We start from the raw sequence: 54,527 nt of genomic DNA on the forward strand, positions 1-54,527 counted from the left end.
CATCGACGGCATCAGCGCCGAGATCGTTCGTGCCATGTTCAAGCGGGCCAAGATCGACTACAGCCTGACCCTGCGCTTTCCCTGGGATCGCCTGTACCGCCTGACCCTGGACAAGCCCAACTACGGACTGTTCTCCACCACCTTCACCCCCGAACGCCAGCCGCTGTTCAAGTGGGTCGGGCCGATCGCCAAGAGCGGCTGGGTGCTGCTCGCCGCGCCGGGCAACAACCTCAGTCTGAAGAGCCTGAAGGACGCCGCGCAGTACAAGGTCGGCGCCTACAAGAACGACGCGGTCAGTCAGCACCTGGAAAGCCAGGGGCTGCAGCCGATCAACGCGCTGCGCGATCAGCAGAACGTGCAGAAGCTGCTCAAGGGGCAGATCGACCTGTGGGCCACCACCGATCCGGTCGGCCGCTACCTGGCCAAGCAGGAAGGCGTCAGCGGCCTGACCACGGTGCTGCGTTTCAACGAGGCCGAGCTGTACCTGGCGCTGAACAAGGACACCCCGGACGAGGTGGTGCAGCGTCTGCAGAAGGCTTTGGATGAGTTGCGCAGCGAAGGCTTCGTCGACGACATGACCAACAGCTACCTGTAGGCGCGCCGCCCACAAAAAAGCCCGGCACTCAGGTCCGGGCTTTTTTGTTGGCTGGGCGATTATTCGCCGCGGGTGACGTTCAGCCCCTTGAGCAGGTTGAGGGCCTGGGCCAGCTGGTAGTCGTCGTCCTGCGGCCGCGTCGGCCGTGCGCTCTGGCCCTTGCTCGGCTTGTCGGCGCCGCCGTTGCCGTTGCCCAGGTGACCCTGCAGGTCGGCTTCCTTGAAGTTGCCGTCGTCCTGCTCGCGGGTCAGCTTGGCCCGCGCCACCTCGATGTCCGGCACTATGCCCTGGGCCTGGATCGAGCGGCCGTTGGGGGTGTAGTACAGCGCGGTGGTGAGCTTCAGGGCGCGGTCGTTGTTCAGCGGCAGGACGGTCTGCACCGAGCCCTTGCCGAAGCTATCGGTGCCCATCAGCACGCCGCGCTTGTGGTCCTGCAGGGCGCCGGCGACGATCTCCGAGGCCGAGGCGCTGCCGCCGTTGATCAGCACCACCAGCGGCACGCCTTCGCTGGGGTCGGCCGGGTCGGCGGAGAAGCGCAGCTCGGAGTTGGCGATGCGCCCCTCTGTGTAGACGATCAGGCCCTTCTTGAGGAAGTGGTCGGAGACCTCGACCGCCGCCTGCAGCACGCCGCCGGGGTTGTTGCGCAGGTCCAGGACCAGGCCGTTGAGCTTGTTGCCGTTGTCCTTGCGCAACTTGTTCAGGGCCTTGAGCACCTCGTCGCCGCTGTTGACCTGGAACTGGGTGATGCGCAGGTAGCCGTAGCCGTCCTCGAGCAGCTGGCTCTTGACGCTGCGCACCTTGATCACCGCGCGGGTCAGCTCGACGTCGAACGGCTTGCCGCCCTCGCGGACCAGGGTCAGCTGGATCTTGCTGCCGGCTTCGCCGCGCATCTTGTCCACCGCCTCGAGCATCGACAGGCCCTTGGTCGGCTGGCCGTCGATCTTGATGATCAGGTCGCCGGGCTGGATGCCGGCCCTGGACGCCGGAGTGTCGTCGATCGGCGAGACCACCTTGACGAAACCGTCCTCCATGCCGACTTCGATGCCCAGGCCGCCAAACTCGCCGCTGGTGCTCTCCTGCAGCTCGCGGAAGGCATCGATGTCGAGGTAGGCCGAGTGCGGGTCGAGGTTGCTGAGCATGCCCTTGATCGCGTTTTCCAGCAGGGTCTTGTCGCTGATCGGCTCGACATAGGCCGCCTTGATGCGGTCGAGCACCTCGGCGAAGGTGCGCAGGTCCTCCAGCGGCAGCGGTGCCTTGCCGCTTGCCGTGGCAGCAGCCTCCTCCGCCGGTTCCGCCGCGTGCAGCAGGGGCGCGCCACCGAGCAGGGCGATGCTCAGGGCCAGAGTGGTGAGGCGGGGCAGATGCGGCATGTCGAACTAACTCCTACGGAATGAGGTGGCGCCTATCCTTGCGCCCGGCACCATTGTGCCGGATCGCTGGGGCGGCCCTGCTGGCGAATCGCGAAATACAGGGCCGGCGTGTCCTGGCCGCCACTGGTGCCGACGGTGGCGATGGGCTCGCCGGCCTTGACCAGATCGCCTGGGTCTTTCAGCAGGCTCTGATTGTGCCCGTACAGGCTCAGGTAGCCATTGCCATGGTCGAGAATGACCAGAAGCCCGGCGCCGCGCAACCAGTCGGCGAATACCACGCGCCCGCCATGCACGGCGCGCACCTGGCTGCCGGCGGCGGCGCCGATCAGCACGCCGTCCCATTTGGTCCGGGCATCGCCGCCGCGCGGTGCGCCGTAACGCGCCACCAGGCGGCCGTCGACCGGCCAGGGCAGCTTGCCGCGGGCTTGGGCGAAGGGCCCGCCGTAGGTCGCGCCGGCGCTGACCAGGGGGCCGGCGGCGCTGGCCGGGTCGTCCTGGCGTGGTCGCTGGCGGGCTTCGGCCAGGGCGCGCTGGCGCGCCTCTTCGGCTTCGCGGGCCTGGCGGGCGAGGGTCGCCTCGATGGTCTTCAGTACCCGCGCCAGTTGCTCCTGCTCCTGCTGGCGCGCCTTGAGCTTGCGGTCGCGGGCGGAGAACTCCTGGTTCAGCTTGGCCAGCGCCTGCTGGCGCTGCTGGCGTGCCTGGGCGAGCTCTTCGCGGCGGCTGTCGAGGGCGCTCTTGTGTTCCTGCAGCTGGCGTTGCTGGCTGGCGATGTCCTGCTCGACGTTGTGCAGCTGGCGCAAGGTCTCGTTGAAGGTGGCCAGCTGCTCCATGCGCGCGTCGCTGAGGTAGTCGTAGTAGGTCAGGGTGCGCGAGAACTTTTCCGGATTCTGCTGGTTGAGCAGCAGCTTGAGGTATTCCTGGCGCCCGCTCTGGTAGGCGGCGCGGGCCTGGATGCCGATCAGGCGCTGCTGCTCAAGGCGCGCGCCCTGGAGTTTTTTTTCCTCCTGGTCGAGGCGCTGGATCTCCTCTTCGCCCTGCTGCAGCTCCTGCTGCAGGCCCTTGACCTGCTTCTCCAGCTGGCCCATCTCGGTCTCGGTCTTCTGCAGGTCCTGCTGCACCCCGGATTTTTCCTGCTGCAACTGCTGCAGCAGCTTCTTCAGCTCGGCCACGTCGGCGCGGGCGGCTTCCAGCTGTTTCTGGGCATCGGCCTTGTCATCGGCGAAGGCCGGGATGAGCAGGCAGGACAGGACAATCAGGGCGAGGGCGCGAAACATGGAGTCGACGGCACCGGGGGCGGGGAGTGGCCTTAGTATGCCCGGGGTGACGGGCAAAAAAAACGCCCCAGTCCGCAGGGAGTGGGGCGTTTAACCATTTATCGCGGTTACTGCAGGCTGATGATGCTGGTGCCGGTCATTTCCGCCGGCTTGGCCAGGCCCATCAGTTCCAGCAGGGTCGGCGCGACGTCGGCCAGGACGCCGCCGTGGCGCAGGCTGACGGGGCGCTTGCCGACATAGATGAAGGGCACCGGCTCGCAGGTGTGGGCGGTATGGGCCTGGCCGGTGCAGGTGTCTTCCATCTGCTCGACGTTGCCGTGGTCGGCGGTGATCAGCGCCTCGCCGCCGACCTTGTCCAGGGCCTCGACGATGCGCCCGACGCAGCTGTCCAGGCACTCCACCGCCTTGACCGCGGCGCTGAACACGCCGGTGTGGCCGACCATGTCGCCATTGGCGTAGTTGACCACGATCAGGTCGTAGCGTTGCTGCTCGATGGCCTCGACGATGCGGTCGGTGACCTCCGGCGCGCTCATCTCCGGCTTGAGGTCGTAGGTGGCGACGTTCGGCGAGGGGATGAGGATGCGCTCTTCGCCGGCGAACGGCTCTTCACGGCCGCCGGAGAAGAAGAAGGTGACGTGGGCGTACTTCTCGGTTTCGGCGATGCGCAGCTGGGTCTTGCCCTGCTTGGCCAGGTATTCGCCGAGCACGTTGGTCAGCGCCTCCGGCTTGAAGGCGCTGGGCGCCGGGATGCTCGCGGCGTACTGGGTGAGCATGACGAAGTCGGCCAGCTGCGGCTGGCGGGTTCGGGCGAATTCCTTGAAGTCCGCCTCGACGAAGGCGCGGCTCAGTTCGCGGGCGCGGTCGGCGCGGAAGTTCATGAACACCACGGCGTCGCCGTCCTCTACCTGCACCGGTGCGCCAATGACCGTGGCCTTGACGAATTCGTCGCTCTCGCCGCGCGCGTAGGCGGCCGCCAGGCCGGCGCTGGCGTCGTCGGCCTGGAACTGGCCCTGGCCGTCGACGATCAGTTGGTAGGCCTGCTCGACCCGGTCCCAGCGGTTGTCGCGGTCCATGGCGAAGTAGCGGCCGATCAGGCTGGCGATGCGTCCCTTGCCGAGCTTGGCGAAGGTGGCGTCGAGCAGTTCGATGGACGACTGGGCGCTTTTCGGCGGGGTGTCGCGGCCATCGAGGAAGGCGTGCAGGTAGATCCTGTCGGCGCCGCGCTGGGCCGCCAGTTCGGCCATGGCGGCGATGTGCTCCTGGTGGCTGTGCACGCCGCCATCGGAGAGCAGGCCGAGGATGTGCACCGCCTTGCCGGCGCCCACCGCCCGGTCGACCGCGCTGCAGATGGCCGCGTTGTCGAAGAACTCGCCATCGCGAATGGCCTTGGTCACCCGGGTGAAGTCCTGATACACCACGCGGCCGGCGCCGAGGTTCATGTGGCCGACCTCGGAGTTGCCCATCTGGCCATCCGGCAGGCCGACGTCCATGCCGCTGCCGGAGATCAGGCTGTGGGGTTGGGTGGCGCGCAGGCGATCGTAGACCGGGGTGTTGGCCGCGTGGATGGCGTTGTGCTCGGGACTGTCGCTGTGGCCGAAGCCGTCGAGGATGATCAGTACCAGGGGTTTGGGCGTGGCGCACATAAAGCTGGCTCGCTCTGCTTGAGGGGGCAAAAAAGGCTTGGCATTTTACGGCCAAGTGGCGGAGGCGTCACCGCCGGGCGGGCTTTGGCCGACCTGTGGGGCTGTGTATACTGGCCGGCATTTTACCGTCCCGGAACCGCGCAATGCTTGCCAACCTGATTGAATTTGCCACTACCCACTATGTACTGAGCGGATCGTTCGTCGTCCTCCTGGCCCTGCTGCTGTTCACCGAGATGCACAAGGGCGGCAAGAGCCTGAGCAGCCGCGAGTTGACCGCGCTGATCAACAACGAACAGGGCCTGGTACTGGACGTGCGGGCGCAGAAGGACTTTTCTGCCGGGCATATCGCCGGTGCCCTGCACATCCCCTATGAGAAGCTGGCCGCGCGCGTCGCCGAGCTGGAGAAACACAAGGCCAAGGTGCTCATCGTGGTCGATGCGATGGGCCAGCACGCCGGCAGCGCCAGCCGCGAGCTGAAGAAGGCCGGTTTCAATGCCGCCAAGCTGTCCGGCGGGATCGCCAGCTGGCGTGGCGACAACCTGCCGCTGGTGAAGTGACATGGCCGACGTCGTCATCTATTCCAGCGATTGGTGCCCCTACTGCATCCGCGCCAAGCAGCTGCTGGCCAGCAAGGGCGTCGACTTCGAGGAAATCAAGGTCGACGGCCAGCCCGAGCTGCGCGCCGAGATGGCGCGCAAGGCGCAGCGCACCTCGGTGCCGCAGATCTGGATCGGCGCCACCCACGTCGGCGGTTGCGACGAACTGCATGCCCTGGAGCGCGCCGGCAAGCTGGACGCGCTGCTCGAGGCATGAGATCAATACGCTCTACCTAGTACCCCCAAACAACAAGGATTTTCCATGACTGAACAAGCCAGCAGTGAAGCCGCACAGGACGAGCAGAGCCCGCAGTTCTCCCTGCAGCGTATCTACATCCGCGACCTGTCCTTCGAGGCGCCGAAGAGCCCGGAAATCTTCCGCCAGGAGTGGAAGCCGAGTGTTGCCCTGGACCTGAATACCCGTCAGAAGAACCTGGACGGCGACTTCCACGAAGTGGTGCTGACCCTCTCGGTCACCGTGAAGAACGGCGAAGAAACCGCCTTCATCGCCGAAGTGCAGCAGGCCGGCATCTTCCTGATCAAGGGCCTGGACGCCCCGTCCATGAGCCACACCCTGGGCGCCTTCTGCCCGAACATCCTGTTCCCCTACGCCCGCGAGACCCTGGACAGCCTGGTGGTACGCGGCTCCTTCCCGGCCCTGATGCTGGCGCCGGTGAACTTCGATGCGCTCTACGCCCAAGAGCTCAAGCGCATGCAGCAGAGCACCGAGCAGGCCCCGGCCAACTGAGCCGCGTTTGCTACGGTCCAATAAAAAACGCCCCGCGGGGCGTTTTTTATTGCCGGGCGGCGGCCTCAGTCCATGGCGAAGCCCTGCTGGCGCCAGGCCTCGTAGACCGCCACCGCGACCGTGTTGGACAGGTTGAGGCTGCGACAGCCCTCGCGCATCGGCAGGCGCACGCGCCGCTCGACCGGCAGGGCGTCGCGAATCTCCTGGGGCAGGCCGCAGCTTTCCGGGCCGAACAGGAAGGCGTCGCCGGGGCGGTACTGCACTTCATGGAAGGGCTGCGAGCCCTTGGTGGTGAAGGCGAACACCCGTGGCTGGCCGAGGCTCGCCAGGCAGCTGTCGAGGTCGGGATGGCGCTTGAGCGTGGCGTACTCGTGGTAGTCGAGGCCGGCCCGGCGCAGGCGCTTGTCGTCCAGCTCGAAGCCCAGGGGCTCGATCAGGTGCAGCTGGCAGCCGCTGTTGGCGCACAGCCTGATAATGTTGCCGGTGTTCGGTGGAATTTCCGGTTGAAAGAGGATCACGTGAAACATGCGCGGCTCCCGGCCTGAAGACGGCCAGCATTCTACCTCCGATAGCGGCGAGCGGCCGCGTCCCTGGCTGAAGGTGATCGCCTCGCTGGCGCTGTTCGGCTTTCTCATCGGCCTGATGATCGGCCGCCTGCTGCAGCCGGCCGAGTTGCGCCTGGGCGAGGTGGTGGCGACGGAGCAGGGCTTGCAACTGTGGTTCAACGAGCGGCCCGAGGTGCGTGCCGGGCATTTCCAGGGTGCCTTCGTGCTGCGCGTGGCAACCCTCGGACGCGAGCAGCAGGGGCAGCTGCGGCTGAACGGTCGGCTGGTGAACTGGCGTCTGCAGCGCGAGCGCCGCGAGTTGCTGTTGCGGGTGGTGGCGGCCCGGCCCCTGCGCGGCGAGTGGCATGCCGAGCCGGTGGACGGGCGCTGGCGGTTGACGGTCCGCCTGGAGGAGCAATAAAAGCGGGGAATCCCCGGCCTGCCTGTACCAAGGTCCCCGAAACCGGGATTGCCTTAGTCTATGCACTCGCTGTGCCAGTTTTATTTCAGCGCTGCAGAAGCCGGTAATTCGCGGCCTGTAGGGCCATAGCCCGGTCGCGGCGGGCGCGGCGCCGGGGGCGGTTGAACCGCGGCGGTGCAGCAGCGCTGCCCGTGGCGCCGAGACGGGGCGTGACGGCGGCGCATGAAAAAGCGGGCACTCGGCCCGCTTGTCGTGCATTGCTGCGATCGTCAGTTGTCGTCGCTGTCGTCATCGTCGCTGCCGTCGACCTTCATGCCGAGTTCCTTGATCTTGCGCGTCAGGGTGTTGCGCCCCCAGCCCAGCAGCACGGCGGCATCGCGGCGGCGGCCGGCGGTGTGCTTGAGCGCGGTCTCGATCATGATCCGCTCGAAGGCCGGCACCGCGCTGTCGAGCAGGCTCGACTGGCCGCGGCTCAGGGCCTGGTCGGCCCACTGGCGCAGGCCCTGCTCCCAGCTGCTGACCGGGGCGCTGTCCTGGGGCTGGGCCAGCAGCTCCGGCGGCAGGTCGCCGACATGCACCTCGCGTCCGGAGGCCATCACGGTGATCCAGCGGCAGGTGTTCTCCAGCTGGCGCACGTTGCCCGGCCAGGACAGGTGCTGCAGGTAGTCCTCGGTCTCGCTCTTCAGCAGCTTGGGCTCCACCGCCAGTTCCAGCGCCGCGCGGCTGAGGAAGTGGCGGGCCAGGGTGGGGATGTCCTCGCGGCGATCGGCCAGGCGCGGGATGTGGATGCGGATGACGTTGAGGCGGTGGAACAGGTCCTCGCGGAACTTGCCGGCCTGCACCAGGCTTTCCAGGTCCTGGTGGGTCGCGGCGATGATGCGCACGTCGACCTTCACCGGCGTATGGCCGCCGACCCGGTAGAACTCGCCGTCGGCCAGCACGCGCAGCAGGCGGGTCTGGGTGTCGGCCGGCATGTCGCCGATCTCGTCGAGGAACAGGGTGCCGCCGTCGGCCTGCTCGAAGCGCCCGCGGCGCAGGTTGGCGGCGCCGGTGAAGGCGCCCTTCTCGTGGCCGAACAGCTCCGACTCCATCAGGTCCTTGGGAATCGCCGCCATGTTCAGGGCGATGAACGGCGAGGCGGCACGCGGGCTGTGGCGGTGCAGGGCGTGGGCGACCAGCTCCTTGCCGGTGCCGGACTCGCCGTTGATCAGCACGGTGATGTTGGAGTGCGAGAGGCGGCCGATGGCGCGGAATACCTCCTGCATGGCCGGGGCTTCGCCGATGATTTCCGGGGTGCGTGGCTGTTCCACCGGCGCCGCCAGGCTCTGCTGCTCCTGGGCGTGCTGATTGGCGCGCTTGACCAGGGCGACGGCTTCGTCGACGTCGAAGGGCTTGGGCAGGTACTCGAAGGCGCCGCCCTGATAGGAGGCCACCGCGCTGTCCAGGTCGGAGTGGGCGGTCATGATGATCACCGGCAGGCGCGGGTACAGCTCGCGAATCCGCGCCAGCAGGTCGAGGCCGCTGGAGCCGGGCATGCGGATGTCCGAGATGATCACGTCCGGTTGCTCGCGGCCGAGGCGGCCGAGCACGCCGTCGGCGCTGTCGAAACTCTGGGTGGTCATGCCTTCCTGCTGCAGGGCCTTTTCCAGGACCCAGCGGATGGAGCGGTCGTCATCGACGATCCAGACGGTTTCACTTCGGCTCATGCAGCGGGTGCTCCTTGTTCCAGCGGCAGGAAGATCGAGAACAGCGTATGGCCGGGATGGCTCTCGCACTCGATCAGGCCTTGATGCTGACTGATGATGTTCTGGGTAATGGCCAGGCCGAGGCCGGTGCCGTCGGCGCGGCCGCTGACCATGGGATAGAAGATGGTTTCCTGCAGCTCCTGGGGGATGCCGGGGCCGTTGTCGATGATCTCGATGCGCGCCACCAGGCGGTGGCGGGTGTGGCCGATGGTGAACTGGCGCAGGGTGCGGGTGCGCAGGGTGATGCGCCCCAGGCCCAGGTCGTGCTTCTGCGTGGCGATGGCCTGCATGGCGTTGCGCACGATGTTGAGCACAGCCTGGATCATCTGCTCGCGATCGATCAGCAGGTCGGGAATGCTCGGGTCGTAGTCGCGCACCAGAATGATGCCGCCCTGGCTTTCCGCTTCGACCAGGCTGGCGACCCGCTCCAGCACCTCATGCACGTTGGTCAGGGCCAGCGACGGCAGCTTGTTCGAGCCGAGCATGCGGTCCACCAGATTGCGCAGGCGGTCGGCCTCTTCGATGATCACGTCGGTGTAGTCCTTGAGCTCGGCGTCCGGCAGCTCGCGGGCCAGCAGCTGGGCGGCGCCGCGGATGCCGCCAAGGGGGTTCTTGATCTCGTGGGCCAGGCCGCGCACCAGCAACTTGGTGGTCTCCTGCTTGGACAGCTGGGCCTCTTCCTTGGTGATCTTCAGCATCCGGTCGCGCGGGTGCACCTCGAGCAGCAGCAGGGTGGCGCCGCGGCTGAGAATGGGGGTTACCGCATAGTCGACGGTCAGGGTCTGGCCGGTCACGGCGGTCAGCACCGCTTCGCGCTTGTTGAACGGATGCGCCTGTTCGACCGCCTGGCGCAGCGCGCTCAGGGCTTCCGCCGACTCGGTGAACAACTCGCTGATGAACTGGCCGTGGCTGCGCTGGCCGCTGACGGCCAGGAGCATCTCCGCCGCCGGGTTCATGTACTCGAGCCGCAGTTGGGCGTTGAGCAGCAGGGTGGCGGTGGTCAGGTTGTCGAGCAGCAGGCGGTGCAGTGCGTCGTTGATAGTCATAGGCTAGGGCTTGGCGGCGATGAACAGGAAAATGCAAGAAGCAAACCAAAGCCCCGAAAAGACGCGCGCGGCGCGGACAGCGGACGGCGGCCGCCGTGTTTCGGCGCATGGCCGGCAACTGTGGGCGAACCAAAACAGGGAGAGTATAGGAAGGGAGTGGCGGCGGCGCACCAATATGGTGCTCCGGCCTTGAGGGTCAGATGAAGGGGATCAACGGGATGTCTTTCTTCTCCGGTGGTTTGTCTTTCAACGGACACTCCGGGCGCACGCCGTAATCGTCTTTCTGGCACGGCCGCACCATGCGCTTCTGCGCCAGGGAGATACGCAGCATATGGAAGGGCTGGCTCGGGGTGCGCTCGAGGGTGCGACCCTGCTCGTCGATGATCTCCACCGCCAGCTGGTGGGTGCCGCGATCGATATTCTCCAGGGGAAAGACCGGGCTGCGGCTCGGCTCGCCCAGCGCCACGCCGTCCAGCAGCAGGCGGTAGCTGTGCCCCGGGAGCAGGGCCGGGTCGCTGCTGGCGGTGACGATCAGGTTGCCGGCGCTGTCGCGAATGCTCGCATCGGGTTGCGGCACCAGGATGCGCAGCAGCTGATAGGCCGGCGCCTGGGGCGCGCTCGGCGCAGTCACGGGCGGCGGCGCGGGGGCGGTCGCGGGCATGCTGTTGGAGGGCGCCAGCTGGATGCGCTGGGCATTGCCGGTTCCGGGCCGGTCGGTGAAGACCCGGTTACCCTCGGCATCTATATAGGTGTAGACGTCCGCCTGCAGCGGCAGGCAGCAGAGCAGGCTCAGGCAGAGCAGGGCGATTCTCATGGTCAGGGCGCAGGCTTGGGCGGAGGAGGTGGGCGCAGGGCCGGGCTACTGGTATGCACCCGCTGTACGGTAAAGGTGACCGCGTCGCTCTGCTGGATCGGCTTGCCGCCGCTGAGTACCTCGACCGCCAGGCTGTGCTCGCCACGGTCGACGTTGGTCAGCTGCAGGCGCGGCACGCTGCTCGGCTGGCCGTACGGCTGGCCGTCCAGCAGCAGGCGCAGGCGATGGGAGGCGGCCAGGCGCGGCGACAGCGCCACCCCGACGCTGAAGGTGCCGTTGTTGGCGCGCAGCGCCTCGTCGTCGGGCAGGCCGGTCAACTTGAGGGTGTTGTAGGGCGGCGCGGCATTGACCTCGGCGCCGGCGCTGCCGGTGGGCGTCGCCTGCGGCTGTTGCATGATCACGGTGTTGGTCGGCGGCAGTTCGACGCTCTGTGCGGCGCTGCCGTCCGGCGGCTGGTTGGTGAAGACCGTATTGCCCTTGGCATCGGTGTACTTGTAGATCTGTGCACTGGCCAGCAGGGGCAGGGACAGCAGTAGGCAGGTGAGCATCCGGCGCATGGCCATTCTCCCGGGTATCGTGCAGCTAAGCCTTGCACCGCCGGGACGCGCTGGCAAGCGCGGCCGCGCGGCCCTGTGACTGTCGGCCACAAAAAAAGGTTCTTCGCGGACTCTGGGGAAAGAGCGAGTTGACAGTCAGGGAAATGGGTAGATTGGCAGTCGCCAAACACACCAACTCCCAGTCCCTGCTGTCGCCGTGCATCTTATTGATCTTGCCGCTTTCTGGCCAGGCTACGAGGTCGTCGCCTGCCGCCCCGCCGCTGAAAACACCCTGCTGATTGAGCTGGAGCCCCAGGCCAACCAGCTACCCCAGTGTGGGCGCTGTGGCCAGCCCTGTCCGTTGATCCACGAACGGCGCATGCGCCAGGTGCGTGACCGTGACCTGCTGGATCGGCGTGTTGTTCTGCAGTTACCCGTGCGCCGCGTCGACTGCCTGACCTGTGGACGCGTGACCGAGCGGATCGACTGGTTGGCGCCGGCCGCACGCTTGACCCGGCGCTTGCAGATCTGGCTCGAAGGCCTGTTGCAGCTCTTGCCGATAAGCCATGTCAGTCGCCTGACCGGCTTGCACTGGCACACCCTTAAAGCCATCGACAAGCGTCGATTGGAAGCCGCAGTGGGCGCCTTCGAGCCCGCTGACGTGCGGCGCTTGGTGATGGACGAGTTCGCCCTGCACAAGGGCCATCGCTACGCCACGGTGATCATGGATGCCGAGCGAACCCGCGTGCTGTGGGTCGGGCACGGCAACAGCCGCGAGGCGATTCGGCCGTTCTTCGAACTGCTCGGCGAGCGCTGCCAGCAGATCGAGGCGGTGGCGATGGACATGAACACGGCCTTCGACCTGGAGGTGAAGCGCCATTGCCCGCGGGCCGAGGTGGTGTACGACCTGTTCCATGTGGTGGCGCGCTACGGCCGCGAGGTGATCGACCGTATCCGCGTGGACCAGGCCAACCTGCTGCGGCATGACAAACCGGCGCGCCAAGTGGTCAAGCGCAGTCGCTGGTTGCTGCTGCGCAACCGGGCCAACCTCAAGAGCGAGCAGGCGGTGCAGTTGCAGGAACTGCTGCAAGCCAATCAGTCACTGGCCACCGTCTACCTGCTCAAGGATGCGCTCAAGGACATCTGGTACGCGCCCAGCGTCTGGGAGGGCTGGCAGCGTTGGCGGGACTGGCAACGGCATGTCCGGGACAGTGCCCTGGCGCCGCTGCAGCGCTTCGCCAAGAACCTCAGGCGTTACCTCCGCGGCATCCTCGCCAGTGCCCGCTTCCCGATGCACACCAGCGTGCTGGAGGGGGTGAACAACCGCATCAAGGTCATCAAGCGCATGGCCTATGGCTTCCGCGACTCGGACTACTTCTTCCTGAAAATCAAGGCCGCCTTCCCCGGGAAAGTGCGATGAACCCAAAAAAAGGCCCCGCCGGCTGAGCCGGGCGGGGCCTTGTGCGTCACGCCGCCGGGGCGGCGCGCAGCGGTTTTAGACGCTGTAGTACAGGTCGTATTCCAGCGGGTGCACGAAGGTGCGCACCTTGATCTCTTCTTCGCTCTTCAGCTCGATGTAGGCATCGATGAAGTCGTCGGAGAATACGCCGCCCTTGGTCAGGAACGCGCGGCCCTTGTCCAGCTCTTCCAGGGCTTCCTTCAGGCTGCCGCACACCTGCGGGATCAGCTTGCCTTCTTCCGGCGGCAGGTCGTACAGGTTCTTGTCGGCCGCATCGCCAGGGTGGATCTTGTTCTGGATACCGTCCAGGCCGGCCATCAGCAGGGCGGCGAAGCACAGGTACGGGTTGGCAGCCGGGTCCGGGAAGCGCGCCTCGATGCGGCGGGCCTTTGGGCTCGACACATAGGGGATGCGGATCGAGGCGGAGCGGTTGCGTGCCGAGTAGGCCAGCATCACCGGCGCTTCGAAGCCCGGGACCAGACGCTTGTAGGAGTTGGTCGACGGGTTGGTGAAGCCGTTCAGCGCCTTGCCGTGCTTGATGATGCCGCCGATGAAGTACAGGGCGGTGTCGGACAGGCCGGCATAGCCTTCGCCGGAGAAGGTGTTCTTGCCATCTTTGGAGATGGACATGTGCACGTGCATGCCCGAGCCGTTGTCGCCGTACAGCGGCTTCGGCATGAAGGTGGCGGTCTTGCCGTAGGCGTCGGCGACGTTGTGCACGCAGTACTTCAGGGTCTGAACTTCGTCAGCCTTGGCGACCAGGGTGTTGAACTTCACGCCGATTTCGTTCTGGCCGGCAGTGGCCACTTCGTGGTGGTGCACTTCGACGACCAGGCCCATTTCTTCCATGGCGTTGCACATGGCGGTACGGATTTCGTGGTCGTGGTCGCACGGCGGAACCGGGAAGTAACCGCCCTTGACGGCCGGGCGGTGGCCCTTGTTGCCGCCTTCGACGTCCTGGTCGGTCATCCACGAGCCCTGCTCGGAGTAGATCTTGAACATGGAGCCGGAGATGTCGGACTTGAACTTCACTTCGTCGAAGATGAAGAACTCAGGCTCCGGGCCGACGAACACGGTGTCGCCGATGCCGGTGGTCTTGAGGAATTCCTCGGCGCGCTTGGCGATGGAGCGCGGGTCGCGGTCGTAGCCCTGCATGGTGCTCGGCTCGACGATGTCGCAGACCAGGATCAGGGTCGGCTCTTCGGTGAAGGGGTCCAGGACGGCGGTCTCGTCGACCGGCATCAGGATCATGTCGGAGGCTTCGATGCCCTTCCAGCCATGGATGGAGGAGCCGTCGAACATCTTGCCGTGCTCGAAGAAGTCTTCGTCCAGGGCGTCGCGAGCCGGCATGGTGACGTGGTGCTGCTTGCCCTTGGTGTCGGTGAAGCGCAGGTCAACCCACTTCACGTCGTGTTCTTTAATCAGTTGAATCGACTTCGACATGCTGTCCTCCAGATGGATAAGGCTCGGATGCGAGCCCTCAATAGTTCGATGAAGCCCGGCGCGATAGTCGGCCAGGACAACCTGCCTCACAAGGGAGCAAATTGCATGCCAGTGCCCCGGAATGGGCTGGAGGGCTGAAACTCAGGGGTGGCGCGGGCTGTGCGGCGAGATCGCGGTATTTTTCGCACCAAAATAGAGCGGCTAATTTTCCGTTCGCACACAAATGGTGCGCGTCGGCGGGTGAGTGGGATTTTTGATCAAAGCTTGAACAATTTCCGCTATAATCCGCGCCCCTGTTTTTCGGCTGCCCCGGCACGCACTGTTTTCATGAAACTGATCGTTAAAGTTTTCCCCGAAATCACCATCAAGAGCCGGCCGGTGCGCAAGCATTTCATCCGCCAGCTGGCCAAGAACATCCGTACCGTGCTGCGCGATCTCGATCCGCAGCTGCAGGTCAGCGGTGTGTGGGACAACCTCGAGGTGGAAACCGCGGTCGCCGAGCCGAAGGTGCTGCAGGAAATGATCGAGCGCCTGCGCTGCACCCCGGGGCTGATCCATTTCCTCGAGGTCCACGAGTACCCGCTGGGCGACTTCGACGACGTGCTGGACAAGTGCAAGACCCATTTCGCCGACCAGCTGCCGGGCAAGGTCTTCGCCGTGCGCTGCAAGCGCGGCGGCAAGCACGCGTTCACTTCGATGGACATCGAGCGCTATGTCGGCAGCCAGCTGCGCCAGCAGTGCGGCGCCGCCGGCATCGACCTGAAGAAGCCCGAGGTCGAGGTGCGCATGGAGATCCGTGACCAGCGCCTGTTCATCGTCCATCGCCAGCACAACGGCCTGGGTGGCTACCCGCTGGGCTCGCTGGAGCAGACCCTGGTGCTGATGTCCGGCGGCTTCGACTCCACCGTCGCCGCCTACCAGATGATGCGTCGCGGCCTTATCACCCATTTCTGCTTCTTCAACCTCGGCGGCCGCGCCCACGAGCTGGGGGTGATGGAAGTGGCGCATTACCTGTGGCAGAAGTTCGGCCGCTCGCAGCGCGTACTGTTCATCAGCGTGCCGTTCGAGGAGGTGCTGGCCGAGATCCTCGGCAAGGTCGACAACAGCCAGATGGGCGTGATCCTCAAGCGCATGATGCTGCGCGCCTCCACGCGCATGGCCGAGCGCCTGCAGATCGACGCCCTGGTCACCGGCGAGGCGATTTCCCAGGTGTCCAGCCAGACCTTGCCGAACCTCACAGTGATCGACTCGGCCACCGACAAGCTGGTGCTGCGCCCGCTGATCGCCAGCCACAAGCAGGACATCATCGACACCGCCTATGCCATCGGCACCGCCGAGTTCGCCAAGCACATGCCCGAATACTGTGGGGTGATCTCGGTCAACCCGACCACCAAGGCCAAGCCCGAGCGCATCGCCTACGAGGAGTCGCACTTCGACATGGCGATTCTCGAGCGCGCCCTGGAGCGCGCCACCCTGCTGCCGATCGACAAGGTGATCGACGAGCTCGGCAAGGACGTGCAGGTCGAGGAAGTCGACGAGGCCCTGGCCGGCCATGTGGTGATCGACATCCGCCACCCCGACGCCGTCGACGACGAGCCGCTGGAACTGCCCGGCATCGAGGTGCAGGCGCTGCCCTTCTATGCCCTGAACAGCAAGTTCAAGGAGCTGGATGAGACCCGCCAGTACCTGCTGTATTGCGACAAGGGGGTGATGAGCCGCCTGCATGCCCACCACCTGCTGAGCGAGGGGCATGCCAATGTGCGCGTTTATCGTCCGGCATAGGACCCCAGGGCTGAATGGCGGCAGCATCCGCCATCGCCCCCCCGACCGCGAGGCAGCCTGAAGCTGCCGCCAGGTCTTTGCACCGCCTGGCTGAATTCGCAATCAGTTCATCTCCGCCGCCTAGACTTCGCGGCACACCGAATCCTCTGATCGAGATACAAAAGTGATCGAAAATCTACGTAACATCGCCATCATTGCCCACGTCGACCATGGTAAGACCACCCTGGTAGACAAACTCCTGCGTCAGTCCGGCACCCTGGAGCGCGGCGAGCTCAACGACGAGCGCGTGATGGACTCCAACGACCAGGAAAAGGAACGCGGCATTACCATCCTGGCGAAGAACACCGCCATCCGTTGGAACGACTACCGCATCAACATCGTCGACACCCCCGGCCACGCCGACTTCGGCGGTGAAGTAGAGCGCGTGATGTCGATGGTCGACTCGGTACTGCTGCTGGTCGACGCCCAGGACGGTCCGATGCCGCAAACCCGCTTCGTGACCAAGAAAGCCTTCGAAGCCGGCCTGAAGCCGATCGTGGTGATCAACAAGGTCGACCGTCCGGGCGCGCGTCCTGACTGGGTGCTGGATCAGATCTTCGACCTGTTCGACAACCTCGGCGCTACCGAAGAGCAGCTCGACTTCCAGGTCGTCTACGCCTCGGCCCTGAACGGCATCGCCGGTCTGGATCACACCGCCATGGCCGAAGACATGACCCCGCTGTACCAGGCCATCGTCGACCACGTACCGGCTCCCAAGGTCGACGTTGACGGCCCGTTCCAGATGCAAATCTCGGCACTGGACTACAACAGCTTCCTGGGCATCATCGGCGTTGGCCGTATCGCCCGCGGTCGCGTCAAGCCGAACACCCCAGTCGTCGCCATCGACACCGAAGGCAAGAAGCGCAACGGCCGTATCCTCAAGCTGATGGGCCACCACGGTCTGCACCGTGTGGACGTCGAAGAAGCCACCGCTGGCGACATCGTCTGCATCAGCGGCATGGACGAGCTGTTCATCTCCGACACCCTGTGTGACATCAACAACGTCGAAGCGATGAAGCCGCTGACCGTCGACGAGCCGACCGTTTCCATGACTTTCCAGGTCAACGATTCGCCGTTCTGTGGCAAGGAAGGCAAGTTCGTCACCAGCCGTAACATCAAGGAGCGTCTGGACAAGGAGCTGCTGTACAACGTGGCCCTGCGCGTCGAAGAGGGCGACAGCGCCGACAAGTTCAAGGTCTCCGGCCGTGGTGAGCTGCACCTGTCGGTACTGATCGAGAACATGCGCCGCGAAGGCTTCGAGATGGGCGTAGGCCGTCCGGAAGTGATCATCCGTGAAGTCGACGGGGTCAAGCAGGAGCCGTTCGAGAACGTCACCATCGACATCCCGGAAGAGGCTCAGGGCAAGGTCATGGAAGAAATGGGCCTGCGCAAGGGCGACCTGAGCAACATGGTGCCGGACGGCAAGGGCCGTGTTCGCCTGGAGTACAACATCCCGGCTCGCGGTCTGATCGGTTTCCGTAACCAGTTCCTGACCCTGACCAACGGTGCCGGCATCCTGACCTCGATCTTCGACCGTTACGACACCATGAAGTCCGGCCACATGTCCGGCCGTCAGAACGGCGTACTGGTTTCGATCGATACCGGCAAGGCCCTGACCTATTCCCTGGAAACCCTGCAGGCACGTGGCAAGCTGTTCGTCGAGCACGGCCAGGAAATCTACAACGGTCAGATCGTCGGTCTGAACAGCCGCGACAACGACCTGGGCGTGAACCCCACCAAGGGCAAGAAGCTCGACAACATGCGTGCTTCCGGTAAAGACGAAACCATCGCGCTGGTGCCGCCGGTTCGTTTCACCCTGGAGCAGGCCCTGGAATTCATCCAGGACGACGAGCTGTGCGAAGTCACGCCGAAGTCGATCCGCCTGCGCAAGAAGATCCTGGACGAAGGCGAGCGCACTCGCGCTGCCAAGAAAGCCAAGAACTGATTCGTCAGGCTGAATGAAAAAGCCCCCGTCGGCGTGAGCCGGCGGGGGCTTTTTCTATTCTGCTCTGCGCCGTTACTGCAGCGGCTTGGGCTTGTAGGCGCAGTAGCCCGGGCGCGGGCCGACCTTGGGGTGGTTGCGGCAGGTGTCCGGGCGCTTGTCGTAGATGGTGCACAGGCGCGACTTGCGATCCAGGTACAGGCAGTCGTTGTTGCTCATGCGCGCCAGGGTGAAGACCCCGCTTTTCTGGTTGAAGCGCTCGACGATGCCTTCCTTCTGCAGGCGCTTGGCGATGTTCTTCGCCGGCTCGCCGCGCTCGAACTCGTCGACCACGCCGATGCGGATCAGGTCGCCGATGCGCGCCTCCACCGGCAGGGTGCAGCAGCTGGACATGCAGCTGTGGCACATGTCGCTGGTGTATTTGGCCCAGGTGTCCAGGCGGTCGAGTTCGGCGGCGGCGATCAGGTTGTTCTTCATCGGGCTATCGGCAGGTATCGGCTGTGCGGCGGGCGATGATAACGGCGCTGGTGAAAAAGTGAACAAACTTCTGCCGGTTGGTCGGCTTTTCGCACCGTCGGTGCGGTTCGTGTGCCTGCCATGCAATCCTTGGACGTCTCCCTGGGTGACGAGGATGTCGGCCCCTATACTGGGGCATCGCCCCGGACACCGGGCTTTTGAGCAGGGAAGCGGGCGAACCTGTCTAGCAAATCGGGAACTGCTGCATGCAATGGATCTTCATGCTGGTCGGCGTGGTGCTGGGGGCTCTGGTCGGCGAGTCGCCGAGCGGGGCGTTGTTGGGTGGCGTGCTGGGCCTGAGCCTGGGCCAGGCGTTCAGGCTGCAGGCGCTGGCCCGGCAGAATGCCGAGCTGGCGGCGCAGCTGGAGACTTTCGCCGCGCGCTTCGAGCGCGGCACCGCGGCGGTTCACGAGCGCCTGCTCAAGGTCGAGCAGGACCAGGCGCAGGGCGCGCCGCCGCCTGCGACGCAATCACCCGCGTCAGCGCCTGCCGCGGCGGCCGAGACGGAGCTGGACTGGAGCCTGGATATCCAGCCGCAGGCCGCCGCCGGACCTGAATCGGACGCGGTGCCGTCAGCGGCCGAGGCCGAGGCGACACCTGAGCAGGCGGCGCAAACCGCCGCGCCGGACGGCTGGTCCCAGGCGCCAGGCCAGCCGGCGCTGCTGGCCCGCGCGCTGAGCAAGGCCAAGGCCTGGCTGTTGGGCGGCAACACCCTGCTGCGGGTCGGCGTGCTGCTGCTGTTCCTCGGCCTGGCCTTCCTCCTGCGCTACGCCACCGAGGGCCTGGTGCTGCCGGTGGAGCTGCGTTATGCCGGGGTCGCCGCCAGTGCCATCGCCCTGCTCGGCCTGGGCTGGTGGCTGCGCCGGCGCAATCCCGGCTACGCCCTGATACTGCAGGGCGCCGGGGTCGGCGTGCTCTACCTCACGGTGTTCGCCGCGATGCGCCTGCACCCGCTGTTGCCCGCTGGCCTGGCCCTGGCCCTGCTGGTGCTGGTGACCTGTTCCTCGGCGATCCTCGCGGTGGCGCAGAATGCCCTGGGCCTGGCTGCCGCGGCGGCGCTCGGCGGGTTCGCCGCGCCGATCCTCACCTCCACCGGCAGCGGCGACCATGTGGCGCTGTTCAGCTACTTCGCCCTGCTCAACGCCGGGATCTTCGCCATCGCCTGGTTCAAGGCCTGGCGCCTTCTCAACCTGATCGGCTTCGTCGGTACCTTCAGCATCGGCCTGGCCTGGGGCCTGCGCGCCTATACCCCGGAGCTGCTGTGGAGCACCGCGCCCTTCCTGTGGCTGTTCTTCCTGATGTACCTGGCGATCGGCCTGCTGTTCGCCCGGCGCAAGTTGCGCGAGGCGGCGCAGGCGCCAACCGGGCGTGGCGAGCTGTTGCGCTGGTCGGCGGGGCAGGGCGACTACATCGACGCCACCGTATTGCTCGGCCCGCCGCTGGTCGGCTTCGGCCTGCAATTCGCCCTGGTGCAGCACCTCGAGTTCGCCGCGGCCTTCAGCGCCCTGGGCCTGGGCGTGCTGTACCTGGCGCTGGCCCGCCTGCTGGCCGGACGCACCGCCGGCCGCGCGCTGCTGCTGGTGGAAACCTGCCTGGCCCTGGGCGTGGTGTTCGCCAGCCTGGCCATACCCCTGGGCCTGGATGCCCGCTGGACCTCGGCGGCCTGGGCGGTGGAGGGCGCCGGCGTCTACTGGCTGGGGCTGCACCAGCGTCGTGGCCTGGCGCGGGCCTTCGCCCTGTTGCTGCAGGGCGGCGCGGCGCTGGCCTACCTGGGCGAGCTGCGCGACGGTCACGACAGCATGCTGAGCGGCGCGGTGCTGGGCGCGCTCTTGCTCGGCGTGGCGCTGTCGTTCAGTGCCTGGCAGCTGCGCCAGGCGCCGGCGGACGCGAGCAGTCGCTGGGAGCGCCGCGCCCTGCCACTGCTGGCCTGCAGCGGGCTGGCCTTCTTCTATCTGATGGCACCGTTGAGCTTCGCCGCTGCCGGCACGGTCATCGTCTGGGCGCTCGCCGGGTTGCTGACCCTGCTGCTCGGCCTGCGCCTGCATGAGCGCGCGCTGCTGCTCGCGGCCTGCTCCGTGCAACTGCTCGGCGGCCTGCTGGCGCTGCTGCACCTGGCTGGTGCCAACGCTGCTGGCGGCGTAACGCTGGGCTCGGCGCTGCTGGGCCTGGTGCTGATCGCCGGGCTGTTCGGCCTGGCCCGGCTTGCCCCGCTGGGGGCAGGCCGGCGGCGCCTGCTGGGCTGGGCTGCGCTGTTGCTGGCCGGCCTCGGCTGGCTCTGGCTGATGCAGCGCTTCGTCCTTCCCGGCGACGCGTTGTGGGGAGCCGGCGCGTTGCTGGTCGTCTGGTTTAGCCTGCAGTTGCAGCGGCGCGCCGGGTACCTCTCGGCCCTGGCGCTGCAGATCGCGGCCGGCCTGGCCCTGCTTGTCGCCTCCACGCTGCTGCTGGTGCAGGGCGGCGCGGACGGGGTGCGACCGCTGGCCCATGCCGAGTTCTGGGCCCCGGCCGCCCTCGCGGCGGCCGCGCTGTTCGCCGCCTGGCGCCTGCAGGCGCTGGCCGCGGAGGCGTCGCCGCTCCTGGAGCGGCTTGGCGTGCCGCTGGCCCAGCTGTCGCTGGTGTGGGGCGTGGCCTGGCTCGGACTGGCCCTGGCCGGCGAAGTGCTGCGCTTCGTCGCCGGTGCCGCGCTGCAGGATACGGCCCTGCTGCTGGCGGCGGCGCTCGGCGCGCTGCTGGCCGGGGCGCTGGCCCGGCGCAAACACTGGCCGGAGCTGGCGCTGCTCTGCTGCCTGCTGATGCCGGTGGCGGCGGCCGTACTGTTGCAGGCCTGGAGTTTTCGCTACCAGCCTTCGGCGCAATTCGGCTGGCTGGCCTGGGCGGCGCTGTTCGCCGTGCATTTCTGGCTGCTGCGGCGCCTGGCTCCGCTGCTGCCGGCCGGCGCCCGCAGCGCCGCCCACGTGCTCGGCTGCTGGCTGCTGCTGACCGTCATCGCCCTGGAGCTGCGTTACCAGTTCCTCGCCCTGGCCACGCACTACAACGCCTGGCGCTGGCTCGGCTGGGCGCTGCTGCCGAGTGTCTACCTGTGGCTGATGGCGACCCCGCGCAGCCGGCCCTGGCCGCTGGCGGAGCATCCCCGCGAATACCGGGTGCTGGCGGCGCTGCCGCTGGCCCTGCTGATGCTCGCCTGGTTCTGGCTGGCCAACGTCCTCAGCGCCGGTGACGCCGCGCCGTTGCCCTACCTGCCGCTGCTCAACCCGCTGGAGCTGGGCCTGCTGTTCGCCCTCGGCGCCTTGTACCGCTGGTCGTCGGCGAACCTGCCGCAGCTGGGTGGGCCGCTCCTGCCCGGGCGCAGGCTGATCCTGGTGCTGCTCGGCGCCTCGCTGTTCGCCCTGTGCACCGCCATGGTGATGCGCACGGCCCACCACTGGGGCGGCGTGCCCTATCGCCTGCAGCCCCTGCTCGATTCGATGCTGGTGCAGGCCGGGCTGTCCATCGTCTGGACCCTGATCGCCCTGCCGCTGATGGTCTTCGGTCATCTGCGCCGGCACCGCGAGCTGTGGCTGGTCGGCGCGGCGCTGATCGCCGTGGTGGTGGCCAAGCTGTTCTTCGTCGAGCTGGGCAATCGTGGCGGGCTGGAGCGCATCGTGTCGTTTATCGGGGTCGGGGTGCTGCTGCTGGTGGTCGGCTACTTCGCCCCCTTGCCACCGGCCAGGCGCGATGAAGAGGCGCCGATGGAACAGGAGCAGGCATGAACACGAAGACCCGACAAGGCGCCTGGCTGCTGCTCAGCGGGCTGCTGTGCAGCCTCGCCGCTGCAGCGGCGGAGGAGCGCCCCGCCGACTACGCCTGGCATCTGCCCTTGCAGCTGAATGGCGAGGGCCCCTGGTATCGCCTGGAGCTGCCCATGGCCGCCCACCTCGCCGCCCGCCACGCCGACCTGCGCGACCTGCGGGTGTTCAACGGCGAAGGCGAGGCGCTGGCCTATGCCCTGGTGCGCAGCCCGCACGAGGAACGCCTGGATGAGCGGGAGGTGCGCTGGTTCCCGCTGCACGCCGAGGGCGACGGCGACGCCGGGTTGCCCGGCCTGCGGGTGGAGCGCAGCGCCACTGGCACGCTGATCGAATTGCTGGAGGCGGATGCTGCGCCGTCTCCGGCCGGCTTGCGCGGCTGGCTGCTCGACGCCAGCGCCGTGGAGCAGCCGCTGGTGCGCCTGACACTGGACTGGAGCAGCGACCAGGAGGGCTTCCAGCGCTTTCGCATCGAGGCCAGTGACGACCTGCGCAGCTGGCGATCCTGGGGGCACGGCCAGCTGGCGCGCCTGTCGTTCGCCAACGAGTACATCGAGCAGCGCCAGGTCGAGTTGCCGGGGCGCCGCGCCCGCTACCTGCGCCTGCTGTGGGAGAGCCCGCAGCAGGCCCCCCAGCTGATCGCCGCGCGGCTGTTCAGCCGGCCCGCCGACAGCCTGGCGCCGCCCCTGGCGTGGTCCGAGCCGATGCCGGCGGATCGCGCCGCGGACGGTGCCTACCAGTGGCGCCTACCGCTGGCGCTGCCGGTGCTGCGGATCAGGCTGGAACTGGGGCCGGACAACCGTCTGGTGCCGGTGCAGGTCAGTGGCCGGGGCGGCGCCCAGGGGCGCTGGCGCCCCTTGGGCGGCGGCCTGCTCTACCACGTGCCGGAACAAGGCGGGGAGTTGCGCCAGGATGAGCTGGCCCTGGCCGGGCTCGCCGTGCAGCAGCTGCGTCTGCAGGTCGACCAGCGCGGCGGCGGGCTGGGGGCCGAGCCGCGCCTGCAAGTCGGCGTGCGCGCCACCCGACTGGTGTTCCTCCAGCGCGGCAGCCCGCCCTATCGACTGGCCCTCGGCAATCCGGATGCGCTGTCCGCCGCCTTGCCCGTGCAGGCCCTGATTCCAGGCTATCGCCCGGAGCGCCTGGCGCAGCTCGGCGTGGCCGAGGTGCCGCCGGGCGCTACACCGCAGGCCGCCGCGCCGGCCGACGGCACGGTCGACTGGCAGCGCTGGGGGCTCTGGGCCGTGCTGTTGCTGGGGGGGGGCGTGCTGGCGCTGATGGCCGTGAGCCTGCTGCGCAAAGCGCCTGAGGCTTGAGTCCGGCGTCCGGCTCGTGGCCCGCGCTTGGGCCGAGCCCGGGGCCCTTCTATCCAGCTGCTGAGGCGCCGAGGGTGATAAAGGGGTAAACTGCGCGCGATTTTTCTTCCTTCCCGGAGCCGTCCATGTCCCGCGTTACCCTGAGCCGCTATCTGATCGAGCAGACCCGCAGCCACAACACCCCTGCCGATCTGCGTTTCCTTATCGAAGTGGTGGCGCGGGCCTGCAAGGCGATCAGCCATCAGGTGTCCAAGGGCGCCCTGGGCGGCGTGCTCGGCAGCATGGAAACCGAGAACGTGCAGGGCGAGGTGCAGAAGAAGCTCGACGTGCTGTCCAACGAGATCCTCCTGGAAGCCAACGAGTGGGGCGGCCACCTGGCCGGCATGGCCTCTGAGGAGATGGACAACGCCTACCAGATTCCCGGCCGCTACCCCAAGGGTGCCTACCTGCTGGTGTTCGACCCGCTGGATGGCTCCTCGAACATCGACGTCAACGTCTCGGTCGGCACCATCTTCTCGGTGCTGCGCTGCCCGGAGCGCAACGGCGATGTGGGCGATCTCGGCGAGGACGCGTTCCTCCAGCCCGGCACCCAGCAGGTCGCCGCCGGTTATGCGATCTACGGCCCGCAGACCATGCTGCTGCTGACCCTGGGTAATGGCGTCAAGGGCTTCACCCTGGACCGCGAGCTGGGCAGCTTCGTGCTGACCCACGACAACATCAAGGTGCCGGAGACCACCAAGGAATTCGCCATCAACATGTCCAACCAGCGCCACTGGGAAGCGCCGGTGCAGCGTTACGTCTCCGAGCTGCTGGCCGGCGAGACCGGGCCGCTGGAGAAGAACTACAACATGCGCTGGATCGCCTCGATGGTCGCCGACGTGCACCGTATCCTCACCCGCGGCGGCATCTTCATGTACCCGCGCGACGCCCGTGAGCCGGAGAAGCCGGGCAAGCTGCGCCTGATGTACGAGGCCAACCCGATGTCCTTCATCATCGAACAGGCCGGCGGCGCCGCCACCAACGGTACCCAGCGCATCCTCGACATCCAGCCCAGCTCGCTGCACCAGCGGGTGGCGGTGTTCCTCGGTTCCAAGCAGGAAGTCGAGCGCGTCACCGCCTACCACCAGGAATAAACCCACGGGAGGAGCGGCGATGAGCGCGCCCTGGCAGCCCTTGCTCGATTGGTGGTTCGGCCCCCTGACGACGGCGGGGGAGGTGGCCGCGGCGCGTAACGGCCTGTGGTTCGGCAAGCGCGACAGCCAGGACAGCGAAGCTCGCGAGCGCTTCGGTGCCCAGGTCGAACAGGCCCTGGCCGGCGAGCTCGCCGACTGGACCGGGCAGGCCGAGGGCTGGCTGGCCCTGGTCCTGCTGCTCGACCAGCTGCCGCGGATGATCCATCGCGACAGCCCCCGCGCTTTCGCCGGCGACGCCCGCGCCCGCCAGCTGGTGCTGGACCGCCTGGATGGCGCGCATGAGGCGGCGCTGGCACCGATCCAGCGGGTGTTCGTCTATCTGGTGCTGGAACACGCCGAAGACCTGCTGCTGCAGGACGAAGCGCTGCGGCGCTTCAGCCGACTGCTCGATGCGGCGCCCGCCGCCGAGCGCACGCTGTTCGCCGGCTTCCTCGATTATGCCGAGCAGCATCAGCAGATCATCGCCCGCTTCGGCCGCTTCCCCCACCGCAACGCCATTCTCGGGCGCCCCTCGAGCGAGGAAGAGTTGCGCTTTCTCGAGGAACCCGGCTCGCGTTTCTGACGTCCAACCGAGCGAATCGCGGGTGCTGCCGCCGGCAGGCCCGAACATCCATCCAGCGGAGTCCCTGCATGTCGTTTCGCGCCCTCACCCTGATCGCCGCCTGTGTGCTGCTGGTCGCCTGCAACAAGGTCAATCAGGCCAATTATTCGAAACTGCAGGCCGGCATGAGCAAGCCCGAGGTCGAGCAACTGCTCGGCGCACCGAGCGAATGCGCCGGCGCTCTGGGCATCACCAGCTGCACCTGGGGCGACGAGAAGAGCATGATCAGCGTGCAGTTCGCCGGCGACCAGGTGCTGATGTTCTCCGGCAAGGGGCTCAAGTAGGGAGGTCGGCATGCGTGGCGGGTTGGGCCCGCTGCGGTGGCTGACGCATGCCGCGGGAAAACTGGGCAAACGCCGCGCCCCGGTCTAAACCCTAGGTAGTCGTCTGCCGCCGGCGCTCAACAGCTGTCGGCGCGACGCATCCTTTGCGGTTGACCTGGAGATCGCCATGCCGCTGTTTCGTCCGCTGTGTGCAATCCTGACCCTGGCCGCAGCACTGCTCGGCGCCCCGGCCCACGCCGCGCCGGCCACCTGCCCCTATCCCGGCACCGTGGTGTTTGCCGGGCTCAACTGGGAAAGCGGCATGTTCGCCACCCAGGTGCTGCGCCACCTGCTGGAGAAGGGCTACGGCTGCCAGACCGACGCCTTGCCCGGCAATACCCTGACCATGGAGAACGCGCTCAAGCAGAACGACGTGCAGGTGATCGCCGAACAATGGGCCGGGCGCAGCGAGCTGTGGCGCAAGGCCGAAGCGGCCGGCGAGGTGTTCGCCGTCGGCGAGCCGGTGCAGGGCGCCACCGAGGGCTGGTGGGTGCCGGAGTACCTGGTCGGCGGCACCGATGCGCCGGCCGCCGGCCTCAAGTCGGTAAGCGACCTGCCGCGCTTCAAGGCCTTGTTCCGCGACCCCGAGGAGCCCGGCAAGGGCCGCTTCTACAACTGCCCGAGCGGCTGGACCTGCGCCGTGGTCAACTCGCAGAAGCTCAAGGCCTATGGCCTGGAGGATAGCTACGTGAACTTCCGCACCGGCGCCGGGCCGGCCCTGGATGCGGCGATCAGCTCGGCGATCCGCCGCCAGGAGCCGATCCTGTTCTACTACTGGTCGCCGACGCCGCTGATGGGCCGCTACAAGCTGGTGCAACTGGAGGAGCCGCCCTTCGATCAGCAGGCCTGGGAGACCCTGATCGACGGCAACCACCCCAACCCCGTGGGGACCCGTTCGTTGCCGGCGAAGATTTCCATCGGCCTGTCGCGCGACTTCCATGAGCGCGCGCCAGAACTGGTTCAGGTGTTCGACAAGGTGCAGATTCCCCTGCCGCTGTTCAACGCCATCCTAGCGCGGATGTCCGAGCAGCGCAGCGAGGCCGAGGCGGTCAGTCAACAGTTCTTCCGCGAGCACCGGGATATCTGGTCGACCTGGGTGCCGGCCGAGGTGGCCGAGCGTATCGACGCGGCCCTCGACTAATTGGTCGGCAGCCCCCGGGGCTTGGCAAAGAGTCTTGCCTGAGCTGCTGCGGCGGCTCAGCGGCGTGACACACGCAGCCTGCGCCGACAGCCGTGCACCGCGTCAGTCCTGGTTTTAGCCGGCATGGCCGTTTGTTCATCCCCCGCTGGCGGTGCTTGCCTATCCTGTTGCTGTGCGCGGCGGCCGGTCACGGCGCCGCGTACCCGGCAATCGACAGGCGAGGTCGAAGCATGTTTCCCGAGCGTCTTACCTTCTCCATCGCCGACTGGGTCAACGCCTGGGTCGATGACCTGGTGATCCAGTACGGCGATCTGTTTCGTCAGGTATCGGAGACCCTGTTGTGGGCCATCGTCAGCCTCGAGGGGCTGCTGCGGGCTACCCCCTGGTGGCTGATGCTGGCCCTGGTCGGCGCTATCGCCTGGCACGCCACGCGGCGCTGGGGCTCGACCCTGCTGATGGTCGGCCTGCTGTTTCTGGTCGGTGCGGTCGGGCTGTGGGACAAGCTCATGCAGACGCTGGCGCTGATGCTGGTGGCCACCGCCATCGCGGTGCTGATCGGTATTCCCCTGGGCATCCTTGCCGCCCGCAGCGCGCGCTTGCGCGTGCTGCTGATGCCGCTGCTGGACATCATGCAGACCATGCCCAGCTTCGTGTACCTGATCCCGGTGCTGATGCTGTTCGGTCTGGGCAAGGTGCCGGCGATCTTCGCCACGGTGATCTACGCCGCACCGCCGCTGATCCGCCTCACCGACCTGGGCATCCGCCAGGTCGACCGCGAGGTGATGGAGGCGGTCAGCGCCTTCGGTGCCAACCGCTGGCAGCAGCTGTTCGGTGTGCAGTTGCCCCTGGCCATGCCGAGCATCATGGCGGGGATCAATCAGACCACCATGATGGCCCTGTCGATGGTGGTGATCGCCTCGATGATCGGCGCCCGCGGCCTCGGCGAGGAGGTACTGATCGGCATCCAGACGCTCAATGTCGGCAAGGGCCTGGAGGCAGGCCTGGCCATCGTCATCCTGGCTGTGGTCATCGACCGCATCACCCAGGCCTATGGTCGCCCGGCGCACGAGGAGCCGCGATGAGCAAGATAGTGGTGCGTCACGTCTACAAGGTGTTCGGTCGCCGGCCCGAGGCCGCGCTGGCGTTGGCCCGGGAGGGGCGGAGCAAGGAGCGGGTATTGGCCGACACCGGCTGCGTGGTCGGGGTCAACGACCTGTCGTTGAGCATCGACGCGGGCGAGGTCTTCGTCATCATGGGCCTGTCCGGCTCCGGCAAGTCGACCCTGGTGCGCCACTTCAACCGCCTGATCGAGCCCACCAGCGGGCAGATCCTGATCGATGGCGAGGATATCCTCGGTTATGACCGCCAGGCCTTGCAGCAACTGCGGCGCAAGAAGATCAGCATGGTATTCCAGAGTTTCGCCCTGCTCCCGCACAAGAGCGTGCTGGACAACGTCGCCTACGGCCTCAAGGTGCGTGGCGAGGCCCGGGCGCACTGCCTTGAGTGCGCCGGTCACTGGATCGAGCGGGTTGGCCTCGCGGGCTACGAGCAGCACTTTCCCCACCAGCTGTCCGGTGGCATGCGCCAGCGGGTGGGGCTGGCCCGGGCGCTGGCCGCCGATACCGAGATCATCCTGATGGACGAGGCCTTCAGCGCCCTCGACCCACTGATTCGTGCCGACATGCAGGAGCAGCTGCTGGCGCTGCAGCAGAGCCTGCACAAGACCATCGTGTTCATCACCCACGACCTCGACGAAGCGCTGCGTATCGGCAATCGCATCGCCATTCTGCGCGATGGCCGGCTGATCCAGGTAGGCACGTCGCAACAGATCCTGCAGCAGCCGGCCGACGCCTATGTCGAGCGCTTCGTTAAGCGCCGCGAGGCCTATCTCTAGGTCGCGCCCCCAGCTTGGCTGGGGGCTTGGTTGTGACCGTGTTGCCACGCTGCGTGCGCCAAGCGGGCATAGCATCTCGCCGTGATTATTTTTTAATCGCCCATTTGGGTGAGCGTCTAATTTGTGTGAACTGGCTACTCTGCCGTGCTTGCCTGCTGGCAATACAACAAGACGGAGTAGCCATGACTTTCCCCCTCAAAGCTTTGACCGCTGCAGTACTCCTCGCCGGGCTGCCTGCCGCGGCCCACGCCATGCCCTATTCGCAACTGGTGATTTTCGGTGACTCGCTGAGCGATAGCGGCCAGTTCCCCGATACCGGCAGTCCGTTGCTCGGCGGCAACCCTACAGGCGGGGTGCGTTTCACCAACCGCACCGGTCCCAGCTACCTGAACAACAACACCGAATACTTCGCCGCTGTTTCGACTCAGCGCCTGGGCGCCCACCTCGGCCTGCAGGCGTTGCCGTCCACGCCCATCCTTCCGCAGGTACTAACCGGCAATCCAGACGGCACCAACTACGCGGTAGGCGGCTATCGCACGGACCAGATACTCAGTTCGATTACCGCTGCCAACGGCTCCGTGGTGAATGCTGGTGGCGGCATCATCAGAACGCGTAACGGCTATCTGGTGGATGTGCCGCAGATCGACCCCAACGCCTTGTTCTACGTCAATGGCGGCGGCAATGATGTGCTGCAGGGAGTGGTGACCAATCCACTCTCCGCGGCTGCGTCTGCCAAGAACCTGGTCGACGGTATCGCCTCCCTGCAAAGGGCCGGGGCGCGCACCATCATCGTCTCCGACCTGCCGGATGTGGGCATGACGCCGGCGGGGTTCGCAAGTGGCTTCCGCGCTGCCTGGTCCGGTGCCGCGGCACTCTACAACGACGCCCTGGCCAGCCAGCTGTCGGCCCTCGGTGGCAACGTCATCCGCCTGAACTACCGTGGTCTGCTCAACGAAGTACAGGCTGACCTGGCGGCCTACGGTTTCGACCCGCTGGTCGCGCAGACCAACGTCTGCTTCAACGGCAGCAGCTGCATTGCGGACCCGACCTATGGCCTGGGCGGCACCTCGCCCAACCCGAACAAGTTGCTGTTCAACGACGGCGTGCACCCGACCGCGGCGGTGCAGCAGATCACCGCCGACTACACCTACTCGATCCTCTCGGCGCCTTGGCAGGTTTCCCTGCTGCCGGAGATGGCCATGGCCAGCCTCAACGGTCACCAGCAGCAGATGCGCAGCGAGTGGCAGGCCGATCGCGGTGCCTGGCAGGCGGTAGGGCAGTGGCGCAGCTTCGTCGCCGCCAGCGGTCAGCGTCAGCAGTTCCAGGAAGGTGCGGCGGTGGCCAGCGGCGACAGCCACGGCCTGGGCCTGAACCTGGGTGGCAGCTACCGGCTGGATGACAACTGGCGCCTGGGCCTGGCCCTGGGCCTGCAGGAGCAGAGCCTGGAGGCCGGCGAGGCCGATTCCGAGTACGACCTGAGCAGCTACCTGCTCAGCGCCTTCGCCCAGTACCAGAATGGCCGCGCGTGGGCCGATACCAGCCTGAGTCTGGGCCATCTGGACTACGGCGACCTCAACCGCCAGTTCGCCCTGGGCATTGCCGAGCGCAGCGAGAAGGGCGACACCGATGGCCAGCTGTGGGCGCTGTCCGCGCGCCTGGGCTATGACCTGGCAAATGCCGACACCGGCTGGCGGGTCAGTCCGTTCATCAGCGCCGACTACGTCCGGGTCGATGTGGATGGTTACCGCGAGCGTGGCATGAGCTCCACGGCCCTGAACTACGACGACCAGCAGCGTGACAGCATGCGTCTGGGCCTGGGCCTGCAGATGAACTACCAGCTGAGCCCGGCGACCCAGGTGTTCGCCGAAGTCGCCCGCGAGCGCGAGTTCGAGGACGATCCGCGGCAGCTGCGCATGGGCCTCAACTCGGTGGCGGGCAACCGCTTCGAGCTGCAGGGCCACACCCCGGCCAGCGGCCAGACCCTGGCTGGCCTGGGCGTGAGCCATGCGCTGAGCTCGGAGCTGCAGTTGCGTGCGGCCTATCAGTTCCGCGGCACCACCGATCGCCAGCACGGCGTCAACCTGTCCCTCAACTGGGACTTCTAAGACGCCGGACCGTCACGCAGCGCAAGGCTGCGTGGCGGTTTCACTGCCAGTTCAGCCGCGCCAGCCGCCACTCACCGTCATCCCGCCACCACTCCAGCCTGACCGCGTAATAGCGCGCGCTGTCGGGAATCAGCCCGTCTGCGCCGCTCAGGGCCAGGCGCGCCTCGGTGTGGCCCTTCTCGCTATAGGTCGAATCCAGGTAACTGTCCTGGCTCACGGGCAGCACCTGCACCTGCTTGTGTCGCAGGAACAGCAGGGCCATGGTGCGCCTGGCCCATTCACGGTCGTGCTGCTGTTGGGCAAAGAACTGCGGGTGCAGCTGCTCCAGCACTGCCGCCTTGTCCTTCGCCTCCAGGTTGTCCTGCAACTGCTGCACGGTGGCCTCGAGGGCGGCCTGCGGATCGTCCCGCTCGCTGCAGCCGGCGAGCAGAGTCAAAAGTGCCAGGAAAGCCAGGGCAAATCGCCGTATCGGCATGCCGAACTCCTTTTTCATGGTTATGATGCGGGGCAGAGCGGGACCCGGCAGCATAGCGCCCCGAGGACGCGAAGCGCTCTCGTCAACGCCTGGAACGCACCGTACGCATACATTCAGGAGCATGCCATGCAGACTTTGTATCCGGAGATCAAACCCCACGCCCGCCACGAGTTGGCGGTGGACGAGCCGCACGTGCTCTACGTGGACGAGAGCGGCTCGCCGGACGGTCTGCCGGTGGTGTTCATCCACGGCGGCCCCGGCGCCGGCTGCGATGCCATGAGCCGGCGCTTCTTCGATCCCAACCTGTACCGCATCGTCACCTTCGACCAGCGTGGCTGCGGGCGCTCCACGCCCCATGCGAGCCTGGAGAAGAACACCACCTGGGACCTGGTCGCCGACATGGAACGCATCCGCGAGCACCTCGGCATCGACAAGTGGGTGCTGTTCGGCGGCTCCTGGGGCTCGACCCTGGCCCTGGCCTACGCCCAGACCCATCCCGAGCGGGTACATGCACTGATCCTGCGCGGCATCTTCCTGTGCCGTCCCCAGGAATTCCACTGGTTCTACCAGGAGGGCGCCAGCCGCCTGTTCCCTGACTACTGGCAGGACTACCTGGCGCCGATTCCGGTCGAGGAGCGTGGCAACCTGATGCAGGCGTTCTACAAGCGTCTGACCGGCACCGACCAGATCGCCCAGATGCACGCGGCCAAGGCCTGGTCGAGCTGGGAGGGGCGCACCGCCACCCTGCGGCCCAATCCGCAGGTGGTCGAGCGTTTCAGTGAGGCGCACCGCGCCCTGTCGATCGCCCGCATCGAGTGCCATTACTTCGTCAACAACGCCTTTCTCGAGGCCGATCAGCTGATCCGCGACATGCCCAAGATCGCCCACCTGCCTGGGGTCATCGTGCATGGCCGCTACGACGTGATCTGCCCCCTGGACAACGCCTGGGAGCTGCACCAGGCCTGGCCCAACAGCGAGCTGCAGATCATCCGCGACGCCGGCCACTCGGCGGCCGAAGTGGGCATCACCGACGCCCTGGTGCGGGCGGCCAACCAGATCGCCCGGCGCCTGCTCAACCTGTCGCCGGACGAAGCATGAAGGCGCTGATCCAGCGGGTGCGCGGCGCCCGTGTCGAGGTCGCCGGCGAGGTGGTCGGTGCCATCGACCAGGGCCTGCTGGTGCTGGTCGGCGTGGAGCCCCAGGACAACCCCGAAAGCGTCGCCAAGCTGCTGCACAAGCTGCTCAACTACCGGGTGTTCGGCGATGCCGAGGGCAAGATGAACCTGTCCCTCGGCGATGTCGGCGGCGGCCTGCTGCTGGTCTCGCAGTTCACCCTGGCCGCCGATACCGGGAGCGGCCTGCGGCCGAGCTTCTCCAGCAGCGCCGCACCGCCGGCCCAGGGCGCCGCCCTGTTCGAGTTGCTGGTCGAACAGGCTCGCGCCAGGCACCCGCAGGTGGCCACCGGGCGCTTCGGCGCCGAGATGCAGGTGCACCTGGTCAATGATGGGCCGGTGACCTTCCTCCTCGAGGTCTGAGCTCGTCGATGGGCGCATGTGCGGCCCGCTCCAGGCCGTTGTCCTGCAGCCACTCCAGCGCCAGCTCGCGGACCTGCTGGGCCTGAAAGGCCAGCCAGGCGTCGCGCACCCGCGGCAGTGCTTCCAGCTGGTAGTCGAAGGTGCGCAACGGCTTGCGCCCGGCCAGGGCGTGGCGCAGCAGGGTGTGGGCGTGCGGGTCGTGCAGGCCGAACAGGAAGGCTTCGCGCAGGGCCAGGGCCTGGCCGTGGGGCAGGGGCTCGATGGCCAGGTAGCGATCCGGCTGCACGTCGTACTTCTCGTCGGCGCCCGGAGGCGGGTCGCCGGGGATGATGCTCAGCACGCTGCCGGTGGCCAGGTCCAGGTAGTGCTCGAGTTCGGCCTGGCTCAGCAGCGCCTGTTCGATACGTGCTAGGTCGAGGGTCAGGGGGCGCATGGTGGTGTGCTCCGAGTCGGGTCCTGCCCCGACAATAGCCCCGCGAGCGGGGCGCTGTCATGCCGTTCGGCGCCTATTGTCGCCGCCGGGCGGCAACGGCGCGTGCGGATGGCGGGTCAGACGCGCGCCAGCGCTTCGGCAGCGAAGTCCAGACGATCCGCTGCTGCTCGTCGACGAAGATGCTCGGGGCGCCGAACACGTCGCGTTCGACGGGCTCCTCGGTGTCGGCCTTGAGCCGCTGTTTGACCGAATCCTCATCGTTCAAGCGGGCGAACTCGGCGCTGTCGAAACCGGCCGCTTCGAGTACCCCGGCCAGTACCTGGGGCTTGTCGAGGTTCTGCTGCTGCCAGGCTGCCTCGACGATGGCGTTCATGCAGGCGTCGAAGCGAGGCGTGTCGAGATAAGCGATCGCGCCGCGCATCAGCGGCAGGGCGTTGAGCGGAAAGTGCGGATTGAACAGCAGCGGCACCACGTAACGCGCGGCAAATCGTCCTGGTGTGGCGCGGGCCCGCGCCGGGCTTCAGAACAGGCGGGCGAGCAGGGCGCTGACCGCCGTTTCCACGCGCAGGATGCGCTCGCCGAGCTGCACCGGCTGCAATCCGGCCTGTTGCAGCTTCTCCACCTCGTAGGGAATCCAGCCACCCTCCGGGCCGATGGCCAGGGTCACGGCCTCGGTCACGGCGCGCGGGCAGGCCGGATAAGGCCCGGGGTGGCCAACCAGGCCGAGGCTGCCGGCGGTCAGCTGCGGCAAGCGGTCTTCGACGAAGGGTTTGAAGCGCTTTTCGATGATCACCTCGGGCAGCACGCTGTCGCGCGCCTGCTCCAGGCCGAGGATCAGCTGCTCGCGGATGGCCGCGGGCTCGAGGAAGGGGGTCTGCCAGAAGCTCTTCTCGACCCGGTAGCTGTTCAGCAGGATCAGTCGCGGCACGCCCATGGCGCTGACCGTCTGCAGCACGCGGCGCAGCATCTTCGGTCGCGGCAGGGCCAGCAGCAGGGTCAGGGGCAGCTTGGCCGGTGGCGGTTGGTCGAACTCGACCTGCAGTTCCGCCTCGTCGGCCTCCAGGTGCAGCAGCCGACCCTTGCCGAGCAGGCCGCCGAGGCGGCCGACGCGCAGGCTGTCGCCGGCTTCGGCGTGGTGCACCTCGTGCAGGTGCTTGAGGCGCCGGCCGCTGAGGCGCACGCGATCGGCGGCGACGAAGTCGCCGTCTTCCAGTAGCAGCAGGTTCACGGTTGCGGCGCGGGTGGCTGGTCTTCGGATTCCGCCGCGGCCTCGGCGCTGTTCTCGCTTTCCGCGTCGTGCTCGGCGCGGCGCTTGACCAGGCTGCCGAAGAACACCCCGGCCTCGAACAGCAGCCACATCGGCAGCGCCAGCAGGGTCTGGGAGAAGATGTCCGGCGGGGTCAGGACCATGCCCACGGCGAAGCAGCCGACGATGACGTAGGGGCGGCTCTTGCGCAGGCTGTCGACCTCGACGATGCCGACCCAGATCAGCAGGAAGGTCGCCACCGGGATCTCGAAGGCCACGCCGAAGGCGAAGAACAGGGTCAGGACGAAGTCCAGGTACTGGCCGATATCGGTCATCATCGCCACCCCTTCCGGGGTCACGCTGGCGAAGAAGCCGAACATGATCGGGAACACCACGAAATAGGCGAAGGCCATGCCGCCGTAGAACAACAGGATGCTGGAAATCAGCAAGGGCACGGCGATGCGCTTCTCGTGCTTGTACAGCCCCGGCGCGATGAAGCCCCAGATCTGATGCAGGATGATCGGCATCGACAGGAACAGGGCGACCATCATGGTCAGCTTGAAGGGGGTGAGGAAGGGCGAGGCGACGCCGGTGGCAATCATCGTCGCGCCTTCCGGCAGGTAGGCCCGCAGCGGCGCGGCCACCAGGGCGTAGATGTCCTGGGAGAAATAGAACAGCCCGGCGAACAGCGCCAGAACGGCGACGACGCTGCGCAGCAGGCGTGTGCGCAGCTCGGTCAGGTGCGAGACCAGGGGCATCTCCTGGTCGCCTTCCGTTAGTCGGCTCATGGTTGTGCGGATTTATCCTGGCTGGGTTCTTTCGGGGCGCTGGCGGCGGGCTCAGCGGTCGCAGCGGGCTGCTCGGCCTTGGCCGGAGCTTCGGAGCCGGCGGGGGCCTCGCTCTTGGTCGCCGAGCCGGGCGACAGCACGTCCTGCTTCATCGCCTTCATTTCCCGCTCCAGCTCGAGGATCTGCTCGTTGTGCAGCTGGCGGCGGATCTCGTCGGCGCCGATCTCGCGTTCGACCTCGGCCTTGATCGCGCTGAAGCTGCGCTTGATCCGGCCGATCCACAGGCCGGCCGTGCGCACGGCGCCGGGCAGGCGCTCGGGGCCGAGCACCAGCAGGGCGACCAGGCCAATCAGCAGCAGCTCGCTAAAACCTATGTCGAACATGATGGTCGGCTCTTAGTCTTTCTTCGCCGGCTCTTCGACCTTGCGCGCCTGGGCGTCGATGGTCTGCCCCTTGTGCTCGTCCACCGCCGGCTTGTCTTCCTCGGCGTTGCCCATCGACTTGCGGAAGCCCTTGATCGCGTCGCCGATGTCGGAGCCCATGCCCTTGAGGCGCTTGGTGCCGAACAGCATGACCACGATCAGCAGGATGATCAGGAGTTGCCAAATGCTAATGCCACCGAATCCCATGATGCGTACTCCGTAATAAGTAGGGTGATCAGGTTTGCGGGCGCGCGGCTTTTTCCGCGTGTCCGGACAGGCCGAAGCGCCGGTCCAGTTCGTCCAGCACGGCCTGCGGATGCTGGCCGAGGGCGGCGAGCATGACCAGGCTGTGGAACCACAGGTCGGCGGTCTCGTAGATCAGGTCGCTGCAGTCGCCACTGGCGGCGGCGTCCTTGGCGGCGAGAATGGTTTCCACCGATTCTTCGCCGACCTTCTCGAGAATCTTGTTCAGGCCCTTGTGGTAGAGGCTGGCGACATAGGAAGAGTCGGCCGCGGCGCCCTTGCGCGCCTCCAGCACTTCGGCCAGGCGGCTGAGGGTGTCAGTCATGGCGGTGTCCTGCGCTGTAGATGGCATGCGGGTCTTTGAGCACCGCATCGACGGTTTTCCAGGCGCCGTTGTCGAACACCCGGTAGAAGCAGCTCTCGCGGCCGGTGTGGCAGGCGATGCCGCCCAGCTGCTCGACCTTGAGGATGATCACGTCGGCGTCGCAGTCCAGGCGCAGCTCATGTAGCTTCTGCACATGGCCGGACTCCTCGCCCTTGCGCCACAGCTTGCCGCGCGAACGTGACCAGTAGATGGCGCGCTGCTCACTGGCGGTCAGGGCCAGGGCCTCGCGGTTCATCCAGGCCATCATCAGTACGCGGCCGGTCTGGTGGTCCTGGGCGATCGCCGGCACCAGGCCGTCGCTGTTCCAGTTGATCTCGTCGAGCCAATCGTTCATCGCTACTTCCGCCCGCTTCGGGCCTGTTGGATAGAGGTCTAGTGTGCCAGTGCGGCTCGGGCCTGGCTATCGGCGCAGTACCAGGAACAGCCCGCCGGCCAGCATGGCCCAGCTCGGCCAGGCCGGCAGGCTGAGCGCCAGGCCCTGGGCGGCGGCGCCGGCCACCAGCAGGGCGCCGAGCAGGCGCGCGGGCCACTGGCGGTGGTCGGGCGCCTCGACCTGGGCCAGCGGCTGCTGCTGATTGAGCCGTTCCAGGGTATCGCGGGCCATCTGCGACAGGTGCGGCACCTGCTCGACCTGCTGTTGCAGGTTGCGCAGCAGGTGGCGCGGGCTGATGCGCTCGCGCATCCAGCGCTCGAGGAAGGGCTGGGCGGTGCTCCACAGGTCCAGGTCCGGGTACAGCTGGCGGCCCAGGCCCTCGATGTTGAGCAGGGTCTTCTGCAGCAGCACCAGTTGCGGCTGCACCTCCATGTTGAAGCGCCGCGCCGTCTGGAACAGGCGCAGCAGCAGCTGGCCGAAGGAGATGTCCTTCAGCGGCCGCTCGAAAATCGGCTCGCACACGGTGCGGATGGCCGCCTCGAAGTCGTTGACCCGGGTGGTGGCCGGCACCCAGCCGGAATCGATGTGCAGCTGGGCGACCCGGCGGTAGTCGCGCTTGAAGAAGGCGATCAGGTTGCGCGCCAGGTAGTCCTGGTCCTCGGGCGTGAGGCTGCCGATGATGCCGCAGTCGATGGCGATGTACTGCGGGTTCCACGGCTGGTGGGTGCTGACGAAGATGTTGCCGGGGTGCATGTCGGCGTGGAAGAAGCTGTCGCGGAACACCTGGGTGAAGAAGATCTCCACGCCGCGCTCGGCCAGCAGCTTCATGTCGGTGCGCTGGTCGGCGAGGCTGGCCAGGTCGGTCACCGGCACGCCGTAGATGCGCTCCATCACCAGCACCTTGGGCCGGCACAGGTCCCAGTACACCTGGGGCACGTAGAGCAGCGGCGAGCCCTCGAAGTTGCGCCTCAGCTGGCTGGCGTTGGCCGCCTCGCGCAGCAGGTCGAGCTCGTCGTAGATGGTCTTCTCGTAATCGCCGACCACTTCCACCGGGCGCAGGCGGCGGGCATCCGGCGAGGCCTTCTCGGCCAGCTTGGCGAGCAGGAACAGCCAGGCCAGGTCCTGGCGGATCACCGGCTTGAGGCCGGGGCGGATCACCTTGACCACCACTTCCTCGCCGCTCTTGAGCTGCGCCGCATGCACCTGGGCGACCGAGGCGGAGGCCAGCGGCTTGGTGTCGAAGCGGGCGAACACCTCGCCGACCTTGGCCCCCAGCTGGGCCTCGATCAGGGCCAGGGAGTGGGCCGGGTCGAAGGGCGGCACCTGGTCCTGCAGTTTGGCCAGCTCGTCGGCCACGTCCGGGGGCAACAGGTCGCGGCGGGTGGACAGCAGCTGGCCGAACTTGATGAAGATCGGCCCCAGTTCCTCCAGGGCCAGGCGCAGGCGGGCGCCGCGCGACAGCACATGCACGCGGCGCGGCAGCCAGTGCCAGGGCAGCGCATAGCGCAGGGCACGCAGCCACAGCGGCAACGGCAGGTCGAACAGCAGATCGTCCAGCTGGTAGCGGATGATCACGCGCTGAATGCGCAACAGGCGGCGAACGGCGAGCAGCTTCATGGGGTGGGCTTATGGCGTTGGGCGATGCGTTCGATACGCGCATCGAGACGATCGAGGGCGAGCTTGAGGCCATCCAGCTCGGCGAAGCGCGCATCGGCCTCGCGGCGGCCGACCAGGCTGCGCGACTCCTCGCTGAGGTAGTCGGCGAGGTTCAGGCGCAGGCTGTCGAGGCTCTGTGCGGTCCAGCTGGCGCGGCTGCGCAGGTGGCTGGCGAGCAGCTGGCCGGCGACCGGGCCGAGCCAGCGCGCCAGCTCGTACTCCCAGTCCAGCTCGAGGTCCTGGAGAACGCCGACCAGCTCCAGCAGTGCCGCGCTGTCGCCATCTAGGTCGACCTCGGGGCTGTGCAGTACGGCGCTCTTGTCCGCGCTGGTGGCCAAACGCAGCAGGCTGGCGGCCGGCCCGCGCAGGCGGCAGTCGGCGTCGCCGGCCCAGTTGGCCGCCAGGCGCAGGCCTTGCTCGTCGGCCAGGATGAACAGCTGCAGGCTGGGTTGCCGGCAGTCGAGTTCGATCACCCGGCCGCCCAGGCGGGCCAGGCGCGGCAGCGCCGTGCCGTCCATGGCCAGCACCCGGTTGAGGCCGTGTTCGACCCCGGCCAGCAGCCCGCCCAGCAGCATCAGGGCTTGATACCGCGGTGCAGGGCGACGATACCGCCGGTCATGTTGTGGTAGGTGACCCGCTCGAAGCCGGCATCGGCCATCATCGCCTTGAGGGTGTCCTGGTCCGGGTGCATGCGGATCGACTCGGCCAGGTAGCGGTAGCTCTCGGCGTCGTTGGTGATCAGCTTGCCCATCAGCGGCATGAAGCTGAACGAGTAGGTGTCGTAGACCTTCGACAGCAGCTCGCTGGAGGGCTTGGAGAACTCCAGCACCAGCAGGCGGCCGCCGGGCTTGAGCACGCGCAGCATGGAGCGCAGGGCGTCTTCCTTGTGGGTCACGTTGCGCAGGCCGAAGGCGATGGTCACGCAGTCGAAGTGGTTGTCCGGGAACGGCAGCTTCTCGGCGTCGGCCTGGACGAACTTGACGTTGCCGGCCACGCCGCGGTCGAGCAGGCGGTCACGGCCGACCTTGAGCATCGACTCGTTGATGTCGGCCAGCACCACCTCGCCCTGGGGGCCGACCAGGCGGGCGAACTGCTTGGTCAGGTCGCCGGTGCCGCCGGCGATGTCCAGCACCCGGTTGCCCAGGCGCACGCCCGACAGCTCGATGGTGAAGCGCTTCCACAGGCGGTGCATGCCGCCGGAGAGCAGGTCGTTCATCAGGTCGTATTTGGCGGCCACCGAGTGGAAGACTTCGGCGACCTTCTGCGCCTTCTGGCTTTCCGGAACATCCTGGAAGCCGAAGTGCGTGGTGGGTTCGCTGTCGCTGCGCTTGTCGGTCATGACGCCCTTACCTAAAGAGAGGCTGAATCAAAGTGGCGGCCATTCTAAACCTGCGGCCTACCTTTGTCTTGACGTGCGCGGCGCCGCGCCGCGCGAGGACCGGCCCGGGGCTGATATAGTCGCGCGATCGAAGGTCGCAGTGAGGAGAAAGGCCATGACTAGAATCACCGTGGAACGCCCCCATAGCCTCGGCCGCGAGGCGGCCCGGGCGAAAGCCGAACAGCTGGCCGAGCGCCTGGCCCGCGAGTTCGACGTGAAGTATCGCTGGACTGGCGACACCCTGGAGTTCAAGCGCAGCGGCGCCGATGGGCGTATCGAGGTCGGCGAGGACCGGGTCCACGTGGAGCTCAAGCTCGGCCTGCTGCTGTCGGCCATGGGCGGCAGCATCAAGCGGCAGATCGAAGAGGTGCTGGACAAGAGTCTCAAGGCCTGAGACGAGTTCGTCGCACGATTTTCGGCGGCTAGTATGCGGTTTCTAATTTTCCTCGATACCTTGGTGCCAAGCCTGCATTCCGTGGGCGTTTCCTCAAATCACCGCGCATGAGGTGCACCATGTCGAAAGTCGCAATCAAGAAGAAAGCCGAAGTCGAAGCCGAAGCCAAAGCCGGCGTGCTGAGTGACGTCAAAGTCTACGCCCGCAAGGTCTGGCTGGCCGGTCTCGGAGCCTACGCCAAGGCGGGTCAGGAAGGCGCCGAATACTTCAAGGAGCTGGTCAAGGCCGGTGAAGGCGTCGAAGAGCAGGGCAAGAAGCTGGTTGGCGAGCAGGTCGAGGCGGCCAACAGCCAGCTCGACGGCGTGAAGAACCGCGTCAGCAGCGTCAAGGGCAAGGTCGATGTGCAAATCGACAAGATCGAGAAGGCTTTCGACAATCGTGTGGCCGGCGCCCTCAAGCGTATCGGCATCCCGACCAAGCAAGATATCGAAGAGCTCTCTGCTAAGCTGGATGAACTGGGCGCATTGCTCGAGCATGTCGCGCGTAGCAAATAAAGGAGAGCAGGATGGCTGTTAAGAAGAAATCCGAGAAACAGACCAGCTCCTGGATCGGCGAGGTCGAGAAGTACTCGCGCCAGATCTGGTTGGCCGGCTTGGGTGCCTACTCCAAGGTCAGCAAGGACGGCACCAAGCTCTTCGATTCACTGGTTCAGGATGGCGAGAAGGCCGAGAAGCAGGCCAAGAGCGGCGTCGACAAGCAGGTCGATGCGGTGAAGTCCACTGTCGAGTCGAAAGTGGGCTCCGCGCGCTCCAAGGTCGACGAAGTCAAGGACAAGGCCATCGGCAAGTGGGGCGAACTGGAGGAGGCTTTCGACAAGCGCCTGCACAATGCCATCTCGCGTCTCGGCGTACCCAGCCGCAGCGAGGTCAAGGCGCTCAACGACAAGGTCGAGAGCCTGACCAAGCAGATCGAGCAGCTGACCGGCGTCAGCGCCAAGTCGGTCGCGCCTGCCCGCAAGACCGCCACCAAGGCAGCGGCCAAGCCCGCCGCCAAGGCTGCCGCTAAGCCGGTGACCAAGGCCGCGGCCAAGCCTGCGCCGAAAGCCGCCGCGAAACCGGCGGCCAAGGCGGAGCCGGTTGCCGAGGCGGTAGCCAAGGCTGCCAAGCCGGCGGCGGCGAAGAAGCCGGCGGTGAAGAAGACGCCGTTGGCCAAGGTCGTGGCGCCGGCTTCTTCCGAGCCGGCGGTGCCTGCGGCCGCAGTGGCGCCGGCCGATGCGCCAGCAGCAACCACGCCTACCAGCCAGTCCTGAGGCTGAGCGCGTTACCCGCAAACGCCCGACCTCGTGTCGGGCGTTTGCGTTTCCGGGCTCAGGCTTCCACGTAGCGCCGGGCCAGCTGCTCGGCAGCCTGTCGCGATTCGCTGGTCAGGTGCGGGGCCACCAGCATCATCACCTGATACACCACCAGGCGGCTCTCGCCCTCTTCGCCGAGAATGCGCTGGTAGTCGAGGGAGAATAGCAGGGTCAGGGTGATCTGCTCGACCAGCTGGCCCAGGGCCTGGGTCTCGCTGACCAGCTGATCCTCCGCTTTCAGCCGCGCCAGCAGGCTGGCCAGGGTGCGCTTCAGCACGTTGAGCCACTGGCGGATGCCGCGGGCCAGCTTGGGCAGGCGTCCGGCCAGGTTGGACAGGTCCTGGAACAGGAAGCGGTAATGGGCCAGGCGCTCGACGATCAGGTGCAGGAACAGCCAGTAATCCTCGACATCCAGACGCGCGTCGGCGGGCGGGTCGAGCAGCGGGGCCAGTTCCTCCTTGAAACGCTCGAACAGGCCGAGGATCAGCGGCTCCTTGCCGTGGAAGTGGTAGTACAGGTTGCCCGGGCTGATGTCCAGTTCGTTGGCGATCTCCAGGGTGGAGACATTGGGTTCGCCCTGCTGATTGAACAGCAGCAGGGCGCATTCGAGGATGCGGTCACGAGTTTTCATCGACTGTTCTTATAGGGCCGCGTGAGGGGGTACAGCCTGCCCGGGCAAATGTCCGGGCAGCGGTTGATCGACTCAGCGCACGTGCACATAGGTGCCAGGCGCCGCTTCCAGGCTCGGGTATTGCGCGCTGCCCAGGGCCGGTTCGCTCTCGCGTTGATCGCCGGAGCGCTGCTGGATCCACTCCAGCCACTGCGGCCACCAGCTGCCATCGTGTTTGCGGGCGTCGTGGTACCAGGCGCGCGGGTCGCCGGTCAGCTTGGGGCTTTCCAGGAAGGTCGCCTTGGGGTTGCCGGGCGGGTTGAGGATGCTCTGGATATGCCCGCTGTTGGACAGGATGAAGCGCCGCTCGCCGCCCAGCAGCAGTGTCGAGCGGTACACCGAATCCCAGGGCGTGATGTGGTCGTTGATCCCGGCCACGCTGAAACTGTCGACGCCGACTTTGCGCAGATCGATCGGGGTGCCGCAGACTTCCAGGCCACCGGCGTGGCTCAGCGGGTTGTACTTGAAGAAGTCGATCAGGTCGCCGTGCAGTGCGGCCGGCAGGCGGGTGCAATCGTTGTTCCAGTAAAGGATGTCGAAGGCCGGCGGCTGTTTGCCGAGCAGGTAGTTGTTGACCCAGTAATTCCAGATCAGGTCGTTGGGGCGCATCCAGGCGAACACCCGGGCCATGTCGCGGCCGTCCAGCACGCCTTGCTGGTAGGAGCGGCGCTTGGCGGCCTCGAGGGTCTGCTCGTCGGCGAAGAGCATGGCCGGGCTGTCCACCTGGCTGTCGAGCAGGCTGACCATATAGGTGGCGCTGGCGACCTTGCGCAGTTGCCGCTTGGCCTGCAGGTGGCCCTGCAGGGCGGCGATGGTCAGGCCGCCGGCACAGGCCCCCAGCAGGTTGACCGATTTGCTGCCGGTGATCGCCCGGCAGGCGTCCATGGCTTCTTCCAGGGCCTGCACATAGGTCGACAGGCCCCACTCGCGATGCCGGGCATCGGGGTTGCGCCAGCTGATGATGAAGGTCTGCAGGCCGTTCTTCAGGGCGTACTGGACGAAGCTCTTCTCGTTGGACAGGTCGAATATGTAGTACTTGTTGATCTGCGGCGGCACGACCAGCAAGGGCTGCAGGTACTGCTTCTCGCTCATCGGCTTGTACTGGATCAGCTCCAGCAGCTCATTGCGAAACACCACCGCGCCCGGCGTGGCGGCCAGGTTGCGACCGACCTCGAAGGCCTGCTTGCTGACCTGGCTGGGCAGGCCGTGGTTGTGCAGCAGGTCGTCGAACAGCTGGCCGAGGCCCCTGATCAGGCTGGTGCCGCCGCTGTTGAGCAGCTCCTTGAGCACCTGCGGGTTGAGCGGGGAGTTGGAGGGCGCCAGGGCGTCATTGAGCATGGCCGTGACGAAGCGGGCGCGGGCGCGGTCGTCGGCGGACAGGCTGCTTTCGTCGATCCAGCGATTGAGCTGCTGCTGCCAGGCCAGATAGGCCTGCAGGCCCCGGCGGTACAGGGGGTTGAGCTGCCAGGTGGGGTCGGCGAAGCGCGTATCCTGCGGGTTGACCTTGTGTGGCGTGTCGCCGAGCAACACTCGCCCCAGCTGCCCGCCCAGGGCCAGGGCATGGCGGGCGCTGTGCACCGGCTGCCGGATGCCCTGCAGGGCCAGGGTGCGCAGGGTCGACAGCAGGTCGCGGCCGCGCAGGCCGACCACCGCGTTCTGGGCAGTCATGAAGGTGGCAGGGGCTGGTAAGGCGCCGATACGTGGCTTTTCTCGCATGGGGCAACACTCCGTCGTCTATCCGCTGAGATCCGAATTCCGCTGCTCGCAGCAAGGCCTGTACCAAGGCGCGCAAAAGGCAGGGCGGCAGCGCCGCTGCCGGGTTAGTGTTATTAGCCTGCGCCCTCTGTTGGGTCAAGCGGACGAGCGATGCACTGCAGCGGTGCGACAACCTGCCTTCTCACTGGCTGCGCGCACTGCTCGGATGCGGGTGCATCACGGCGCGCTGCCGCTCCTCTTCGAGAAACTTCATGATGGTCGGCGCCACCGCCTCGGCACGGGTCACCAGGAACAGGTGGCCATCGTCGATCACGTGCAGCTCCGAGTTGGGGATGCGCCAGGCCAGCAGGCGCATGTTGATCAAGGGAATCAACGGGTCGTCGTCACCCGCCATCACCAGCGTGGGTTGGCGGATCTTGTGCAGCCAGTGGATGCTGGTCCAGCCGAGGCCGGCGAACAGCTGCCAGTAGTAGCCCATCTTGCCGCCCGAGCGCACCTTGCTGGCATGGGCCAGGGCCAGCTTGGGGTCGCGGCGGAAGGCGCCGCCATAGATGTCCGGGGCGATCTGCACGCCGTAGGACGGCTGGATGTAGCGCCGCGGGCTGGCCATGCGCCACAGCACCCTGGGCTTGCCCGGCACCATCACCGCACCGGCCGAGGTGGCGGCGAGAATCAGCTTCTTGCAGCGTTCCGGGTAGTCGTGGGCAAATTGTTGCGCCAGCGCGCCACCCCAGGACACACCGATGGCGTTGACCTGGCCGTAGTCCAGATAATCGAGCATGCGCGCCGCCAGCTTGGCCAGGCCCGGGAAGCGATAGGGCGTGCTGGGAGTGGAGGAGCCGCCCACCCCTGGCACGTCGAAGGCAATCACTTCCAGGTCCGGGTCGAGGGCGCGGACGAAGGGCATGACCAGCTCCAGGTTGGCGCCGATGCCGTTGAAAATCAGCAGGGGCGTCAGCTTGCCGTTGCCCGGGCGAACGGCGGTACGCAGGGTCTGGCCGTCCAGCTCGATGGTGCGAAATACGAAAGGTAGCGACATGCGCAAGGGCCCTATCAATTAAAACGCTGGGTCATACCTTCCAGGTCGTTCCCAGATCCACCAGGGCGAAACCTGGTTCGCCCACCCGGCCATAGTGGTCGGATGGACGAGCGGCACGTCCGGTGCCGCGGGCAGCGCCGCGCAGTGCGCAGGCGATCAACGCTCGTGAACGTAAGTCCCCGGAGCCGCTTCGCCGGTGGCGTGCTTCTTGTTGCCCAGGTGGGTGGGCGCCTTCTTCTTCTCGCCCGAGCGCTCGGCCAGCCAGTTCTGCCAGTGCAGCCACCAGGAATCGGTGTGCTTGGTCGAGCTCTCCTGCCAGTCCTTCGGGTCCTGGGGCATTTCCGTGTTGGTCATGTAGCGCGCCTTGGGGTTGCCTGGCGGGTTGAGAATGCTCTGGATATGCCCGCTGTTGGACAGCACGAACTCCACCTTGCCGCCGAACAGGTTGGCCGACTTGTAGCAGGACTCCCAGGGCGTGATGTGGTCGGTGGTGCCGGCGACGCAGTACAGGTCGGCGGTGATCTGCTTGAGGTCGATCGGCGTGCCGCAGACCTCCAGGGCGCCGGGGCGGATCAGCGGGTTGGTCTTGAACATCTCGATGAACTCGCCATGCAGGGCGGCCGGCAGGCGGGTGGTGTCGTTGTTCCAGTAGAGGATGTCGAACACCGGTGGCTCGTTGCCGAGCAGGTAGTTGTTGACCCAGTAGTTCCAGATCAGGTCGTTGGGCCGCATCCAGGCGAACACCTTGGCCATGTCGCTGCCTTCCAGCACGCCGGCCTGGTAGGAGCGCCGCTTGGCGGCTTCCAGGCTCTTCTCGTCGGCGAACAGGGCGACATCGGTCTCCAGGCGGTTGTCCAGCACGCTGACCAGCAGGGTCAGGGCATTGACCTTGTGCTCGCCGAGGGCGGCGTAGTGGCCCAGCAGGGAGGTGGTGGTCAGGCCGCCGGAGCAGGCGCCGAGCATGTTCACATCCTTGCTTCCGGTGACGGCCGTCACCACGTCGATGGCTTCCTTCAGCGCCTCGATATAGCTGCTCAGGCCCCATTCGCGGTGGGCCTTGGTCGGGTTGCGCCAGCTGACCACGAAGGTCTGCACGCCGTTGCGCAGGAGGAAGCGGGCCACGCTCTTCTCCGGCGACAGGTCGAACACGTAGAACTTGTTGATCTGCGGCGGCACCACCAGCAGCGGGCGCTCATGCACCTGCTCGGTGATCGGCCTGTACTGGATCAGCTCCAGCACCTCGTTGCGGAAGATCACCGCGCCTTCGGTGGTGGCCAGGTTCTTGCCGACCTCGAAGGCGTTCATGTTGACCTGGCTGGGCATGCCGCCGTTGTTCACGATGTCCTTGGCCAGGTGCGAGAGGCCGTCCAGCAGGCTCTTGCCGCCGGTCTCGAAGAAGCGCTTGACCGCGGCCGGGTTGGCCATGCCGTTGCTCGGGGCCATGGCCTCGGTCATCAGGTTGATGACGAAGTGGCTGCGGCTGGCGTCCTGTACCGACAGGTCGCTTTCCTCGACCCAGTCGTGCAGTTCCTTGCGCCAGGCCAGGTAGGTCTGCAGGTAGCGCTTGTACAGCGGGTTCTGGCTCCAGGCCGGGTCGGTGAAGCGGCGGTCGCCGGCTTCGGGGGCGAGCTCGGACTGGCCGAACAGCACGTTCTTCAGCTCCAGGCCAAAGTGGGCCACGTGCTTGGCGCTGTGCAGGGGCTGCTTGATGGCTTGGGTGAGCACGGTGCGCGCCGAGCTCAGCAGGTCCTTACCGCGAATGCCGATTACCGGACTCAGGCCGAGGGTGTTCTCGGAGGCCTGATTCTTCAGGTCATCACTGGGTTTATCTGTCATCAACGACGCTCCATTGTCCTGAGGCGAATACCGGCGTACTGCTGTGCACGGAGACACGAGGCCAAGGGGCCGGATATTGCTCGGGTTACCGAAGGCGGACTATTCCGCGATTTTGTTGCATTTGCCCGTTCGGCAAATGCAGGGAACCTGCCAGCTCCCTGGTTACCCGAGTTTTTATATTTGCGCAAGCAGGCTGCGATTCGGGCCGAATATGCGGGGAGTATGCCGGGAAGGATTAGAAAATGCGCTCTAACCGGGCGGATAGGAAGGGTGCCGCCGGGCTCGGCGGCGGGTAAATGGGAGACGGTATTGAGGCGGGGCGACTGGGGTGTGGACCCGGCTTGCGCCAGATTAGAGCATCAGCTTGACCACCGACTCGTCCGGGTCGCGGGTCTTGCCGGCCGCGGCCAGCGCGGCCAGGTACTCGGCCCAGAGCGCGTCCTGCTGGGTGGCCAGGCGGTACAGGTAGTCCCAGGTGTACAGGCCGCTGTCATGGCCGTCATCGAAGCACAGCTTCAGGGCGTAATTGCCCGCCGGCTCGATGCGGCTGAGGCCGACGTGCAGCTTGCCGGTCTGCAGGATCGGCGTGCCGTGGCCCTGCACCTCGGCCGAGGGCGAGTGCACGCGCAGGAACTCGGCGGAGAGGGTGTAGCTGTCCTGGCCGTACTTCAGGGTCAGGGTCTTCGAGGCTTTGTGCAGCTCTATGGCGCTGGGGATCTGGGTCATGGTCGTCGACTGCGGTGCCGCCCGGAGAGGCTCCGGGCGGCTGGGGTGGCTGATCTAGAGAATATAGCGCGACAGGTCTTCGTCCTCGGCCAGTTCGCCGAGGTGACCGTTGACGTAGGCCGCATCGATGACGATCGGCGCGTCCTCGTGCTTGGACGCCAGGTCGCCGGCGCTGAAGGAGACTTCCTCCAGCAGGCGCTCGAGCAGGGTGTGCAGGCGCCGCGCACCGATGTTCTCGGTCTTCTCGTTGACCTGCCAGGCGATCTCGGCGAGGCGCTTGATGCCGTCGGCGGCGAACTCGATGTTCAACCCTTCGGTATTGAGCAGCGCGGCGTACTGTTCGGTCAGCGAGGCGTGGGGCTCGGTGAGGATGCGCTCGAAGTCCTCGGGGCTGAGGGCCTTGAGTTCCACGCGGATCGGCAGGCGGCCCTGCAGTTCGGGCACCAGGTCGCTGGGCTTGCTCAGGTGGAAGGCGCCGGAGGCGATGAACAGGATGTGGTCGGTCTTGACCATGCCCAGCTTGGTGTTGACCGTGCAGCCCTCGATCAGCGGCAGCAGGTCGCGCTGCACGCCCTCGCGGGACACGTCGGCGCCGCCGGTGTTGCCACGCTTGGCGACCTTGTCGATCTCGTCGATGAAGACGATGCCGTTCTGCTCCACCGCCTCCAGGGCGCGGGCCTTGAGTTCCTCCTCGTTGACCAGGCGCGCGGCTTCCTCGTCGCGCACCAGCTTGAGGGCCTCCTTGACCTTGAGCTTGCGGCTCTTCTTCTTGCCCTTGCCCAGGTTGGAGAACAGGCTCTGCAGCTGGCTGGTCATCTCCTCCATGCCCGGCGGGGTCATGATCTCGATGCCGGCGGCGGACTCGGCCACCTCGATCTCGATGTCCTTGTCGTCCAGCTGGCCCTCACGCAGGCGCTTGCGGAACAGCTGGCGGGTGTTGGAGTCGCCGCTCGGCACCGGGTCCTCGTTGAAGCCGGTGCGCGCCGGTGGCAGCAGGGCGTCGAGGATGCGCTCCTCGGCGGCGTCTTCGGCGCGGTGGCGGACCTTGGTCATCTCCTGCTCGCGCAGCATCTTCACCGCGGCATCGGCCAGGTCGCGGATGATCGACTCGACGTCGCGGCCGACATAGCCGACCTCGGTGAACTTGGTCGCCTCGACCTTGATGAACGGGGCGTTGGCCAGCTTGGCCAGGCGCCGGGCGATCTCGGTCTTGCCGACCCCGGTCGGGCCGATCATCAGGATGTTCTTCGGGGTGACTTCGGCGCGCAGCTCGGCCGGCAGCTGCATGCGCCGCCAGCGATTGCGCAGGGCGATGGCCACGGCGCGCTTGGCATCGTCCTGGCCGATGATGTGGCGGCTGAGCTCGTGGACGATCTCGCGAGGGGTCATGGACATGGTACGGCTCCTGAACGGACGGCGGCTCAGATGGCCGAGTCCAGTTCCTCGATGGTCAGATTCTGGTTGGTGAACACGCAAATGGACCCGGCGATGTTCAGCGCGGTCTCGGCGACCTCGCGGGCGCTCATTTCCTCGGTGTGCTGCAGCAGGGCCATGGCCGCGGCCTGGGCATAGCCACCGCCGGAGCCCATGGCGATCAGGCCGTGCTCGGGCTCGACCACGTCGCCGGTGCCGGTGATGATCAGCGAGGCGTCCTTGTTGGCCACCGCCAGCATGGCCTCCAGGCGGCTGAGCGAGCGGTCGGTGCGCCAGTCCTTGGCCAGCTCGACGGCGGCGCGGATCAGGTGGCCCTGGTGTTTTTCCAGCTTGCCCTCGAAGCGCTCGAACAGGGTGAAGGCGTCCGCGGTGGCGCCGGCGAAGCCGGCCAGCACCTGGCCGTGGTAGAGGCGCCGGACTTTCTTGGCGTTGCCTTTCATCACGGTGTTGCCGAGGGAAACCTGGCCGTCGCCGCCCATGACGACTTTGCCGTGGCGGCGCACTGAAACGATGGTGGTCAAGGGGAGAGTCTCCACGCAGCGGGGCGAAAATGCCCAATGCAGACTCAGATGGGGTGGCGTGTGGCGCTTTTCAACCGACGCCGGGCGATTCTCGGCCGAATGGCCGTGGCCCGGCTGTAACAGCGGATTACCGCGGCCCCGTCGCGGGCGAGGCGGGGCCCGCGACGCTCAGCGCACCTGGCGCTGCTGCAGCAGCAGGTTGCTGAAGCCGTTGGCGGCCATGGCCTTCTGCGACTGGGCCAGCTGCTGGCGGTCGGCGAAGGGGCCGATAAGCACCCGGTGCCAGACTTCCTCGCGCACCGTGCCGGATTCCACGCGCACGTTCTGGCCGAGCAGGATGATTTGCGCGCGCAGGCTTTCCGCGTCGTCCTTGCGGCGGAACGAGCCGGCCTGGAGGAAGAACTGGGTGGTCAGCGGGGCCTGGGCGACCACCGGCGGCGGAGGCGGCACCTCGCCGTTGAGCGCCGCCTCGGCGCGCGCGGCGTCGATCTTGGCCGCTTCCTCGGCGCTCACCGGCTTCTGTTCGGCCGCTGGCGCCGGCTGCTCCAGGGCCTGGGGCGGCACTATGACCTCCGACTCGGGCAGCAGGGTATAGAAGTCGTACTTGGGCTTGGCCGGCTCGGCCTTGCCCGGGGAGTCCTGGGGCGGCTTGCCGCCCTGCTTGCCGCTGGCCTGCGCGGCCTTGTCGCGCTTGATCTCGTCGCGGCCGGGCTCGAGGCTGAACAGGAACGTCATGAAGCCGCCGATCGCCAAACCGCAGGCCAGCCAGATCCAGGCCGGCACCGGTTTCTTCGCCGGCGCCTTGTAGCGGCTGGCGCCGCGCTTGGCGGCCGGCTTCTTGCGGGCGGCGGCCACTTACATGCGCTCCAGGGTTTCCAGGCCGAGCAGTTGCAGGCCCTGCTGCAGGGTGCGGCCGGTCAGCGCCGCCAGGCGCAGGCGGCTCTGCTGGGTGGCCTGGTCCGCGGCGGCGAGGATCGGGCAGTTCTCGTAGAAGCTGGAGAACAGACCGGCCAGGTCGTACAGGTAGGTGCACAGCACGTGCGGGGTACCCTTGTCCGCGACGTTGTTCAGCACCTCGCCGAACTGCGCCAGCTTGGCCGCCAGGGCCTGCTCCTGCTCGGCCACCAGGCTGATCTGGCCGCCGATCTCGTCGATGCCCTTGCCCAGCTTGCGGAACACGCTGGCCACCCGGGTGTAGGCGTACAGCAGGTAGGGCGCGGTGTTGCCCTCGAAGCTGAGCATCTGCTCGAAGTTGAAGCTGTAGTCGCTGGTGCGGTGTTTGGACAGGTCGGCGTACTTCACCGCGCCGATGCCCACCGAGCGGGCGATCTGCCGCAGTTCGGCCTCGTCCAGTTCCGGGTTCTTGCCCTTGACCAGGGCGTAGGCGCGTTGCTCGGCTTCGTCGAGCAGGTCGATCAGCTTCACCGTGCCGCCGTCGCGGGTCTTGAACGGGCGACCGTCGGCGCCGTTCATGGTGCCGAAGCCCATGTGTTCCAGCTCCATGGCCTGGTGCACGAAGCCGGCGCGGCGCGCCACCTCGAAGGCCATCTGGAAGTGCAGGGCCTGGCGCTGGTCGACGAAGTACAGGGCGCGGTCGGCCTTCAGCACCTGGCTGCGAAAACGCATGGCGGCCAGGTCGGTGGTCGAGTACAGGTAGCCGCCGCCGGCCTTCTGCACGATCACCGGCAGCGGATTGCCTTCGGCGTTCTTGAACTCCTCGAGGAACACGCACTGGGCGCCGTTGTCCTCGGTCAGCAGGCCCTTGTCGCGCAGCGCCTGGACGATCCCCGGCAGCTCGGCGTTATAGGCGCTCTCGCCCTTGACGTCGGCCTTGCTCAGCTTGACGCCGAGACGGTCGTAGACCTCCTGGGCGTGACCGAGGGACAGGTCGTTGAACTGGTTCCACAGGCGCAGGCATTCGCTGTCGCCGGCCTGCAGCTGGACCACCAGCTGGCGGGCGCGGTCGGCGAACTCGGGCGACTCGTCGAAGCGCTTCTTCGCCGCGCGGTAGAAGGTCTCGAGGTCCGCCAGCTCGGGCGAGCTGAAGCCCTTGGGCTGCTCCATCACATAAGCCAGCAGCATGCCGAACTGGGTGCCCCAGTCGCCGACGTGGTTCTGCCGGATCACCTCGTCGCCGAGGAACTCGAGGACCCGCGCCACGCCGTCGCCGATGATGGTCGAGCGCAGATGGCCGACGTGCATCTCCTTGGCCAGGTTGGGCGAGGACAGGTCGATCACCACGCGCTGCGGGCTGCCGGCCTTGCGCACGCCGAGGTGCGCGTCGGCCAGCGCCGCTTCCAGGCGCCCGGCCAGGGCATCGCTGTTCTGGAAGAAGTTGAGGAAGCCCGGGCCGGCGATCTCCACCTTGCTGATCTGCGGGTCGGCCGGCAGCGCGGCGATCAGTTTCTCGGCCAGCTCGCGCGGCTTCATGGCCGCCGGCTTCGCCAGCATCAGGGCGATGTTGCTGGCGAAGTCGCCGTGGCTCTTGTCCTTGGTGTTCTCCACCTGGATCGCCGGGCTCAGGCCTTCGGGCAGCACGCCTTCGGTGGTCAGGCGGGTCAGGGCTTGCTGGATCAGGTGGCGAATGCTGTCTTTCATGGTCTGCTCGTCCGGCCGCGTGGGGCGGCGGCGCCCTGGGGCGCTGGTTGAAAACTGCGCATTATCCGTGGCCCATCCGGGCTTGCCAACCGCTGTCGTCTTTGATCAGAACAGATCGATCGGGTCGACATCCAGCGACCAGCGCACCGCGCGGCCGCTGGGCATCTGCTCCAGCGCCGCCAGCCAGCTGTGCAGCAGGCGGTGCAGCGGTGCCCTGGCGCTGCTCTGCAACAGCAATTGGGCGCGGTAGCGGCCGGCGCGGCGCTCCATCGGCGCCGGCACCGGGCCGAGCAGTTCGATGCCGTCCAGTTGCAGCTCGTTCACCAGCAGTTCGGCCTCGTTGCACGCCTCGTCGAGGAAGCCCTCGGCCTGCCCCGGCTTGTGCGCCTCGGCGCGCAGCAGGGCCAGGTGGCAGAAGGGCGGCAGGCCGGCGTCGCGGCGCTCGCTCAGCGCCTGCTCGGCGAAGGCGAAGTAACCCTGCTCGGTCAGCTGCACCAATAAAGGGTGGTCGGCCAGGTGGCTCTGGATGATCACCTTGCCCGCTTCCTCGGCGCGGCCGGCGCGACCGGCGACCTGGACGATCAGCTGGGCCATGCGCTCGCTGGCGCGGAAGTCTGCGGAGAACAGGCCGCCGTCGGCATCGAGGATCGCCACCAGGGTGACGCGGGGGAAGTGATGGCCCTTGGCGAGCATCTGGGTGCCGACCAGGATGCACGGTTCGCCGCGCTGGATGGTGTTGAACAGCGTGTTCATGGCCTCCTTGCGCGCCGTGCTGTCGCGGTCCACGCGCAGCACCGGTACCTGGGGGAAGAGGATCGCCAGGCGCTCCTCGGCGCGCTCGGTGCCGGCGCCGACCGGGCGCAGGTCGAGCTTCTGGCATTTCGGGCAGTGACTGGGCCGGCGTTCGACGTGGCCGCAATGGTGGCAGCGCAGTTCGTTGGAGCGCTGGTGCACGGTCATTCGCGCATCGCAGCGCGGGCACTCGGAGAGCCAGCCGCAGTCGTGGCACAGCAGGGTCGGGGCGAAGCCGCGGCGGTTGAGGAATACCAGCACCTGCTGGCCGGCCGCCAGGGTCTGGCGGATGGCCTGCTGCATCGGGCCGGAGATGCCCGAGTCCAGCGGCAGGCTTTTCACATCCAGGCGCAGGAAGCGCGGAGGATGGGCGCCGCCGGCGCGCCGCTCGAGGCGCAGCAGCTGGTAGCGACCGCTGTTGGCATTGTGCAGGCTTTCCAGCGAGGGGGTGGCCGAGCCGAGCAGGATCGGCACGTTCTCCTGGCGGGCGCGCACCAGGGCCAGGTCGCGGGCGTGGTAGCGCAGGCCCTCCTGCTGTTTATAGGAGGCGTCGTGCTCCTCGTCGATGATGATCAGCCCCGGGCGCTGCATCGGCGTGAACAGCGCCGAGCGGGTGCCGATGATGATGTCGGCCTCGCCGTCGCGCGCCGCCAGCCAGGCGTCCAGGCGCTCGCGGTCGTTGACCGCCGAGTGCAGCAGGGCGATGCGTGCATTGAAGCGCCGCTCGAAGCGCGCCAGGGTCTGTGGGCCGAGGTTGATCTCCGGAATCAGCACCAGGGCCTGCTTGCCGGCCTCCAGGGTGGCGCGGATCAGTTGCAGGTAGACCTCGGTCTTGCCGCTGCCGGTCACTCCGGCCAGGAGAAAGGCGCCGAAGCGGCCGAAGCCGGCGCGCACGGCGCGCTCGGCGACCTGCTGCTCGGCGTTCAGCGGCAGCTCGGGCTGCGCCAGCCAGCTGGCGTGCCGCTCGCGGGCGGCGTGGCGGCGCACCTCGATGCGCACCAGGCCCTTCTCCCGCAACAGCTCGAGGCTGTCCTTGTTCAGCTGCAGCTGGCTGAGCAGCTGGTGGGCGACCCCGTGGGGGTGCTGGGCGATGACCTTCAGTGCCTGGCGCTGGCGCGGTGCGCGGGCCAGGCGCGGATCGTCCGGCTGGGCGCCTTCGCTGAGCAGCCAAAAGCGCTCCTGGCGGGCCTCGGCGGGCTCGCCCTGGCGCAACAGCACCGGCAGCGCCCAACTGAGGGTGTCGCCGAGGCTGTGCTGGTAGTACTGCGCCGTCCACAGGCACAGGCGAAACAGCGCCGGTGGCAGCGGCGGTTGGCTGTCGAGCAAGGCCAGGGCCGGTTTGAGCTTGTCCGCCGGCACCTCGCTGTGGTCGCACACCTCGATCAGGATGCCGATCAGCTCGCGGCGGCCGAACGGTACGCGCAGGCGCATGCCCGGTTGCAAGGCTGCGCGCGGCACGCCGGGGGGCGCGCGGTAGTCGAACAGGCGGCGCAGCGGTGACGGCAGGGCGAGGCGCAGAATGGCGTCGGGCACGCAGAGGCTCCAGGCAAGGGTGCGGCGATCTTAGCATGGGCGCGCGCGACGGCCGGCAGGGGCCCTGGCTTGCATCGGGTTGTCGGTCTGGTATCATCCGCGACCTATTTCCGTGCG

At 67.0% G+C, this 54,527-nt stretch carries 54 protein-coding genes (1 of these 54 cut by a window edge); 22 read left to right on the plus strand and 32 right to left on the minus strand.

Annotated features, from left to right (window positions below):
- Positions 1 to 595 carry the 3' portion of a substrate-binding periplasmic protein gene (locus tag ACSX1D_RS01295; protein WP_439860642.1) on the plus strand. 161 nt of this gene lie to the left of the window's left edge, so only the last 595 of its 756 coding nucleotides appear in the window; the start codon falls outside the window, past its left edge; it ends in the stop codon at positions 593 to 595.
- 59 nt (positions 596 to 654) lie between these two features.
- Here the strand turns inward: ACSX1D_RS01295 and ACSX1D_RS01300 are convergent, their stop codons facing one another.
- The 3 genes from ACSX1D_RS01300 to gpmI form a co-directional block, all read right to left on the minus strand.
- Positions 655 to 1,965 (minus strand): S41 family peptidase, encoded by a 1,311-nt coding sequence (locus ACSX1D_RS01300; protein WP_439860643.1) that lies wholly within the window; start codon positions 1,963 to 1,965, stop codon positions 655 to 657.
- Positions 1,966 to 1,997: 32 nt separating this feature from the next.
- Complete coding sequence (locus ACSX1D_RS01305; RefSeq protein ID WP_439860644.1) at positions 1,998 to 3,239, minus strand: murein hydrolase activator EnvC family protein; 1,242 nt, start codon at positions 3,237 to 3,239, stop codon at positions 1,998 to 2,000.
- 107 nt (positions 3,240 to 3,346) lie between these two features.
- On the minus strand, positions 3,347 to 4,882 hold the full coding sequence (gene gpmI, locus ACSX1D_RS01310) for a 2,3-bisphosphoglycerate-independent phosphoglycerate mutase (RefSeq protein ID WP_439860645.1): 1,536 nt from the start codon (positions 4,880 to 4,882) through the stop codon (positions 3,347 to 3,349).
- A 143-nt stretch (positions 4,883 to 5,025) separates the two neighbouring features.
- Between gpmI and ACSX1D_RS01315 the strand changes: the two genes are divergently transcribed.
- From ACSX1D_RS01315 to secB, 3 genes are read left to right on the plus strand one after another with little or no spacing between them, the layout of a single operon-like run.
- The gene (locus ACSX1D_RS01315) at positions 5,026 to 5,439 is read left to right on the plus strand and encodes a rhodanese-like domain-containing protein (RefSeq protein ID WP_439860646.1); all 414 of its coding nucleotides are present in this window, start codon (positions 5,026 to 5,028) and stop codon (positions 5,437 to 5,439) included.
- A 1-nt stretch (position 5,440) separates the two neighbouring features.
- A complete protein-coding gene (gene grxC / locus ACSX1D_RS01320) occupies positions 5,441 to 5,695 on the plus strand; it encodes a glutaredoxin 3 (RefSeq protein ID WP_208708009.1) in 255 nt (84 codons plus the stop codon).
- Positions 5,696 to 5,740: 45 nt separating this feature from the next.
- A complete protein-coding gene (secB, locus tag ACSX1D_RS01325; protein ID WP_439860647.1) occupies positions 5,741 to 6,226 on the plus strand; it encodes a protein-export chaperone SecB in 486 nt (161 codons plus the stop codon).
- A 65-nt stretch (positions 6,227 to 6,291) separates the two neighbouring features.
- On the opposite strand, the gene trmL is transcribed toward secB, so the two are convergent.
- Positions 6,292 to 6,753, minus strand: coding sequence for a tRNA (uridine(34)/cytosine(34)/5-carboxymethylaminomethyluridine(34)-2'-O)-methyltransferase TrmL (trmL, locus tag ACSX1D_RS01330; RefSeq protein WP_439860648.1), 462 nt, complete (start codon positions 6,751 to 6,753; stop codon positions 6,292 to 6,294).
- Between trmL and ACSX1D_RS01335 the strand changes: the two genes are divergently transcribed.
- Positions 6,752 to 7,192 (plus strand): hypothetical protein, encoded by a 441-nt coding sequence (locus ACSX1D_RS01335; protein ID WP_439860649.1) that lies wholly within the window; start codon positions 6,752 to 6,754, stop codon positions 7,190 to 7,192. The two genes, trmL and ACSX1D_RS01335, sit on opposite strands and share 2 nt — an antisense overlap.
- Before the next feature lie 269 nt (positions 7,193 to 7,461).
- Here ACSX1D_RS01335 and ntrC read toward each other — a convergent pair whose 3' ends face one another.
- The 4 genes from ntrC to ACSX1D_RS01355 all read right to left on the minus strand — a co-directional run bounded on the left by ntrC (position 7,462) and on the right by ACSX1D_RS01355 (position 11,354).
- A complete protein-coding gene (gene ntrC / locus ACSX1D_RS01340; protein WP_208708013.1) occupies positions 7,462 to 8,898 on the minus strand; it encodes a nitrogen regulation protein NR(I) in 1,437 nt (478 codons plus the stop codon).
- Positions 8,895 to 9,983, minus strand: a complete 1,089-nt coding sequence (gene glnL / locus ACSX1D_RS01345) for a nitrogen regulation protein NR(II) (RefSeq protein ID WP_208708014.1) — start codon at positions 9,981 to 9,983, stop codon at positions 8,895 to 8,897. Before glnL ends, ntrC begins: the two co-directional genes overlap by 4 nt.
- A 196-nt stretch (positions 9,984 to 10,179) precedes the next feature.
- Positions 10,180 to 10,797: a DUF4124 domain-containing protein gene (locus ACSX1D_RS01350; protein ID WP_439860650.1), complete on the minus strand. Its 618-nt coding sequence runs from the start codon at positions 10,795 to 10,797 to the stop codon at positions 10,180 to 10,182.
- A 2-nt stretch (positions 10,798 to 10,799) separates the two neighbouring features.
- Positions 10,800 to 11,354: a DUF4124 domain-containing protein gene (locus tag ACSX1D_RS01355; RefSeq protein ID WP_439860651.1), complete on the minus strand. Its 555-nt coding sequence runs from the start codon at positions 11,352 to 11,354 to the stop codon at positions 10,800 to 10,802.
- 196 nt (positions 11,355 to 11,550) lie between these two features.
- On the opposite strand from ACSX1D_RS01355, the gene ACSX1D_RS01360 reads away from it, so the two are divergent.
- Positions 11,551 to 12,753 (plus strand): ISL3 family transposase, encoded by a 1,203-nt coding sequence (locus ACSX1D_RS01360; RefSeq protein ID WP_439860652.1) that lies wholly within the window; start codon positions 11,551 to 11,553, stop codon positions 12,751 to 12,753.
- A gap of 75 nt (positions 12,754 to 12,828) precedes the next feature.
- Here the strand turns inward: ACSX1D_RS01360 and glnA are convergent, their stop codons facing one another.
- A complete protein-coding gene (glnA, locus tag ACSX1D_RS01365) occupies positions 12,829 to 14,235 on the minus strand; it encodes a glutamate--ammonia ligase (RefSeq protein WP_208708017.1) in 1,407 nt (468 codons plus the stop codon).
- Between the two features lie 327 nt (positions 14,236 to 14,562).
- Here glnA and thiI point away from each other — a divergent pair, with 327 nt between their 5' ends.
- Both thiI and typA read left to right on the plus strand, forming a co-directional pair.
- A complete protein-coding gene (thiI, locus tag ACSX1D_RS01370; RefSeq protein ID WP_439860653.1) occupies positions 14,563 to 16,017 on the plus strand; it encodes a tRNA uracil 4-sulfurtransferase ThiI in 1,455 nt (484 codons plus the stop codon).
- 163 nt (positions 16,018 to 16,180) lie between these two features.
- On the plus strand, positions 16,181 to 18,001 hold the full coding sequence (gene typA / locus ACSX1D_RS01375; protein ID WP_208708019.1) for a translational GTPase TypA: 1,821 nt from the start codon (positions 16,181 to 16,183) through the stop codon (positions 17,999 to 18,001).
- Between the two features lie 72 nt (positions 18,002 to 18,073).
- Here the strand turns inward: typA and ACSX1D_RS01380 are convergent, their stop codons facing one another.
- A complete protein-coding gene (locus tag ACSX1D_RS01380; RefSeq protein WP_208708020.1) occupies positions 18,074 to 18,475 on the minus strand; it encodes a YkgJ family cysteine cluster protein in 402 nt (133 codons plus the stop codon).
- Positions 18,476 to 18,720: 245 nt separating this feature from the next.
- Between ACSX1D_RS01380 and ACSX1D_RS01385 the strand changes: the two genes are divergently transcribed.
- The 9 genes from ACSX1D_RS01385 (at position 18,721) to ACSX1D_RS01425 (ending at position 30,866) form a co-directional block, all read left to right on the plus strand.
- Positions 18,721 to 22,260: a DUF2339 domain-containing protein gene (locus ACSX1D_RS01385; RefSeq protein ID WP_439860654.1), complete on the plus strand. Its 3,540-nt coding sequence runs from the start codon at positions 18,721 to 18,723 to the stop codon at positions 22,258 to 22,260.
- Positions 22,257 to 23,609: a DUF3999 domain-containing protein gene (locus ACSX1D_RS01390; protein WP_439860655.1), complete on the plus strand. Its 1,353-nt coding sequence runs from the start codon at positions 22,257 to 22,259 to the stop codon at positions 23,607 to 23,609. The genes ACSX1D_RS01385 and ACSX1D_RS01390 overlap by 4 nt, the downstream gene beginning before the upstream one ends.
- Before the next feature lie 125 nt (positions 23,610 to 23,734).
- Positions 23,735 to 24,742 (plus strand): class 1 fructose-bisphosphatase, encoded by a 1,008-nt coding sequence (locus ACSX1D_RS01395; protein WP_439860656.1) that lies wholly within the window; start codon positions 23,735 to 23,737, stop codon positions 24,740 to 24,742.
- Positions 24,743 to 24,761: 19 nt separating this feature from the next.
- Entirely contained in the window at positions 24,762 to 25,364 is a 603-nt protein-coding gene (locus ACSX1D_RS01400) for a DUF924 family protein (RefSeq protein ID WP_439860657.1), read from the plus strand.
- Between the two features lie 68 nt (positions 25,365 to 25,432).
- On the plus strand, positions 25,433 to 25,687 hold the full coding sequence (bamE, locus tag ACSX1D_RS01405; RefSeq protein WP_208708025.1) for an outer membrane protein assembly factor BamE domain-containing protein: 255 nt from the start codon (positions 25,433 to 25,435) through the stop codon (positions 25,685 to 25,687).
- Positions 25,688 to 25,853: 166 nt separating this feature from the next.
- On the plus strand, positions 25,854 to 26,867 hold the full coding sequence (locus ACSX1D_RS01410) for an ABC transporter substrate-binding protein (protein ID WP_439860658.1): 1,014 nt from the start codon (positions 25,854 to 25,856) through the stop codon (positions 26,865 to 26,867).
- Between the two features lie 230 nt (positions 26,868 to 27,097).
- Positions 27,098 to 27,949, plus strand: a complete 852-nt coding sequence (locus tag ACSX1D_RS01415) for an ABC transporter permease (protein WP_439860659.1) — start codon at positions 27,098 to 27,100, stop codon at positions 27,947 to 27,949.
- Positions 27,946 to 28,761 (plus strand): quaternary amine ABC transporter ATP-binding protein, encoded by an 816-nt coding sequence (locus ACSX1D_RS01420; RefSeq protein ID WP_439860660.1) that lies wholly within the window; start codon positions 27,946 to 27,948, stop codon positions 28,759 to 28,761. The genes ACSX1D_RS01415 and ACSX1D_RS01420 overlap by 4 nt, the downstream gene beginning before the upstream one ends.
- Positions 28,762 to 28,943: 182 nt before the next feature.
- Entirely contained in the window at positions 28,944 to 30,866 is a 1,923-nt protein-coding gene (locus ACSX1D_RS01425) for an autotransporter domain-containing protein (RefSeq protein ID WP_439860661.1), read from the plus strand.
- A 40-nt stretch (positions 30,867 to 30,906) separates the two neighbouring features.
- Here ACSX1D_RS01425 and ACSX1D_RS01430 read toward each other — a convergent pair whose 3' ends face one another.
- Positions 30,907 to 31,341 carry a hypothetical protein gene (locus tag ACSX1D_RS01430; protein ID WP_439860662.1) on the minus strand — a complete coding sequence of 145 codons (435 nt, stop codon included), beginning with the start codon at positions 31,339 to 31,341 and terminating at the stop codon, positions 30,907 to 30,909.
- Positions 31,342 to 31,467: 126 nt separating this feature from the next.
- Here ACSX1D_RS01430 and pip point away from each other — a divergent pair, with 126 nt between their 5' ends.
- Together pip and dtd are read left to right on the plus strand one after the other, a co-directional pair.
- On the plus strand, positions 31,468 to 32,439 hold the full coding sequence (gene pip, locus ACSX1D_RS01435; RefSeq protein WP_439860663.1) for a prolyl aminopeptidase: 972 nt from the start codon (positions 31,468 to 31,470) through the stop codon (positions 32,437 to 32,439).
- Positions 32,436 to 32,876: a D-aminoacyl-tRNA deacylase gene (dtd, locus tag ACSX1D_RS01440; protein WP_439860664.1), complete on the plus strand. Its 441-nt coding sequence runs from the start codon at positions 32,436 to 32,438 to the stop codon at positions 32,874 to 32,876. The genes pip and dtd overlap by 4 nt, the downstream gene beginning before the upstream one ends.
- On the opposite strand, the gene ACSX1D_RS01445 is transcribed toward dtd, so the two are convergent.
- From ACSX1D_RS01445 to ubiE, 11 genes are all read right to left on the minus strand, one after another.
- Positions 32,839 to 33,309 (minus strand): UPF0158 family protein, encoded by a 471-nt coding sequence (locus tag ACSX1D_RS01445; RefSeq protein WP_208708036.1) that lies wholly within the window; start codon positions 33,307 to 33,309, stop codon positions 32,839 to 32,841. The two genes, dtd and ACSX1D_RS01445, sit on opposite strands and share 38 nt — an antisense overlap.
- A gap of 73 nt (positions 33,310 to 33,382) precedes the next feature.
- Positions 33,383 to 33,778 carry a DsbA family protein gene (locus ACSX1D_RS01450; protein WP_439860665.1) on the minus strand — a complete coding sequence of 132 codons (396 nt, stop codon included), beginning with the start codon at positions 33,776 to 33,778 and terminating at the stop codon, positions 33,383 to 33,385.
- 51 nt (positions 33,779 to 33,829) lie between these two features.
- Positions 33,830 to 34,537: a 16S rRNA (uracil(1498)-N(3))-methyltransferase gene (locus tag ACSX1D_RS01455; RefSeq protein WP_439860666.1), complete on the minus strand. Its 708-nt coding sequence runs from the start codon at positions 34,535 to 34,537 to the stop codon at positions 33,830 to 33,832.
- A complete protein-coding gene (gene tatC / locus ACSX1D_RS01460) occupies positions 34,534 to 35,343 on the minus strand; it encodes a twin-arginine translocase subunit TatC (protein ID WP_439860667.1) in 810 nt (269 codons plus the stop codon). The genes ACSX1D_RS01455 and tatC overlap by 4 nt, the downstream gene beginning before the upstream one ends.
- Positions 35,340 to 35,726, minus strand: a complete 387-nt coding sequence (gene tatB / locus ACSX1D_RS01465) for a Sec-independent protein translocase protein TatB (protein ID WP_439860668.1) — start codon at positions 35,724 to 35,726, stop codon at positions 35,340 to 35,342. The genes tatC and tatB overlap by 4 nt, the downstream gene beginning before the upstream one ends.
- Before the next feature lie 12 nt (positions 35,727 to 35,738).
- Positions 35,739 to 35,972 (minus strand): twin-arginine translocase TatA/TatE family subunit, encoded by a 234-nt coding sequence (tatA, locus tag ACSX1D_RS01470; RefSeq protein ID WP_255840233.1) that lies wholly within the window; start codon positions 35,970 to 35,972, stop codon positions 35,739 to 35,741.
- 28 nt (positions 35,973 to 36,000) lie between these two features.
- The gene (locus ACSX1D_RS01475; RefSeq protein WP_147170756.1) at positions 36,001 to 36,333 is read right to left on the minus strand and encodes a phosphoribosyl-ATP diphosphatase; all 333 of its coding nucleotides are present in this window, start codon (positions 36,331 to 36,333) and stop codon (positions 36,001 to 36,003) included.
- Entirely contained in the window at positions 36,326 to 36,727 is a 402-nt protein-coding gene (gene hisI / locus ACSX1D_RS01480) for a phosphoribosyl-AMP cyclohydrolase (protein ID WP_208708045.1), read from the minus strand. Before hisI ends, ACSX1D_RS01475 begins: the two co-directional genes overlap by 8 nt.
- Before the next feature lie 66 nt (positions 36,728 to 36,793).
- Entirely contained in the window at positions 36,794 to 38,383 is a 1,590-nt protein-coding gene (gene ubiB / locus ACSX1D_RS01485; protein WP_439860669.1) for a ubiquinone biosynthesis regulatory protein kinase UbiB, read from the minus strand.
- Entirely contained in the window at positions 38,380 to 38,997 is a 618-nt protein-coding gene (locus ACSX1D_RS01490; protein ID WP_439860670.1) for a ubiquinone biosynthesis accessory factor UbiJ, read from the minus strand. The genes ubiB and ACSX1D_RS01490 overlap by 4 nt, the downstream gene beginning before the upstream one ends.
- Positions 38,997 to 39,761 (minus strand): bifunctional demethylmenaquinone methyltransferase/2-methoxy-6-polyprenyl-1,4-benzoquinol methylase UbiE, encoded by a 765-nt coding sequence (gene ubiE, locus ACSX1D_RS01495; RefSeq protein ID WP_208708048.1) that lies wholly within the window; start codon positions 39,759 to 39,761, stop codon positions 38,997 to 38,999. The genes ACSX1D_RS01490 and ubiE overlap by 1 nt, the downstream gene beginning before the upstream one ends.
- Positions 39,762 to 39,915: 154 nt before the next feature.
- On the opposite strand from ubiE, the gene ACSX1D_RS01500 reads away from it, so the two are divergent.
- The 3 genes from ACSX1D_RS01500 to ACSX1D_RS01510 all read left to right on the plus strand — a co-directional run bounded on the left by ACSX1D_RS01500 (position 39,916) and on the right by ACSX1D_RS01510 (position 41,503).
- Positions 39,916 to 40,194, plus strand: a complete 279-nt coding sequence (locus tag ACSX1D_RS01500) for a polyhydroxyalkanoic acid system family protein (RefSeq protein ID WP_208708049.1) — start codon at positions 39,916 to 39,918, stop codon at positions 40,192 to 40,194.
- A 119-nt stretch (positions 40,195 to 40,313) separates the two neighbouring features.
- The gene (locus ACSX1D_RS01505) at positions 40,314 to 40,748 is read left to right on the plus strand and encodes a phasin family protein (RefSeq protein WP_439860671.1); all 435 of its coding nucleotides are present in this window, start codon (positions 40,314 to 40,316) and stop codon (positions 40,746 to 40,748) included.
- An 11-nt stretch (positions 40,749 to 40,759) separates the two neighbouring features.
- Entirely contained in the window at positions 40,760 to 41,503 is a 744-nt protein-coding gene (locus tag ACSX1D_RS01510; protein ID WP_439860672.1) for a phasin family protein, read from the plus strand.
- 58 nt (positions 41,504 to 41,561) lie between these two features.
- Here ACSX1D_RS01510 and ACSX1D_RS01515 read toward each other — a convergent pair whose 3' ends face one another.
- The 10 genes from ACSX1D_RS01515 to ACSX1D_RS01560 all read right to left on the minus strand — a co-directional run bounded on the left by ACSX1D_RS01515 (position 41,562) and on the right by ACSX1D_RS01560 (position 54,410).
- Positions 41,562 to 42,176 (minus strand): TetR/AcrR family transcriptional regulator, encoded by a 615-nt coding sequence (locus tag ACSX1D_RS01515; RefSeq protein ID WP_439860673.1) that lies wholly within the window; start codon positions 42,174 to 42,176, stop codon positions 41,562 to 41,564.
- Between the two features lie 72 nt (positions 42,177 to 42,248).
- On the minus strand, positions 42,249 to 43,931 hold the full coding sequence (gene phaC / locus ACSX1D_RS01520) for a class II poly(R)-hydroxyalkanoic acid synthase (RefSeq protein ID WP_439860674.1): 1,683 nt from the start codon (positions 43,929 to 43,931) through the stop codon (positions 42,249 to 42,251).
- 181 nt (positions 43,932 to 44,112) lie between these two features.
- Complete coding sequence (gene phaZ, locus ACSX1D_RS01525) at positions 44,113 to 44,970, minus strand: poly(3-hydroxyalkanoate) depolymerase (protein ID WP_439860675.1); 858 nt, start codon at positions 44,968 to 44,970, stop codon at positions 44,113 to 44,115.
- A 156-nt stretch (positions 44,971 to 45,126) separates the two neighbouring features.
- Positions 45,127 to 46,806, minus strand: a complete 1,680-nt coding sequence (gene phaC / locus ACSX1D_RS01530; RefSeq protein WP_439860676.1) for a class II poly(R)-hydroxyalkanoic acid synthase — start codon at positions 46,804 to 46,806, stop codon at positions 45,127 to 45,129.
- 351 nt (positions 46,807 to 47,157) lie between these two features.
- Positions 47,158 to 47,532 carry a gamma-butyrobetaine hydroxylase-like domain-containing protein gene (locus tag ACSX1D_RS01535; protein ID WP_439860677.1) on the minus strand — a complete coding sequence of 125 codons (375 nt, stop codon included), beginning with the start codon at positions 47,530 to 47,532 and terminating at the stop codon, positions 47,158 to 47,160.
- 54 nt (positions 47,533 to 47,586) lie between these two features.
- Complete coding sequence (hslU, locus tag ACSX1D_RS01540; protein ID WP_439860678.1) at positions 47,587 to 48,927, minus strand: HslU--HslV peptidase ATPase subunit; 1,341 nt, start codon at positions 48,925 to 48,927, stop codon at positions 47,587 to 47,589.
- 26 nt (positions 48,928 to 48,953) lie between these two features.
- Positions 48,954 to 49,487: an ATP-dependent protease subunit HslV gene (hslV, locus tag ACSX1D_RS01545; protein ID WP_208708058.1), complete on the minus strand. Its 534-nt coding sequence runs from the start codon at positions 49,485 to 49,487 to the stop codon at positions 48,954 to 48,956.
- A 168-nt stretch (positions 49,488 to 49,655) separates the two neighbouring features.
- Positions 49,656 to 50,342, minus strand: coding sequence for an SPOR domain-containing protein (locus ACSX1D_RS01550; protein WP_439860679.1), 687 nt, complete (start codon positions 50,340 to 50,342; stop codon positions 49,656 to 49,658).
- A complete protein-coding gene (gene argS, locus ACSX1D_RS01555; protein WP_439860680.1) occupies positions 50,343 to 52,085 on the minus strand; it encodes an arginine--tRNA ligase in 1,743 nt (580 codons plus the stop codon).
- Between the two features lie 105 nt (positions 52,086 to 52,190).
- Complete coding sequence (locus ACSX1D_RS01560; RefSeq protein WP_439860681.1) at positions 52,191 to 54,410, minus strand: primosomal protein N'; 2,220 nt, start codon at positions 54,408 to 54,410, stop codon at positions 52,191 to 52,193.
- Between the last annotated feature and the right edge of the window lie 117 nt (positions 54,411 to 54,527).

The organism is Pseudomonas sp. MBLB4136 (assembly GCF_051904765.1).
Classification (GTDB): domain Bacteria; phylum Pseudomonadota; class Gammaproteobacteria; order Pseudomonadales; family Pseudomonadaceae; genus Aquipseudomonas.

Excerpts from the sequence above, each read along its gene's own strand:
- ACSX1D_RS01300 (WP_439860643.1), bottom strand. The coding sequence starts at position 1,965 with ATGCCGCATCTGCCCCGCCTCACCACTCTGGCCCTGAGCATCGCCCTG.
- ACSX1D_RS01305 (WP_439860644.1), bottom strand. The coding sequence starts at position 3,239 with ATGTTTCGCGCCCTCGCCCTGATTGTCCTGTCCTGCCTGCTCATCCCG.
- gpmI (WP_439860645.1), bottom strand. The coding sequence starts at position 4,882 with ATGTGCGCCACGCCCAAACCCCTGGTACTGATCATCCTCGACGGCTTC.
- ACSX1D_RS01315 (WP_439860646.1), top strand. The coding sequence starts at position 5,026 with ATGCTTGCCAACCTGATTGAATTTGCCACTACCCACTATGTACTGAGC.
- grxC (WP_208708009.1), top strand. The coding sequence starts at position 5,441 with ATGGCCGACGTCGTCATCTATTCCAGCGATTGGTGCCCCTACTGCATC.
- secB (WP_439860647.1), top strand. The coding sequence starts at position 5,741 with ATGACTGAACAAGCCAGCAGTGAAGCCGCACAGGACGAGCAGAGCCCG.
- ACSX1D_RS01335 (WP_439860649.1), top strand. The coding sequence starts at position 6,752 with ATGCGCGGCTCCCGGCCTGAAGACGGCCAGCATTCTACCTCCGATAGC.
- trmL (WP_439860648.1), bottom strand. The coding sequence starts at position 6,753 with ATGTTTCACGTGATCCTCTTTCAACCGGAAATTCCACCGAACACCGGC.
- ntrC (WP_208708013.1), bottom strand. The coding sequence starts at position 8,898 with ATGAGCCGAAGTGAAACCGTCTGGATCGTCGATGACGACCGCTCCATC.
- glnL (WP_208708014.1), bottom strand. The coding sequence starts at position 9,983 with ATGACTATCAACGACGCACTGCACCGCCTGCTGCTCGACAACCTGACC.
- ACSX1D_RS01350 (WP_439860650.1), bottom strand. The coding sequence starts at position 10,797 with ATGAGAATCGCCCTGCTCTGCCTGAGCCTGCTCTGCTGCCTGCCGCTG.
- ACSX1D_RS01355 (WP_439860651.1), bottom strand. The coding sequence starts at position 11,354 with ATGCGCCGGATGCTCACCTGCCTACTGCTGTCCCTGCCCCTGCTGGCC.
- glnA (WP_208708017.1), bottom strand. The coding sequence starts at position 14,235 with ATGTCGAAGTCGATTCAACTGATTAAAGAACACGACGTGAAGTGGGTT.
- thiI (WP_439860653.1), top strand. The coding sequence starts at position 14,563 with ATGAAACTGATCGTTAAAGTTTTCCCCGAAATCACCATCAAGAGCCGG.
- ACSX1D_RS01380 (WP_208708020.1), bottom strand. The coding sequence starts at position 18,475 with ATGAAGAACAACCTGATCGCCGCCGCCGAACTCGACCGCCTGGACACC.
- ACSX1D_RS01385 (WP_439860654.1), top strand. The coding sequence starts at position 18,721 with ATGCAATGGATCTTCATGCTGGTCGGCGTGGTGCTGGGGGCTCTGGTC.
- ACSX1D_RS01390 (WP_439860655.1), top strand. The coding sequence starts at position 22,257 with ATGAACACGAAGACCCGACAAGGCGCCTGGCTGCTGCTCAGCGGGCTG.
- ACSX1D_RS01395 (WP_439860656.1), top strand. The coding sequence starts at position 23,735 with ATGTCCCGCGTTACCCTGAGCCGCTATCTGATCGAGCAGACCCGCAGC.
- ACSX1D_RS01400 (WP_439860657.1), top strand. The coding sequence starts at position 24,762 with ATGAGCGCGCCCTGGCAGCCCTTGCTCGATTGGTGGTTCGGCCCCCTG.
- bamE (WP_208708025.1), top strand. The coding sequence starts at position 25,433 with ATGTCGTTTCGCGCCCTCACCCTGATCGCCGCCTGTGTGCTGCTGGTC.
- ACSX1D_RS01410 (WP_439860658.1), top strand. The coding sequence starts at position 25,854 with ATGCCGCTGTTTCGTCCGCTGTGTGCAATCCTGACCCTGGCCGCAGCA.
- ACSX1D_RS01415 (WP_439860659.1), top strand. The coding sequence starts at position 27,098 with ATGTTTCCCGAGCGTCTTACCTTCTCCATCGCCGACTGGGTCAACGCC.
- ACSX1D_RS01420 (WP_439860660.1), top strand. The coding sequence starts at position 27,946 with ATGAGCAAGATAGTGGTGCGTCACGTCTACAAGGTGTTCGGTCGCCGG.
- ACSX1D_RS01425 (WP_439860661.1), top strand. The coding sequence starts at position 28,944 with ATGACTTTCCCCCTCAAAGCTTTGACCGCTGCAGTACTCCTCGCCGGG.
- ACSX1D_RS01430 (WP_439860662.1), bottom strand. The coding sequence starts at position 31,341 with ATGCCGATACGGCGATTTGCCCTGGCTTTCCTGGCACTTTTGACTCTG.
- pip (WP_439860663.1), top strand. The coding sequence starts at position 31,468 with ATGCAGACTTTGTATCCGGAGATCAAACCCCACGCCCGCCACGAGTTG.
- dtd (WP_439860664.1), top strand. The coding sequence starts at position 32,436 with ATGAAGGCGCTGATCCAGCGGGTGCGCGGCGCCCGTGTCGAGGTCGCC.
- ACSX1D_RS01445 (WP_208708036.1), bottom strand. The coding sequence starts at position 33,309 with ATGCGCCCCCTGACCCTCGACCTAGCACGTATCGAACAGGCGCTGCTG.
- tatC (WP_439860667.1), bottom strand. The coding sequence starts at position 35,343 with ATGAGCCGACTAACGGAAGGCGACCAGGAGATGCCCCTGGTCTCGCAC.
- tatB (WP_439860668.1), bottom strand. The coding sequence starts at position 35,726 with ATGTTCGACATAGGTTTTAGCGAGCTGCTGCTGATTGGCCTGGTCGCC.
- tatA (WP_255840233.1), bottom strand. The coding sequence starts at position 35,972 with ATGGGATTCGGTGGCATTAGCATTTGGCAACTCCTGATCATCCTGCTG.
- ACSX1D_RS01475 (WP_147170756.1), bottom strand. The coding sequence starts at position 36,333 with ATGACTGACACCCTCAGCCGCCTGGCCGAAGTGCTGGAGGCGCGCAAG.
- hisI (WP_208708045.1), bottom strand. The coding sequence starts at position 36,727 with ATGAACGATTGGCTCGACGAGATCAACTGGAACAGCGACGGCCTGGTG.
- ubiB (WP_439860669.1), bottom strand. The coding sequence starts at position 38,383 with ATGAAGCTGCTCGCCGTTCGCCGCCTGTTGCGCATTCAGCGCGTGATC.
- ACSX1D_RS01490 (WP_439860670.1), bottom strand. The coding sequence starts at position 38,997 with ATGCTGCTGGGCGGGCTGCTGGCCGGGGTCGAACACGGCCTCAACCGG.
- ubiE (WP_208708048.1), bottom strand. The coding sequence starts at position 39,761 with ATGACCGACAAGCGCAGCGACAGCGAACCCACCACGCACTTCGGCTTC.
- ACSX1D_RS01500 (WP_208708049.1), top strand. The coding sequence starts at position 39,916 with ATGACTAGAATCACCGTGGAACGCCCCCATAGCCTCGGCCGCGAGGCG.
- ACSX1D_RS01505 (WP_439860671.1), top strand. The coding sequence starts at position 40,314 with ATGTCGAAAGTCGCAATCAAGAAGAAAGCCGAAGTCGAAGCCGAAGCC.
- ACSX1D_RS01510 (WP_439860672.1), top strand. The coding sequence starts at position 40,760 with ATGGCTGTTAAGAAGAAATCCGAGAAACAGACCAGCTCCTGGATCGGC.
- ACSX1D_RS01515 (WP_439860673.1), bottom strand. The coding sequence starts at position 42,176 with ATGAAAACTCGTGACCGCATCCTCGAATGCGCCCTGCTGCTGTTCAAT.
- phaC (WP_439860674.1), bottom strand. The coding sequence starts at position 43,931 with ATGCGAGAAAAGCCACGTATCGGCGCCTTACCAGCCCCTGCCACCTTC.
- phaZ (WP_439860675.1), bottom strand. The coding sequence starts at position 44,970 with ATGTCGCTACCTTTCGTATTTCGCACCATCGAGCTGGACGGCCAGACC.
- phaC (WP_439860676.1), bottom strand. The coding sequence starts at position 46,806 with ATGACAGATAAACCCAGTGATGACCTGAAGAATCAGGCCTCCGAGAAC.
- ACSX1D_RS01535 (WP_439860677.1), bottom strand. The coding sequence starts at position 47,532 with ATGACCCAGATCCCCAGCGCCATAGAGCTGCACAAAGCCTCGAAGACC.
- hslU (WP_439860678.1), bottom strand. The coding sequence starts at position 48,927 with ATGTCCATGACCCCTCGCGAGATCGTCCACGAGCTCAGCCGCCACATC.
- argS (WP_439860680.1), bottom strand. The coding sequence starts at position 52,085 with ATGAAAGACAGCATTCGCCACCTGATCCAGCAAGCCCTGACCCGCCTG.